This is a genomic window from Bacillus sp. MZGC1 (assembly GCF_002998605.1).
Taxonomy (GTDB): domain Bacteria; phylum Bacillota; class Bacilli; order Bacillales; family Bacillaceae; genus Bacillus.
The window spans coordinates 169,140-225,486 of record NZ_PVRE01000002.1 but is presented as its reverse complement, the minus strand read 5'-3'; the positions used below and the strand labels follow the sequence as shown (position 1 = coordinate 225,486).

The 56,347-nt window shown below is 41.2% G+C and carries 63 protein-coding genes and 2 pseudogenes (2 of these 65 only partly in view); 15 read left to right on the top strand and 50 right to left on the bottom strand.

Annotated features, from left to right (window positions below; all coding sequences use genetic code 11):
- Window positions 1–745 carry the 3' portion of an MATE family efflux transporter gene (locus C6Y06_RS06300; protein ID WP_060595966.1) on the top strand. Its footprint begins 632 nt before the window's first position, so 745 of the gene's 1,377 nt are visible here — the last part of the coding sequence; its start codon lies beyond the left edge, outside the window; its stop codon occupies window positions 743–745.
- 25 nt (window positions 746–770) lie between these two features.
- Here the strand turns inward: C6Y06_RS06300 and C6Y06_RS06295 are convergent, their stop codons facing one another.
- The 4 genes from C6Y06_RS06295 to asnB all read right to left on the bottom strand — a co-directional run bounded on the left by C6Y06_RS06295 (window position 771) and on the right by asnB (window position 6,581).
- A complete protein-coding gene (locus C6Y06_RS06295) occupies window positions 771–1,610 on the bottom strand; it encodes a phytoene/squalene synthase family protein (RefSeq protein WP_060595965.1) in 840 nt (279 codons plus the stop codon).
- Complete coding sequence (locus tag C6Y06_RS06290; protein ID WP_106036682.1) at window positions 1,603–3,078, bottom strand: phytoene desaturase family protein; 1,476 nt, start codon at window positions 3,076–3,078, stop codon at window positions 1,603–1,605. Before C6Y06_RS06290 ends, C6Y06_RS06295 begins: the two co-directional genes overlap by 8 nt.
- Window positions 3,075–4,592, bottom strand: a complete 1,518-nt coding sequence (locus C6Y06_RS06285; RefSeq protein ID WP_066031060.1) for a phytoene desaturase family protein — start codon at window positions 4,590–4,592, stop codon at window positions 3,075–3,077. Before C6Y06_RS06285 ends, C6Y06_RS06290 begins: the two co-directional genes overlap by 4 nt.
- A 147-nt stretch (window positions 4,593–4,739) precedes the next feature.
- Window positions 4,740–6,581: an asparagine synthase (glutamine-hydrolyzing) gene (gene asnB / locus C6Y06_RS06280; RefSeq protein ID WP_034663432.1), complete on the bottom strand. Its 1,842-nt coding sequence runs from the start codon at window positions 6,579–6,581 to the stop codon at window positions 4,740–4,742.
- Between the two features lie 156 nt (window positions 6,582–6,737).
- Between asnB and C6Y06_RS06275 the strand changes: the two genes are divergently transcribed.
- A complete protein-coding gene (locus C6Y06_RS06275; RefSeq protein ID WP_095284998.1) occupies window positions 6,738–7,265 on the top strand; it encodes a DUF2777 family protein in 528 nt (175 codons plus the stop codon).
- Between the two features lie 38 nt (window positions 7,266–7,303).
- Here the strand turns inward: C6Y06_RS06275 and C6Y06_RS06270 are convergent, their stop codons facing one another.
- From C6Y06_RS06270 to C6Y06_RS20680, 4 genes are all read right to left on the bottom strand, one after another.
- On the bottom strand, window positions 7,304–7,672 hold the full coding sequence (locus C6Y06_RS06270) for a YisL family protein (RefSeq protein ID WP_034663442.1): 369 nt from the start codon (window positions 7,670–7,672) through the stop codon (window positions 7,304–7,306).
- Between the two features lie 92 nt (window positions 7,673–7,764).
- A complete protein-coding gene (locus C6Y06_RS06265; protein WP_095284997.1) occupies window positions 7,765–8,670 on the bottom strand; it encodes a fumarylacetoacetate hydrolase family protein in 906 nt (301 codons plus the stop codon).
- A 41-nt stretch (window positions 8,671–8,711) separates the two neighbouring features.
- Window positions 8,712–9,050 (bottom strand): hypothetical protein, encoded by a 339-nt coding sequence (locus tag C6Y06_RS20685; protein WP_187704439.1) that lies wholly within the window; start codon window positions 9,048–9,050, stop codon window positions 8,712–8,714.
- 66 nt (window positions 9,051–9,116) lie between these two features.
- Window positions 9,117–9,278: a hypothetical protein gene (locus C6Y06_RS20680; protein WP_189288324.1), complete on the bottom strand. Its 162-nt coding sequence runs from the start codon at window positions 9,276–9,278 to the stop codon at window positions 9,117–9,119.
- A 283-nt stretch (window positions 9,279–9,561) separates the two neighbouring features.
- Here C6Y06_RS20680 and C6Y06_RS06255 point away from each other — a divergent pair, with 283 nt between their 5' ends.
- The 8 genes from C6Y06_RS06255 to C6Y06_RS06220 all read left to right on the top strand — a co-directional run bounded on the left by C6Y06_RS06255 (window position 9,562) and on the right by C6Y06_RS06220 (window position 13,028).
- The gene (locus tag C6Y06_RS06255; RefSeq protein WP_106036681.1) at window positions 9,562–10,656 is read left to right on the top strand and encodes a CotH kinase family protein; all 1,095 of its coding nucleotides are present in this window, start codon (window positions 9,562–9,564) and stop codon (window positions 10,654–10,656) included.
- A gap of 122 nt (window positions 10,657–10,778) precedes the next feature.
- The gene (locus tag C6Y06_RS06250; protein WP_012009503.1) at window positions 10,779–10,940 is read left to right on the top strand and encodes an aspartyl-phosphate phosphatase Spo0E family protein; all 162 of its coding nucleotides are present in this window, start codon (window positions 10,779–10,781) and stop codon (window positions 10,938–10,940) included.
- Window positions 10,941–11,067: 127 nt separating this feature from the next.
- Entirely contained in the window at window positions 11,068–11,289 is a 222-nt protein-coding gene (locus tag C6Y06_RS06245) for a spore germination protein (RefSeq protein ID WP_003211745.1), read from the top strand.
- 14 nt (window positions 11,290–11,303) lie between these two features.
- Complete coding sequence (locus C6Y06_RS06240) at window positions 11,304–11,537, top strand: spore germination protein GerPB (protein ID WP_060595958.1); 234 nt, start codon at window positions 11,304–11,306, stop codon at window positions 11,535–11,537.
- Between the two features lie 31 nt (window positions 11,538–11,568).
- Window positions 11,569–12,183: a spore germination protein GerPC gene (locus tag C6Y06_RS06235; RefSeq protein WP_066031066.1), complete on the top strand. Its 615-nt coding sequence runs from the start codon at window positions 11,569–11,571 to the stop codon at window positions 12,181–12,183.
- Window positions 12,180–12,356 (top strand): hypothetical protein, encoded by a 177-nt coding sequence (locus C6Y06_RS06230; protein WP_060595956.1) that lies wholly within the window; start codon window positions 12,180–12,182, stop codon window positions 12,354–12,356. The genes C6Y06_RS06235 and C6Y06_RS06230 overlap by 4 nt, the downstream gene beginning before the upstream one ends.
- Window positions 12,356–12,787 (top strand): spore germination protein GerPE, encoded by a 432-nt coding sequence (locus C6Y06_RS06225; protein WP_060595955.1) that lies wholly within the window; start codon window positions 12,356–12,358, stop codon window positions 12,785–12,787. The genes C6Y06_RS06230 and C6Y06_RS06225 overlap by 1 nt, the downstream gene beginning before the upstream one ends.
- Before the next feature lie 22 nt (window positions 12,788–12,809).
- Entirely contained in the window at window positions 12,810–13,028 is a 219-nt protein-coding gene (locus C6Y06_RS06220; RefSeq protein WP_003211468.1) for a spore germination protein, read from the top strand.
- 46 nt (window positions 13,029–13,074) lie between these two features.
- On the opposite strand, the gene C6Y06_RS06215 is transcribed toward C6Y06_RS06220, so the two are convergent.
- The 5 genes from C6Y06_RS06215 to addB are packed head-to-tail and all read right to left on the bottom strand — an operon-like array spanning window position 13,075 to window position 25,179.
- Entirely contained in the window at window positions 13,075–13,374 is a 300-nt protein-coding gene (locus tag C6Y06_RS06215) for a hypothetical protein (protein ID WP_060595954.1), read from the bottom strand.
- Between the two features lie 19 nt (window positions 13,375–13,393).
- Entirely contained in the window at window positions 13,394–16,789 is a 3,396-nt protein-coding gene (sbcC, locus tag C6Y06_RS06210) for an exonuclease subunit SbcC (RefSeq protein ID WP_106036680.1), read from the bottom strand.
- Window positions 16,786–17,961, bottom strand: a complete 1,176-nt coding sequence (gene sbcD / locus C6Y06_RS06205) for an exonuclease subunit SbcD (protein WP_060595952.1) — start codon at window positions 17,959–17,961, stop codon at window positions 16,786–16,788. The genes sbcC and sbcD overlap by 4 nt, the downstream gene beginning before the upstream one ends.
- A gap of 26 nt (window positions 17,962–17,987) precedes the next feature.
- The gene (gene addA, locus C6Y06_RS06200; protein ID WP_106036679.1) at window positions 17,988–21,692 is read right to left on the bottom strand and encodes a helicase-exonuclease AddAB subunit AddA; all 3,705 of its coding nucleotides are present in this window, start codon (window positions 21,690–21,692) and stop codon (window positions 17,988–17,990) included.
- Entirely contained in the window at window positions 21,670–25,179 is a 3,510-nt protein-coding gene (gene addB / locus C6Y06_RS06195; protein WP_106036678.1) for a helicase-exonuclease AddAB subunit AddB, read from the bottom strand. Before addB ends, addA begins: the two co-directional genes overlap by 23 nt.
- A gap of 167 nt (window positions 25,180–25,346) precedes the next feature.
- Here addB and C6Y06_RS06190 point away from each other — a divergent pair, with 167 nt between their 5' ends.
- Window positions 25,347–25,793, top strand: coding sequence for a ferritin-like domain-containing protein (locus C6Y06_RS06190; protein WP_034663474.1), 447 nt, complete (start codon window positions 25,347–25,349; stop codon window positions 25,791–25,793).
- A 196-nt stretch (window positions 25,794–25,989) separates the two neighbouring features.
- Here C6Y06_RS06190 and C6Y06_RS06185 read toward each other — a convergent pair whose 3' ends face one another.
- From C6Y06_RS06185 to C6Y06_RS06175, 3 genes are read right to left on the bottom strand one after another with little or no spacing between them, the layout of a single operon-like run.
- A complete protein-coding gene (locus tag C6Y06_RS06185; protein ID WP_106036677.1) occupies window positions 25,990–26,400 on the bottom strand; it encodes a DoxX family protein in 411 nt (136 codons plus the stop codon).
- Window positions 26,401–26,457: 57 nt separating this feature from the next.
- Window positions 26,458–27,297, bottom strand: coding sequence for a M56 family metallopeptidase (locus C6Y06_RS06180; RefSeq protein ID WP_060595949.1), 840 nt, complete (start codon window positions 27,295–27,297; stop codon window positions 26,458–26,460).
- Window positions 27,290–27,712 carry a BlaI/MecI/CopY family transcriptional regulator gene (locus C6Y06_RS06175; protein ID WP_024425495.1) on the bottom strand — a complete coding sequence of 141 codons (423 nt, stop codon included), beginning with the start codon at window positions 27,710–27,712 and terminating at the stop codon, window positions 27,290–27,292. Before C6Y06_RS06175 ends, C6Y06_RS06180 begins: the two co-directional genes overlap by 8 nt.
- Before the next feature lie 266 nt (window positions 27,713–27,978).
- On the opposite strand from C6Y06_RS06175, the gene C6Y06_RS06170 reads away from it, so the two are divergent.
- Window positions 27,979–29,124, top strand: a complete 1,146-nt coding sequence (locus C6Y06_RS06170) for an AbrB family transcriptional regulator (RefSeq protein ID WP_060595948.1) — start codon at window positions 27,979–27,981, stop codon at window positions 29,122–29,124.
- Window positions 29,125–29,158: 34 nt separating this feature from the next.
- On the opposite strand, the gene lepB is transcribed toward C6Y06_RS06170, so the two are convergent.
- Both lepB and C6Y06_RS06160 read right to left on the bottom strand, forming a co-directional pair.
- A complete protein-coding gene (gene lepB / locus C6Y06_RS06165) occupies window positions 29,159–29,671 on the bottom strand; it encodes a signal peptidase I (protein ID WP_034663490.1) in 513 nt (170 codons plus the stop codon).
- Complete coding sequence (locus C6Y06_RS06160) at window positions 29,671–30,288, bottom strand: TVP38/TMEM64 family protein (protein WP_034663493.1); 618 nt, start codon at window positions 30,286–30,288, stop codon at window positions 29,671–29,673. Before C6Y06_RS06160 ends, lepB begins: the two co-directional genes overlap by 1 nt.
- Before the next feature lie 156 nt (window positions 30,289–30,444).
- On the opposite strand from C6Y06_RS06160, the gene C6Y06_RS06155 reads away from it, so the two are divergent.
- Window positions 30,445–30,807 carry a YhjD family protein gene (locus C6Y06_RS06155; RefSeq protein ID WP_060595947.1) on the top strand — a complete coding sequence of 121 codons (363 nt, stop codon included), beginning with the start codon at window positions 30,445–30,447 and terminating at the stop codon, window positions 30,805–30,807.
- Between the two features lie 68 nt (window positions 30,808–30,875).
- On the opposite strand, the gene C6Y06_RS06150 is transcribed toward C6Y06_RS06155, so the two are convergent.
- The 7 genes from C6Y06_RS06150 to C6Y06_RS06120 all read right to left on the bottom strand — a co-directional run bounded on the left by C6Y06_RS06150 (window position 30,876) and on the right by C6Y06_RS06120 (window position 37,254).
- Entirely contained in the window at window positions 30,876–31,832 is a 957-nt protein-coding gene (locus C6Y06_RS06150; RefSeq protein ID WP_106036676.1) for an LCP family protein, read from the bottom strand.
- A gap of 137 nt (window positions 31,833–31,969) precedes the next feature.
- The gene (locus C6Y06_RS06145; protein ID WP_095284990.1) at window positions 31,970–32,914 is read right to left on the bottom strand and encodes a siderophore ABC transporter substrate-binding protein; all 945 of its coding nucleotides are present in this window, start codon (window positions 32,912–32,914) and stop codon (window positions 31,970–31,972) included.
- Window positions 32,915–32,936: 22 nt separating this feature from the next.
- Window positions 32,937–33,695, bottom strand: coding sequence for an iron ABC transporter ATP-binding protein (locus tag C6Y06_RS06140; protein ID WP_060595945.1), 759 nt, complete (start codon window positions 33,693–33,695; stop codon window positions 32,937–32,939).
- Entirely contained in the window at window positions 33,686–34,636 is a 951-nt protein-coding gene (locus tag C6Y06_RS06135) for an iron chelate uptake ABC transporter family permease subunit (RefSeq protein ID WP_044140714.1), read from the bottom strand. The genes C6Y06_RS06140 and C6Y06_RS06135 overlap by 10 nt, the downstream gene beginning before the upstream one ends.
- The gene (locus tag C6Y06_RS06130; RefSeq protein ID WP_066031073.1) at window positions 34,629–35,579 is read right to left on the bottom strand and encodes an ABC transporter permease; all 951 of its coding nucleotides are present in this window, start codon (window positions 35,577–35,579) and stop codon (window positions 34,629–34,631) included. The genes C6Y06_RS06135 and C6Y06_RS06130 overlap by 8 nt, the downstream gene beginning before the upstream one ends.
- Before the next feature lie 165 nt (window positions 35,580–35,744).
- Window positions 35,745–36,020, bottom strand: a complete 276-nt coding sequence (locus tag C6Y06_RS06125) for a barstar family protein (protein WP_060595943.1) — start codon at window positions 36,018–36,020, stop codon at window positions 35,745–35,747.
- Window positions 36,021–36,084: 64 nt separating this feature from the next.
- Window positions 36,085–37,254 carry an MFS transporter gene (locus C6Y06_RS06120; RefSeq protein ID WP_106036675.1) on the bottom strand — a complete coding sequence of 390 codons (1,170 nt, stop codon included), beginning with the start codon at window positions 37,252–37,254 and terminating at the stop codon, window positions 36,085–36,087.
- A gap of 145 nt (window positions 37,255–37,399) precedes the next feature.
- Between C6Y06_RS06120 and pdxR the strand changes: the two genes are divergently transcribed.
- Window positions 37,400–38,839, top strand: coding sequence for a MocR-like pyridoxine biosynthesis transcription factor PdxR (gene pdxR, locus C6Y06_RS06115; protein WP_106036674.1), 1,440 nt, complete (start codon window positions 37,400–37,402; stop codon window positions 38,837–38,839).
- Window positions 38,840–38,871: 32 nt separating this feature from the next.
- Here pdxR and C6Y06_RS06110 read toward each other — a convergent pair whose 3' ends face one another.
- From C6Y06_RS06110 to C6Y06_RS06100, 3 genes and pseudogenes are all read right to left on the bottom strand, one after another.
- Window positions 38,872–39,354 carry a hypothetical protein gene (locus C6Y06_RS06110; protein ID WP_066031075.1) on the bottom strand — a complete coding sequence of 161 codons (483 nt, stop codon included), beginning with the start codon at window positions 39,352–39,354 and terminating at the stop codon, window positions 38,872–38,874.
- Window positions 39,355–39,708: 354 nt separating this feature from the next.
- Window positions 39,709–40,815 carry a D-TA family PLP-dependent enzyme gene (locus C6Y06_RS06105; RefSeq protein ID WP_106036673.1) on the bottom strand — a complete coding sequence of 369 codons (1,107 nt, stop codon included), beginning with the start codon at window positions 40,813–40,815 and terminating at the stop codon, window positions 39,709–39,711.
- Window positions 40,816–40,983: 168 nt separating this feature from the next.
- Window positions 40,984–41,340 (bottom strand): annotated as a pseudogene (locus tag C6Y06_RS06100) (competence protein ComK); the annotation flags it as partial.
- 305 nt (window positions 41,341–41,645) lie between these two features.
- Here C6Y06_RS06100 and C6Y06_RS06095 point away from each other — a divergent pair.
- Window positions 41,646–41,837, top strand: coding sequence for a hypothetical protein (locus tag C6Y06_RS06095; RefSeq protein WP_106036672.1), 192 nt, complete (start codon window positions 41,646–41,648; stop codon window positions 41,835–41,837).
- 36 nt (window positions 41,838–41,873) lie between these two features.
- On the opposite strand, the gene C6Y06_RS06090 is transcribed toward C6Y06_RS06095, so the two are convergent.
- The 22 genes and pseudogenes from C6Y06_RS06090 to C6Y06_RS05990 all read right to left on the bottom strand — a co-directional run.
- Entirely contained in the window at window positions 41,874–42,488 is a 615-nt protein-coding gene (locus tag C6Y06_RS06090; protein ID WP_106036671.1) for a DUF5320 domain-containing protein, read from the bottom strand.
- The gene (locus C6Y06_RS06085; RefSeq protein WP_221885087.1) at window positions 42,472–42,990 is read right to left on the bottom strand and encodes a Panacea domain-containing protein; all 519 of its coding nucleotides are present in this window, start codon (window positions 42,988–42,990) and stop codon (window positions 42,472–42,474) included. The genes C6Y06_RS06090 and C6Y06_RS06085 overlap by 17 nt, the downstream gene beginning before the upstream one ends.
- Before the next feature lie 367 nt (window positions 42,991–43,357).
- Entirely contained in the window at window positions 43,358–43,603 is a 246-nt protein-coding gene (locus C6Y06_RS06080; RefSeq protein ID WP_106036670.1) for a helix-turn-helix domain-containing protein, read from the bottom strand.
- A 425-nt stretch (window positions 43,604–44,028) separates the two neighbouring features.
- Window positions 44,029–44,439: a peptidoglycan-binding domain-containing protein gene (locus C6Y06_RS20605; protein ID WP_411265984.1), complete on the bottom strand. Its 411-nt coding sequence runs from the start codon at window positions 44,437–44,439 to the stop codon at window positions 44,029–44,031.
- Window positions 44,437–44,733, bottom strand: a pseudogene (locus C6Y06_RS20600) (M15 family metallopeptidase); the annotation flags it as partial. The pseudogene C6Y06_RS20600 and the gene C6Y06_RS20605, both read right to left, overlap by 3 nt.
- Window positions 44,734–44,905: 172 nt before the next feature.
- Complete coding sequence (locus C6Y06_RS06065; protein WP_106036667.1) at window positions 44,906–45,169, bottom strand: phage holin; 264 nt, start codon at window positions 45,167–45,169, stop codon at window positions 44,906–44,908.
- 19 nt (window positions 45,170–45,188) lie between these two features.
- Complete coding sequence (locus tag C6Y06_RS06060) at window positions 45,189–45,401, bottom strand: BhlA/UviB family holin-like peptide (protein WP_034620157.1); 213 nt, start codon at window positions 45,399–45,401, stop codon at window positions 45,189–45,191.
- Window positions 45,402–45,462: 61 nt separating this feature from the next.
- Window positions 45,463–45,606 carry an XkdX family protein gene (locus tag C6Y06_RS06055; RefSeq protein ID WP_008361281.1) on the bottom strand — a complete coding sequence of 48 codons (144 nt, stop codon included), beginning with the start codon at window positions 45,604–45,606 and terminating at the stop codon, window positions 45,463–45,465.
- Window positions 45,603–45,977 (bottom strand): hypothetical protein, encoded by a 375-nt coding sequence (locus tag C6Y06_RS06050; protein WP_106036666.1) that lies wholly within the window; start codon window positions 45,975–45,977, stop codon window positions 45,603–45,605. Before C6Y06_RS06050 ends, C6Y06_RS06055 begins: the two co-directional genes overlap by 4 nt.
- Before the next feature lie 5 nt (window positions 45,978–45,982).
- Complete coding sequence (locus C6Y06_RS20305; RefSeq protein WP_223251438.1) at window positions 45,983–47,005, bottom strand: hypothetical protein; 1,023 nt, start codon at window positions 47,003–47,005, stop codon at window positions 45,983–45,985.
- A 14-nt stretch (window positions 47,006–47,019) separates the two neighbouring features.
- Window positions 47,020–47,649: a DUF2612 domain-containing protein gene (locus tag C6Y06_RS06040; protein ID WP_106036665.1), complete on the bottom strand. Its 630-nt coding sequence runs from the start codon at window positions 47,647–47,649 to the stop codon at window positions 47,020–47,022.
- On the bottom strand, window positions 47,646–48,830 hold the full coding sequence (locus C6Y06_RS06035) for a baseplate J/gp47 family protein (RefSeq protein WP_223251437.1): 1,185 nt from the start codon (window positions 48,828–48,830) through the stop codon (window positions 47,646–47,648). The genes C6Y06_RS06040 and C6Y06_RS06035 overlap by 4 nt, the downstream gene beginning before the upstream one ends.
- Window positions 48,811–49,173, bottom strand: a complete 363-nt coding sequence (locus C6Y06_RS06030; protein WP_106036663.1) for a DUF2634 domain-containing protein — start codon at window positions 49,171–49,173, stop codon at window positions 48,811–48,813. Before C6Y06_RS06030 ends, C6Y06_RS06035 begins: the two co-directional genes overlap by 20 nt.
- Window positions 49,170–49,514 (bottom strand): Gp138 family membrane-puncturing spike protein, encoded by a 345-nt coding sequence (locus C6Y06_RS06025; protein WP_106036662.1) that lies wholly within the window; start codon window positions 49,512–49,514, stop codon window positions 49,170–49,172. The genes C6Y06_RS06030 and C6Y06_RS06025 overlap by 4 nt, the downstream gene beginning before the upstream one ends.
- Window positions 49,514–50,509 (bottom strand): phage protein, encoded by a 996-nt coding sequence (locus C6Y06_RS06020; RefSeq protein ID WP_106036661.1) that lies wholly within the window; start codon window positions 50,507–50,509, stop codon window positions 49,514–49,516. The genes C6Y06_RS06025 and C6Y06_RS06020 overlap by 1 nt, the downstream gene beginning before the upstream one ends.
- A complete protein-coding gene (locus C6Y06_RS06015; RefSeq protein WP_076839218.1) occupies window positions 50,496–50,846 on the bottom strand; it encodes a phage baseplate plug family protein in 351 nt (116 codons plus the stop codon). The genes C6Y06_RS06020 and C6Y06_RS06015 overlap by 14 nt, the downstream gene beginning before the upstream one ends.
- A gap of 10 nt (window positions 50,847–50,856) precedes the next feature.
- Entirely contained in the window at window positions 50,857–51,402 is a 546-nt protein-coding gene (locus tag C6Y06_RS06010) for a LysM peptidoglycan-binding domain-containing protein (protein WP_106036660.1), read from the bottom strand.
- Complete coding sequence (locus C6Y06_RS06005; protein WP_106036659.1) at window positions 51,402–55,049, bottom strand: tape measure protein; 3,648 nt, start codon at window positions 55,047–55,049, stop codon at window positions 51,402–51,404. Before C6Y06_RS06005 ends, C6Y06_RS06010 begins: the two co-directional genes overlap by 1 nt.
- The gene (locus C6Y06_RS20430) at window positions 55,050–55,175 is read right to left on the bottom strand and encodes a hypothetical protein (protein WP_260856995.1); all 126 of its coding nucleotides are present in this window, start codon (window positions 55,173–55,175) and stop codon (window positions 55,050–55,052) included.
- A 22-nt stretch (window positions 55,176–55,197) separates the two neighbouring features.
- Complete coding sequence (locus C6Y06_RS06000; RefSeq protein ID WP_126741376.1) at window positions 55,198–55,500, bottom strand: hypothetical protein; 303 nt, start codon at window positions 55,498–55,500, stop codon at window positions 55,198–55,200.
- A gap of 89 nt (window positions 55,501–55,589) precedes the next feature.
- Entirely contained in the window at window positions 55,590–55,985 is a 396-nt protein-coding gene (locus C6Y06_RS05995; protein ID WP_106036657.1) for a phage structural protein, read from the bottom strand.
- A gap of 14 nt (window positions 55,986–55,999) precedes the next feature.
- Window positions 56,000–56,347, bottom strand: the end of a protein-coding gene (locus C6Y06_RS05990; RefSeq protein ID WP_106036656.1) for a DUF3383 family protein. Its footprint extends 687 nt past the window's final position; 348 of the gene's 1,035 nt are visible here — the last part of the coding sequence; its start codon lies beyond the right edge, outside the window; the stop codon is at window positions 56,000–56,002.

The window sequence follows — 56,347 nt, the reverse complement described above, 5'->3', positions numbered from 1 at the left end:
TCGGTTGATCGGATTAATGGCAATGATCCTCATTGTACGCCGCCGAATTGGATTACGCTTTTCACTGAAGAAGATGTTTCACATCCAGCGGACACATTTAAAAAAGCTTCTGAAAATCGGGATTCCTTCTGCTGGAGAGCAGCTTTCTTATAACGGCTCTCAAATGATCATTACACTGTTTATTACGTTTATGGGGACGCAGGCATTAGCAGCAAAGGTCTATACTCAAAATTTAATGATGTTCATTATGCTATTTGGTGCAGCCATTAGCCAAGGGACACAAATTTTAATCGGGCGCCATATTGGGGCGAAGGAATTCGATGCTGCCTATCACAGATGCATGAAAAGCTTATACTGGGCCATTGGCATCTCCCTTCTTTCTTCCACTGCTTTATCTTTATCATCGACGCATTTGCTTGCTTTCTTCACTAGCAACAGCGAGATCATTCAAATCGCCGCCACACTCCTCCTATTAACAATTATTTTGGAGCCGGGCCGTTCTTTTAATATGGTCATTATTAATTCCTTGCGGGCTGCTGGTGACGCGAAGTTTCCAGTGTATATGGCGATGATTTCAATGTGGGGCATTGGGCTTCCGATCGCTTACTTTTTAGGCATTCAGCTTGAGATGGGTCTCATTGGAGTTTGGATTTCTTTTATCGTGGATGAATGGGTAAGAGGCATCTTTATGTATAGGCGGTGGCGTTCAAGGGTATGGACAGAGTATCGCTTTTCTTCCACATAAAAAGGACTGCGGGTGCAGTCCTTTTTTACGTAATATCTTCTAAAATAAGTTCTTTTTCCTGCTTTGAAATAAATGATCGCTGTGTAAACACGCGGTATTCATTTTCTCTTGTTTTATCTAAAATGGCTTTATAAAAATGAGCAGCTGCTTTCACTGATATACGTGAATAAAGCGGGAATTCATGAAGATGGTCAAAAAACTCCTCGTAGTATGCCTCTGCCTCAAAGGCAATGTACTCCCATACGTGCTGAAATGCTTGATTGACAATGCCTTCTTGCAATTCTTGCTCTGTATATCCGAATTGATCCATGACTTGCTTTGGCAAATAAATGCGGTCTCTTTCAGCCTTATCCTCGCCGATGTCACGAAGGATGTTGGTCAGCTGCAAGCCAATCCCTAATGAAATGGCTGCTTCTTTCAGCTGTTCTTTTTTACGCGGTGCAATAATGGGAAGCAGCATAAGCCCAACGGTACTAGCCACATGGTAGGAATAGATGAGCAGTTCATCTAACGTTTCATACCGATGCTGCTCTAAATCCATCTCTTGACCTTGGAGCAAGTCACGGAACGGGGCTTCATCCATACGAAACTCTTGAAATGTATGTTCTAGCGCCACCCACATCGGATCATTCCGATCTACCTCACCATGTAAAAATCGATCAAACGTCTCTCGAAAGGATGCAAGCTCCTCTTTTGGCGAGGGGGACTCATCTACAATATCATCTGCTCTCCGGCAAAAGGAATACACAGCCCAGACGGCCTGTCTTTTCTTTTTAGGCAGCATGGAAAAGGCACGGTAAAACGTTTTAGAATGGGTTTGAATCGTCTCCTCACATAATTTCAATGCTGTTTGTACATCAACCACTTAGCTTCACTTCCTTTCTGTCATTCAAATCTTTTAACAGCACAGAAGCCATCAGCTTCGCACTTTGCATCACGATCGGCACTCCGCCCCCAGGATGGATGGAAGCACCTACTGCATAAAGATTGCCCGTCTCAGCTACCTTCACTTGCGGGCGGAACACACCTGATTGAAACAAGTTAGGCGCAAGTCCAAAGCTGCCGCCTTCAAACAATCCTTCTCGCAAGGAATCATTTGGTGTTCTGATTTTTTCCCAGACAATCGACTCTCGCAATCTTGGAAAGCCTCTTTTCTCAAGACGATCCACCATTTTCTCTACAAAATCTGTCTCCTCTTCCCAGTTGATATGATCTCCTGAGGGAACGGGAATCAGCATATATAAAACACTACAGCCTGCCGGGGCAAGAGATGGATCAATGATCGATGGATTAAACGTATAAAACGACGGATCTTGAGGGATCGTCTTCGTTTGAAAAACCTCTTTCATATGCTGATCAAAGTGTTCTCCCATAAAAAATTGGTGAACAGGCGCATCATGGTACATCTTGTTTAACCCTAGATACACCATCACACAGCCAGAAGACGGCACGTATTTACGCCGATCTTGTTCGTCTAAACCAAGCTGTTTTAACGCAGCTGGATAATCTCCGTTGATCACAAATGCATCAGCTGCTATACGGTCGTCACTGACTTTTGCTCTAACCACGCGTTTCCCCTCAAACTCTAGCTCCGTGACTTCTTCATTTTTTCTTACATGCACACCCATTTTTATGAGCTGCCTCTCCAGTATATCTACTAAGCTCGCATAGCCGCCTTTTAAATAGTAGATTCCATGTGCGTGCTCACTATATGAAACGAGCGAATAAATAGCAGATGCTTCATACGGGTTCCCTCCGACATAGAGGGTTTGCAGTGCGTATGCATCTCGCAGGCGTTCGTCTGAGAAATACTTTTTCAGAGCACTTTGAACCGTTCGATACGCCTTTAATTTCATTAAAATCTTCATGTTTGCTTTTGTAAAAAATGTACGTTTTTCATGAAATGATTTCTCTAGAAAGGCTTGCTGCCCTTCTTGAAAACGGTCTGTCATTTCTTCCATAAACCTTAGAAATCCTTGATCTTCCTTTGGAAATACACGTCTGATTTCCTCTAGCTGACGAAATGCATCAGAGTACTTCGTGTAGGAGGTTCCATCTTGATATTGAATCGTATACAGCGGATCAAGCTGCAAAAGATCAAGAGATGCTTCGTCCATTCCAACCTCATGTAAAATACCTTTTAACATATCAGGAAGTAGGACAATGGTCGGACCTTCATCTACTTTATATCCTTTCTCACGTACAAAAGCAAGTCTTCCGCCAAGTCGCTCATTTTTTTCGACAAGCGTGACATCATGTCCAGCTTTTTTTAAATAAAGTGCTGAGATCATCCCGCCAATCCCGCCACCTGCAATCAATATATGTTTTTTCATGAGGCACTCCCCTTTTCTTGGTGCGGCAATGTTTTGTGCGTATGTTTCTCTTTTGAAAGAATCGCATTTGTCGTGATACGTGCTGATTCTAAAATGGTCGGCAGCCCGCTTCCTGGGTGCGTCCCTCCTCCTACGAGCCAGCAATGGTCCAATTCATCAAATTCATTGTGCGGCCTTAGGACCATCATCTGCGTCAGCTGGTGGCCAAGGTTAAATGTAGCTCCTTCGTATACGTAAAGGTCTTCCTCCCATTGCTTCGGTGTGATCATCCGTTCGACTTCTATATGCTGTCTCACATTCTTAAAACCGGTTTTTCGCTCAAGTGTGTCCAGCACAAGTTCTCTAAATTCATCTTGATGCGCTTCCCAGTCAATACCGCTTTGATTGTTGGCAACAGGTGCCAGCACATAAAGAGCTGACTTTCCTTTTGGCGCAAGCGAGTCATCTGTGACACTTGCATTTTGAATATAAATAGAAGGATCATCTGGCAGCTCATACGTTTTCGTTATGCCTTTGACAAATTGAGCATAATCATCGGAAAATACGATGGTATGATGCGGCTCCTCATACATGGTATCTAATCCTAAATAAAGCATAAAGGTGGAGCATGAGAATTTTTTCTTTTTTAATTTTTTCTCGCTATATTTCTTTAAAAGTCCTGGCTCTACAAGCTTTGTCATCACATGTGCAAAGTCTCCATTTACGACAACCTCATCTGCCTGTATTTCTTCCCCAGATTCTAAGCGAATGCCTTTTACTTTCCTGCCTTCCGTCAGCAATTTTTCGACGCCAGCTGACAGATGAATCGTCGCTCCAGCTTCAACCGCTGCTTTTGCCATCGCTTCTGACAGCTGATTGACCCCGCCCTTCGGATGGAAAACACCTGTGTCATGTTCCATAAACGATAGAATGGAGAAAGCACCAGGGCACTCCCACGGTGACATGCCTAAATACTTTGATTGAAATGTAAACGCATATTTCACTGATTCATTTGAGAAATAATCTGACAGCACATCATATAAACTCTTATTCAATGAAAGCTGCGGAAGTGCTTTGAGCACCTTTGGACGCAAATAGTGATGAAAACGATCCATTTTACTTTGTAAAATAGGTGTAAGCTGATCCATTTTGCGCTTTGTATCGTTCATAAATCGTAAATACCCTTCGCCCTCACCAGGTGCAAAGGCTTCTAACCGTCTATACATTTCATCACGATCTCGAATCATATCTAGCTGATCGTCTTGAAAAATCAATCTATACATTTCTTTTAATTCGATCACATCAATATAGTCATAAAGATTTTTACCAGCAAAGGTGAACAACTCCTCTGCAATATGAATCATGCTGAGAAAGGTAGGACCCGTATCAAACGTGAAATCACCGAGTTGAAACTTAGAGTTACGTCCGCCAACAAAGGGCTGTTTTTCGTATACCTGAACATCATGTCCTTTGCTTTGAAGCATCATAGCTGCCGCAAGTCCCCCTGGTCCTGCTCCGATCACAATGATTTTCATTATCCTTTTTCCTCCAAATTAATTCACTTTAAGTTAATTATACAAATTAGAAAGATTAGATCAACTTTTGATGTGCTCTATTCGTCTCATGCTATGTATTAAAAAAGCCGGCTTCCCTTCAACAAATGTAAGAAAGCCGACCCTTTATTACGCTTCTATATCAATTCGATACGTTTCAAACCAATGATGAATCTGCGCCAGATGAGCGATTAACTGCGGGCCCTTCATGAGCTGGCCATACCAAGGCACTTGAAAGGAGGCTCCTTCCGTTTCAATCAGCTGGTTTAATTGATGTGCATCTAGAAATTCGTGAAGGACAGAATCTTTTTGCGCAAGGCAATCTGTTAACATCTCTTTCACAGCCTGGGTATAGGCTGGATGATGTGTTTTCGGATAAGGACTCTTCTTGCGATAAAGCACTTCATTCGGTAAAATTCCCTCTAATGCTTTTCGTAAAACCCCTTTTTCACGATTTCCATGCATTTTCATTTCCCAAGGAATATTCCACACATATTCGACAAGGCGATGGTCTGCAAATGGCACTCGTACCTCAAGACTCGCCCCCATACTCATTCGGTCTTTTCGATCTAGCAGCGTTGTCATAAACCAGACCATATTTAAGTAAAAAAGTTCTCTTCGGGCTTTATCCACTCCAGTTTCTCCATCTAAAAGAGGCGTTTCAGCCACGGTTTCTTCATATTTGCTTTGTGCATATTCTCTTAGTGACAGCTTCTTTTGCCACGAATCTTGTAAGAGCTGCGTTCTGGCTTCCGTCGATCTCATCCAAGGAAAACCATTCGTTTCATTTGCCGCATGGAACCAAGGATAACCTCCAAAAATTTCATCCGCACATTCACCTGACAAACCGACAACAAAGTCCTTTTTAATTTCTCGGCAGAACCAAAGCAAAGAAGAATCAATATCTGCCATACCCGGTAAGTCTCGGACCTCAACCGCTTCCTTCAAATAAGCAGCCAGCTCCTTTTGTCCAATGACGCAGCTGTGATGATTCGTTTGAAACGCCTTGGTCATGCGGTCAATCCATGGACCGTCAGCATTCGGCTGGAATTGACTTGCTTCAAAGAATTGATCATTTCCTTCGTAGTCAACCGAATACGTATGAAGCGGTGCTTTCCCTATTTTCTCAAAGTGCTTAGCGGCAATGGCGGTAATGGCACTCGAATCGACGCCACCCGATAAAAATGTACAAACAGGCACATCAGAAACGAGCTGTCTTGTGACGGCATCTGTAAAGAGATGCTTGACGTGCTGGGCGGTGTCATCAAGTGAGTCCGTATGCGCCTTGCTTTTGACATTCCAGTATCTCCACACACGCAGTCCGTCTTTTGAAAAAGTCAAAGCATGAGCAGGTCTCAGCTCTTTTACCCCTTTAAACACTCCTTGCCCTGGTGTTCTAGACGGTCCTAAACCAAAGATCTCCGATAATCCTTCATGATCGACTTTTGCTTTCATATCAGGGTGAGCAAGTAGCGCTTTGATTTCCGAACCAAATAAAAAGGAATGATGACGTTCTGTATAGAAAAATGGCTTGACGCCGAGCCGGTCTCTCCCTGCAAATAATAATTCACGCTCACTATCCCAGATCACAAATGCAAAAATACCATTAAAATGGGTCACACACTCTTCCTTCCATTCTGTGTAGGCGTGAAGAAGAACCTCTGTATCAGAATGTCCAAGAAAGCGATGGCCCCTTTTTAACAATTCTTTTCTTATATCTTCTGTGTTATAGAGCTCTCCATTGTATACAACGGTATAAGCATGGTTTTGATGTGTATATGTCATCGGCTGTTTTCCGCCTTCTACATCTACAACCGCTAACCTTTTATGCCCAAATAGAACGTGCTCACTTTTCCACGTATTTGTATCGTCTGGCCCTCTTTTAGATAATGTATCTGTCATTTGATTGATTACATGATCCTGTTGGATGAGCTGCTTTTTAAAGTCTGCCCAGCCTGTTATTCCACACATCATCATCAGCTCCCATCCGTTTTTCCTCAAGTGTTCTCATTCAGCCTTTCTTAGTTTATGCATCGTCTCCTTGATAGTTGATTTGTCCTTTTTTTCTCGGGCGTATAGGACAAGCATGATTTGGTAAGAAAAGAAAGAGGAAAGGAGCTTTTGCAAATGGAAAAACGAATGAAGCAGCTTGAACGCTGCAGTCGAAGATGGTGCAGCGGGTATTTACTGATTGAAAACGGGTATTGTCTGATTGAAGATGAAGAAGGAGACATCATGCTGCCAGAAAGTCTTCAAAGCACGATGATCTGTTTGAAGGAAAATGGCAGGTGGACCAAAGGGGAACTGCTCGGGTCCATGATACTTCATGAAAGTGGGCAGCTAGTAGAAGTACAAGGCGGTGAAGTGATTCAATATACGGCATCACTTGCGAAAGGATGGCTTGACCTACTGATGTTCGTTCCTGAAAACGTTTTTTATGAAATCATTGCACAGGTAGAGCAGCTTGGTTTTTCCGTCTACGATTGTGTTTTCTCCTCCTTTCATTCTTTTCAACGAGTTTCTTTCTTTCAGTTTTCGACAGATTCACAATCACTTGCCCTTCAATGTCACCATGACTCCGTCGCAGGTCAAATTCGTTTTGAATGGACCACTTCTGACGGTTACCGGTCGGTTTCGCAATTTGATGGCATATAAAAAGGACACTGCTTCGTATAAGCAATGCCCTTTTTATGTTAAAAGATATGGAAACCGATCGGCAGACGTAAACCGAGAAGAATGGTCACAATCGCGAACACGATAAAACCAATCAATACACCAGTCACCGATTTTCCTTTTTTCTTGCGTACAAGAACCATTTCCATGAAGCCGATCACAAGGATACCGAGAATCATTTTACCGATATACTCGCCACCGAAACCTGGAATTTTCATTCCTGTGCGAACATACAGCTCTACGCCTGTTGCGATAATGATCAAGTACAATAGTCTGACAATCATGTGCACAATTTTAGCACCTTTGTCGTTTTTACCTGCTAGAGCAAAGGCAACGAAGAATAAAATAATCCCTAGCACCCATGCTGTAATATGTAAATGCGTTCCCATCTGTTATTTCCCCCTTTATCAGAACAATTACCTTCTCATCGTACCACGAAATAAGTCGAACACAAAGCGACAATCCTGTGTCATCGCACTCTTTATTTGACGCGATTCGATAGCGTTCCAATCGGCTCAATCGTGATGTCAATTCGATCCCCTGAAGCTAAGAACTTAGGCGGTTCAAAGCCTTTGCCAACCCCAGAAGGTGTTCCCGTTGCAATGATGTCACCAGCTTCTAGTGTCATCCCTTTTGAAAGAGTAGAAACAATATTCTCGATGGAGAAAATCATTAATTCTGTACTGGCAGACTGGCGAACCTCTCCGTTTACCTTTGTTTCCACATGGAGCGCACCATGATCCTCGACCACTGACTTATGCACAATATAAGGTCCTATCGGGCAGGTTGTATCTAAGCTTTTACCTATGAAAAATTGTTTGTGTTTTTTCTGCAAATCTCTTGCCGTTACGTCATTTAAAATGGTGTAACCGAATAGATAATCGCGGACCTCTTCAGGTGCAATATTCTTCCCTGATTTGCCCATCACGATCGCAAGCTCCCCTTCATAGTCCAGCTCACTGGTCACATCTTCATGAAGGAGAATATCCGCTTCATGTCCAACGACTGAAGTAGGTGCCTTTGTAAAGATCATCACATCTTTAGGAAGATCCGCTGCACTTCCCATCTCCATGACATGATCTTGATAATTCTTTCCAACACACATGATGTTTTTAGCTGGCTTTGGAATCGGCGCATGGAGTTTCACTTCCGAAAGCGGATATACATAAGAACCGCGGTCTTCTTCTTTTTTCTCAGCCCAGTCAAGGAGCTGTTTGACATGCTCAACAAACTTGTCCCCCATATGAATACATTCAGCTAAAGAGTTTGGCAGTGTCTCAAGCTCAAATAATTTGGCTTCTGCCTTTTTGACGTCCATGACCCATTCATCATCAATGACTACCCCAATAAACATTCTGCTATGTATCTCACCTGTAAAAAACTTCATGTCTTCCCCTCACAATCTTCATTTCGCTAAGTGATGATGTCTCATTTTATTTCTCTATGAAATAAAAAAAACCCTTTTTTATCATACTCTCTTTTAAAAAGGGTTTCAAAAAAGATGATCTGATGTTTAGCGGTAGCGGCGATACTCCCACATGTTCCCTTGGTCCCATTTGCGATCAACATTTCCTCTGCTGTGGGAATGATGCTTTTTCTTTCCACATCTTTTGCAAGAGCGGCTGCGTCTATGGTGATGAGAACGTTTAGATCGATGGCAGCTTCTGTGGTGATGAGATCTTTTAGAACGATGGCTGCGATGTGACTTACGGCAGCTTTTCTTATGATGGGATCTGTGTTTGCTGCGGCATGATTTTTTCGGCTCACTCTTTTTGCTTCTGCAAGATTTCTTGCTTTTGCACGACTTTTTACTTTTGCATGGTTTCTCACTTTTCACGCTTTTCTTTGAACAGCGACTTTTTTTCGAACGATAGCTCTTACAGCTTTTTTTACTGCGATGTGATTTACGGCATCCGCCTCCACCAAAGAACCAATGACGGCGATTTGAATGGCGAGAACGAGCTGACTTGTGCGAGCGTCTCGATTCTGGTTCACGGTCTAAGTGATGATCACGTCCTTCACTTCGAAGTGAATCCACTGCATGTTCAATATGTGAATGATCAAATGTGCTCACGAACGATTCCCCTCCCAGTCTATACTTTGACAAAACAAACAGATCAAACTGTTTATCTTCTCTGCTTTATGTTACGAGACTTGGTAGACAAGTGTTCTTGGCGGATGCCCCTTTCTTTTAAAACTCCATGAATACCTAAAAGCGGGTACAGGACATTCCTCCATTTTCATATCGTAAAGAAGAGCATAGGAGGCTGATGAACGCATGACCACAGAACCTTTAAAGCAAATAGATATTTGGATTCATCCAAAGGACTTGATTGAATTAAGAAAAGACATATGGAACGATGAACCTGTTGAGGCCATTTTGAAAACCGGCCAGACCAAATCACACATTTATGCTTCATACCGCGGGTCTCACATTAGAAAGCTGAAAAAAAAGTCCTATCAAATTGAATATCGAAAGCCAAAGCAAAGACAAGGCGAATCTATCTTTCATTTAAATGCAGAATACAATGACCCCTCGTTTATCCGAAACAGACTGTCCTTTTATTTCTTCGAGCAGATAGGGGTGCTAAGCCCGGCTGCGTCTCATGTGTTTCTCACTATAAACGGAAGAAAAGAAGGCATTTATTTAAAAATAGAATCTGTTGATGAGCACTTTTTTCAGAAAAGGCAGCTTTCAGGAGGCGGCATTTATTATGCAGTCGATGACGATGCCAACTTCTCCCTTTTGAGTTCGTTTGATAAAAAGCCAAAAAAACACCTCCTCCTCGGGTACGAGAAAAAAACGGGGACTTCTCAACACGATCAGCAGCTGAGTGAATTTATTTACTTTCTCAACACAGCGAAAGATGACATATTTGCAGAAAAAATTGAGCAATACCTAGATGTAACACAGTATTTCCGCTGGCTCATTGGTGTCGTGTGCACACAAAACTTTGACGGCTTTGTCCATAACTACGCTCTTTATGTGAATGAACAAGGAAAATTTCAAGTACTTCCTTGGGATTATGATGCGACATGGGGCCGTGACATTCATGGAGAAGAAATGGCATTTGATTATATTCCAGTAAACGGCTTTAATACTTTAACTGCTAGGTTACTAGATATCCCTTCTTTTAAGAGATCCTATTACACGCTTTTTCAGCATGTACTCGATACACATTTTTTAGAAGACCGGCTTTGTCCAATCATCGAGAAATGGCATGCCTCTATCGAGAACCGAATTGGAGATGATCCTTATACGAGAGATCGAAAAGACATCCTACAATCAGAACGAGAGGTCATCCGGCAGTATATCAACAAAAGACGACGTTATTTACAGGCTGAAATAAGAAAAGAGATAGATGGCAAGTAAGGACGCTTTCGAATTTTGTCACTTTATTACTCATATTGACGAAACAGCTTTTTTTATAGAAAAATAGGGTATACTAACCATATCCTTCTATTATATAAAAAATGTGAGAGTTGGCGTCCGTTATGATCAATTATGAAATTGAACAAAAAAGATTACATTTAATTGAGACAGCAAAAAAATTCGGGATGAATGCCGAAGAAACCATCAGGTGCAGTCAAGAGCTTGATACACTCTTAAATAAAGGCATCAAATACACCTCGAATGAATGCTCTAAAAAAGGGTAAACCATACACCTAATTCCTCTCATCAAAAGCTTTCAAAAAGACAATCACACATTAAAAGACCCATCATAAGCTATGGTGAAACGCCCAAAAACAAAGTGCCTTATTTTTATAAAGGATGTGCACCGCTATGCCGGCTATTGTTGGAGCCTTTAAAGTAAATGCCGTCGGAACGAGCGGAGTCGTTCATGTTGGAGACTGCATCACCATTTCTCCAAATAGTCAGGTTAAAACGTTTGCTGGCGCAGGCAGTTTTAACACTGGTGATCAATTGCGCATTAGCAACTATAAAAGTGTGACAAATACGTACGACAGTGATGTCATTGATCAACCGCTTGTTGGTAACTTGTAAGGAGTGAGAATCCGTTGAACTTCTATATTAATCAAGCGATACAAATTAATTATTTGCGTGTAGAGTCTGTCAGTAACTCCTCTGTGCTGCAAATTGGGAGCGCTGGTTCAATTAAAGCTCTTTCTAATCTGTATAACACGGGCAGCTACGTAGAAGCAGCACCTGCCGCAGCAGGCACACAAGGAATTGAAGAATCCCAAGGCGCAATCACAACACCTTTTGTACCGCTTCAGTCACCAACAACTTAAGTTCATCTGCTATCCCCGGAGGTGTATGTCAATGTATGATTATCAAAGCAACGCTTCACAGGTGCATGGCATCATTCAAAAGCAAACACAACAAATTATGATGCTTGAAAAAAGGCTTAACGAGCTTCAGCAGGAAATGCAAATGATCAAAGATAAACCGACAACGACGATTGAACGGATTGATTATCAATTTGATCAACTGAAAATCGAGCGGCTTGAAGGTACACTGAATATCGGCCTCAATCCATCTGATCCAAACAGTGTTCAAAACTTTGAAGTGGGCCAAACAACAACCCCGGGTATTGGAATGATGCAGCAAGAAATGGCTGATCAATTTTTCAATCAAACACGCCAGCTTGTCGACGCATTCTTAAATGAAGAAGCGCCAGAACTTCTTGAAGAGCTAGAGCAGCGATATGAAGGGTCTCTTGATGAGAGCAACAAACACCACATCATTGAGGACATTCGCAAGCAAATTGACAGCAGAATCAAATACTATGCAGGACAGCTCCCGCACCGGGAAGATATGACCCCGCTGCAGCGTTCAGAGCAAATTGCTGAATATGTGAAGCATGATGTCAAACGAGCGATTGAGCATTTCTTAGCCCATATTCCAAATGAAACGAAAGGAGAGGAAAACGGATGAATTTCACAGTCGTCAACCGCAACATCGAGACCGGATGCATTAAAGTAGTTGGGGTTTCGTCCTCTTCCCTATTTATCATCGGGGACACAGATCATGTACAATTATCCTCCATTTTTGATACACCGCCAGAATCTCTTATCATTGGCCCGTTTGTTCCTCTGGCACCTCGATAATGATAAAGCGCACATCTCAAGTGAGTTTCACGAAGGTGAATTCTGTGGGGATTTCAAGTGTTGTTCAAATCGGTGATACGCAGGAGCTATGCCCGAAGGTTAAGGTGTTAGCTGTTCAACGAACCATTAGTTTGTTTTATGGCAATGAAGCAGAAAACTTAAATGCGAAAGAATTTGAAGTGTATTATGAGCCTATTCCATTGATGCTGCCGGAACGATCCGTCAGAACAGCATTTTACCATGAAAAGCCTGTGATTAAAGTGTCTTCAATACATGTAGAAGGGGTGTCTTCCTCCTCTGTGTTTCAAATTGGCTCTACGTGTGGAGTGAATGGCGTTGCAAGAGTGAAGCATATTCGAGAGTTATTTAGCAACGACGAAAGTCCGCCAAACTCACAAATGGACCTACCTACGCATATGATGGTGATATGACTTCGAATAAAGGATGTCGATTATGCCAGCAATTGTCGGACCCATTTACATTAACTCTATTTCTGGAGGCGTCGTAAACGTCGGTGACTCATTCTACCTGTCGCCTAAAAGTTCGTCAAAATCTGCTTTAGGCTCTGGAGCGGGAAATACCGGAGATTTCTTGATATTAAATAATGGCATTAGCGCCACCAACTATGTGGATCCTGACTTAAATGATCAGAATATGGTAGGCAATGCATAAAGCAGCTCCTCTACAGTCATTTCATTTAGAGGAGCGCTTTTTATGCTTATTTTTTTCTGCGTTGTCTCGATTTTTTTGTTTTAACCAGCTTGCTTGCCGGCTGTTTTCGAATCCATTTGATGTACGAAGCAAGCTTTTCATCCTGCCTTAGTGCATCAAGTGTGTTCAAGCGTGCGGCAAGCTCCTGGTTTGTAAAGAGTGCATGCACTTGTTTATGGCAGGGGATACACAGGAAGGCAGTCGCTAAAAAAGCCCCACCTTCTTCTCTTGGTGTTAAGTGGTGTTCTGTGAGCAGGACATTTTGTCTTCCGCACAGCTCACATAATCCAATGGTTTGCTTTGCCACCCTGTCATCACCTCAACAATTACATTAATTCCATTGAGACCGTTGTCCCTTTCCCGCTTGGATCTGCTGGATGGACAATCAGTTTCTTCGGCAGTCTCATTTTCAATTCTTCCACGTGGCTAATCACACCAACTGCTAAATTGTGAGACTGCAGTTTCTCTAATGCGGTAATGACCGTATCAAGCAAGTCTTGATCGAGCGTACCGAATCCTTCATCAAGGAAAAAGAATTGCAGCGGGAATTCACCTCTCAGCTGAATTTGTGCAGAAAGAGCAAGGGCAAGCGCCAGCGATGTCAGGAAGGTTTCCCCGCCGGACAAGCTGGACACAGGACGCCTGACACCACCATTTGCATCATCACGCATAACAAAGCCGCCTTCTGAGTCGACCTCAATCGCATATCTTTGTCTCGTCAACATACCCAAGCGGGCGGATGCATCACGACTGACACTTTCCAGCTGTTCTTCTGCTAAAAATTCAACAAACGTATTCCCTTTAAAAACGGTTTGCAGTTTATCGAGGCGATCAATTTCTTGCTGCAGTGCTTCCAAGCGTTCGTGAATACTTGCAAAGCGCTGATGATTTTCTTCAATCACACGCAGGTGTTCATGTGCGGACCCACTCATTGCTGTCGCTTCTTCCAATGCTTTTTCAGCTGCATCTTTTCTGTGCTGAATGTCAGTCCACTGCTTTTCATCCAGTGACTCTTCTTTCAGTAATTCAGAAATTCGCTTTAAGTTTGCGGCACATTCCTTTCTTTTATCCTCAAATTCCTCCATTTCCTGTTTGACCGATTGACGTACTGCCTGTTCCATTGAAGCAGACTCAATTTCCTGCGGCATATGAAAAGGAGAGGATTCTGTTTCTTTTTCCCATGCTGCTTCTGCTTCTTGTTTTCGCCGGTTCGCCTCTTGAAGCTGACGCTCACTGCTTGAAAAATGGCTTTGCGCCTCACTAAACAACTGCTGCGCGTGCTGCAATTGCTTGTACGATTGCTGTTCTTTTTCATTAAGAAGAGCAAGAGTATGTTCAACCTCAATAAGTTCATCAGAAATAGAGGCAGCTTTTAATGGATATCGGCCTAAATCTGTTTCATATTGATGGATAAGCTGATGCTGACTTTCTAGCTGATGCGCTAGTTTATCAAGTTCTTTCTCGACATTGTATATCGCTGTCTGCAGCTGCTCTTTTGCTAGCTGTTTTTCTTCCAAAAACGAAATGCTTTTCTCAATACGTTCTTTATAGCCTTCCGCTTGTTGGTCCTTTTCATCGATTTGCTTTTGCAGCTCTTGTACTTGATTCAATGTAAAATGAGGGAAGGCCTGTTCAAATTGAGTCGTTTGCTCTGAAAGCTCAGATTGAAGCTCTTTGATCAGCACCTCTAATTCTTCGATGCGCTGCTGTTCAAAAGTCATTTGCTCTTTCATCTTGCTCATCTCTGCTGCTTGATTATGCGTTTCATCCATTAAACGAGCTCGTTTACGTTCAACTTCTTGAATATCCTGCTTTATGCCTCTCCATTCTTGCATCAGATCCTGCAAAGACTGCGGATTTTGTACGGTTTCTACTGCTGCAGCTACTTCTGCTCCCGGGGCTTTCTGAGATAAGAAAGCGAATTGTTTCACTAATTGATTGGCATTCGTTTCGAGGAGCTGCTTTGCGGCATACATGTCTCTCGCATACTCCTCTGCCTGCTTGAGCTCTTTGTCCATCCGTTGAATGACTTCATCGACTTGTGCCACGGTTTCTTCATGGTCATTGGATTCCAAAGCCTTTGGATCATGATGAATTGATCCACAAACCGGACATGGCTCACCATCTACTAGCTCTGCCGCTAATTCTTTTCTTAATTCAGCCGCCCTTACAACATCACGCTGTTTTAATTTTTCGAGCTTCTGATGTTGTTCTTTTTTACTCCATTCTGTTAGAGCTCGTTCGAATTCACATACATAAAAATAGAGGTGTTCAATTGCTTGAAACGATTGGTCTATTTTTTCATGATGGTCGTTTTGCTGTTTTTGAAGCTTTTCATATGCTTCTGAAGTCTGTGAGGCTCGCTTTTTGAGCTCCTCCAGCTTTTGCTTTTCTTTTTGAATGCTGCGGTTTATTCTTTCAACATTTTCACTTAAACGTAAAGCATCCTGTACACTTTTCCGTTCTTTTACTGAGACTTGTAACTGCTCCAGCTCATGCTTCAGCTGTGTTTGTTTCGTCAGTGCACGCTCTAATAGAGATTGAAGATTGTCCGCTTCTTTTTTCTTTTGTATGAATTGCTGCGTTTTTTCATTTTTTTGCTGTTCTATTCCTGTCTTTTCCTGAAAAGCTGTCTCTTTTTTTCGTTCAATTTCCTTTAGATGAATCAGCTGCTCTTTCTTTTGGAGAAGTTCTGGCTCAGTCTCTATTTTCTTTTGCCGGGCTTGCTCATACTCATGCGTCATTTGATCATAGATCGTTCGTTGATGCAGCAGCTGCTTTTCTGCTTCCTGCTTCTCCTTTGATGCTTGAGAAAGCTGTTTTTCAGCCTTTGTTAATGCATCCGCATAGGGCTTTAGCGCCTCTGCCTGCTCTGCGATATTGAGCTTGGCCTTTTTCTCTTCCATTGATGGTGCCAGTAGATTCAGTTTGTTTTGTTCAGTCTCATAAGCTTCTTGTTCCTTTTGATACTGCCAGATCGCTTGCGCCTTTGTAAAAGCAGTGAACGCTTCGTCCCGCGCTTGTTTTTTCTCATGAAAAATGGCTTTTGCCTGCTCTGCTGCTTCCTTTGCTTTTGCCAGCGCCTCTGGGCCAGCTTCCCCTAAACCATTCAGTTCAGCCAGCAGTTCATTTTTTTGCCCATATTGATTCTGAGCTTTTGCACGCAAACGCTTGACGAGCTGATCCCCATACTTTTCCAAGTTAAACAACCGCTGAAGCATTTGACGTCTGTCTGCCCCTTTTAGGGAGAGAAATTCTGCAAATTTCCCTTGAGGTAAGACAACCGCTCGCGTAAAATCATCAATGGTTAATCCGAGTAATTCTTCTACTTTACGATTGACCTCACTCGCTTTATCTGCGAGAACGGTCTGCGTATCACCGATTTCAATCAGGCGGCATAATGTCGTTCTGACTTTCATTTCATCCGCTCGTTTGAAAGCACGTTCAACTTTATAAGAAATATGGTGTTCCTTTTGCAAAGCAAATGTAAAGGAAACCGACAGCTTTTCTTCCGCTTGGTTCAAAATACCATGTGTATTATTTAACGCACGTTCCACTTTGCCATAGAGTGCCAGGGTCATGGCGTCTAATATGGACGACTTTCCACTTCCTGTCGGTCCAAATATGCCAAACACACCTGCACCACATAATGAGCTAAAGTCAATTGTTTGTTCTTCTCTGAAGCTATGAAGTCCTTTAATGGTCAGCGTAATCGGCTTCAAGTCGCTTCCTCCTCTTGCATTTCATTGGCTAGCTCTAAAAACAGTTTGACTGTTTTTTCATCGGGTAGACCGCCACCTGTCTGGCGCTCATAAAATTTCACGAACCGCTCTTCGATTGAGAGCTTTTCCACTTGCTTTTGCTCTTCTATTTGCTGTAGTTCTTTGAACTTTGGTCGAATGTGAACAAACCCACTATGCTGCTTACGGAGCTGATGAATCTCTTCAATAGAGAGCTGGTCTGTTAAATGAATCTCTAAATCAATCCACGCCTGAAGATCACGTTTTTCATCCAGCCACTCGTGCACTTGACTCAGTCCCTCAGTCGCCTTCCATTTCACAAGTGGTTTTCCGCTTGATAAAAACACTTCTTTCCAGCTTGCCTTTTCATTAGGTTTTGCCTCTACAATTGTGACTGATTTGGCATAGCCTGATTCAGAAAAGCTATAAGCAAGAGGTGATCCAGAATACCGGGCAATCGTTTTGGCACGTTTGATCGTTTGCGGGCGGTGCAAATGACCAAGTGCAACATAGCAAGCTGCTTCTGGCAGGCTTTCAGCCGCAACGGTATATGCGCCGCCTACTTCAATCGGTCTTTCTGAATCTGTTTGACTTCCTCCTGCCACATAAATGTGGCTTGTTGCAATATTAACTGTATCCGGCTGGAATTGAGTACTTAAATGTTGAAACGCTTGTTGAATTTTTAAATTGTAATGATCACGAAGCACTTTCTCTTCAAATGTTTCAGCCAGCACCTCATTTAGTCTAGCCTCAGACGGATAAGCGAGTGCTGCAATGGATAAACGTTCACTCGAAGAAGGAACATCGACACGGATGATGTCATTTGTCGGATATCCAATTAAATGAATACCCTGATCATTTGTTAAAGGAGATGCGGCTGATAAGCGATCCGGATTATCGTGATTGCCTGAGATGACCACTACCTGCCGTTTTCCTTTATCAGATAAGGCAGATAGACTTTCATAAAAAAGCTGCTCTGCTCTAGCAGGCGGATTCACTGTATCAAAGGCATCACCGGCCATCACAATGACATCAATGTGTTCGTCTTTCACGATTTGATACAGTTCATCTAAAAACTGTGCTTGCTCATCAAGCCGGCTTCGACCTTCAAGGGTTTTCCCTAAATGCCAATCCGCTGTATGCAGAATCCTCATGTGATTCACCTCTCATTCCGATACATTTATAAAGAGATTTCTAAATTCCCATCGAAGAAATAGAGAATTTTCTCCTCTAATGTTCTGTTTGTCAAACGCTCTACTGCTTTTGCATATAACGCTATTTGGGTTTCATAGCGCTTTTTCAAGATAGGTTCAGCAGCGTCAAGTCCACCTGTATATCTGCCTTGCACTCTATCCGTTTTATAATCTAGTAAAAATAGCTTTCCATCTGTTTCAAATAAACAGTCAATCATTCCTTGAATCAGAACAGGCTCTCCCTCAGTATCAATATGACTGTATACCTCTTTAACAGGTAACACCATACTAAATGATACCTCTCGTTTTACCCAGTCCGCTTTCAGCAGTTTTTGACCAATTGAAGTAGAGAAGAAAGCAGCAATTCCTTCTTGATCAATTGACTGGACTTGCTCATCTGTTAGCAAGTCTCGCTGCTGTAAGGATTTGAGCAGGTGCCTTATACGTGATTCATCATAGGGCTCCTCAGAAGGAAGCGTGATATGCTGCATGACTGTATGCATTGCGGTGCCTTGTTCTGCGGCAGTGAGTGTTTTTTTCTTCATGAAAGCCGGCCGGTCATACAATGTTGCACGAGCTTTTCGAATAGAAGAAGGAACACTGTACTCATCCTGTATTTCTTTCATCCTTTTTATCTCGGAAACAGACTGCTTTGTGCCGACTTGCGAGGCCGCTAGATATGGATATTTCCATGAAAGTCTCTCTGCCACCTTCTCATCAGCATCACCATATCCTTCAACAGGCAGACCATCCATCAATGCTTGTACTACCTCGTCTTGCTGCTTCTTTTCAAGTGACATATCTTCCTTTAGAAGATCAGAAGCTTGCGTAAACGAGATAGTGAATGTAGACGGATGCGAAAGAACAACATCGCCTGTTTCTTCTAAAACAGATGACATCGCTTGATGACGGATAAGGGCAGGGCCAATAAAATCTAAGTATGTTTTCGATTGATAACGTTCAAAATCAGGGAGCAGCCACTCTTCTCCAGTCGCGGCATTTTGCCATTTGCTTAATGCTTTCACCTGATTTTTGACAGAGCCGACCAGAAATAATTTTTCCTTAGCCCTTGTGAGCGCCACATATAAGACCCTCAGCTCTTCAGATAATAACTCTTTTCTCATCTTTTTTTTCATCGCCACAAGCGGTAATGTCGCATAACTAATTCTCAGCTCTGGATGGATATACTTGCTTCCAAAGCCTAGCTCTTTATCAAGTAAGTAGGACTGGTTTAAGTCCATCATATTAAAGTTCCTGCCGAGTCCTGCAGTAAAGACGACTGGAAATTCTAATCCTTTACTGCTGTGGATCGTCATCATGCGCACAACGTCCTCTGTTTCACTGAACGTTTTTGCCGCACCAAGATCATCTCCACGCTCCTGCATTCTTTCAATAAAACGAAGGAATCGAAATAGCCCTCTAAAGGCAGCTTTTTCATATTGCTTGGCTCGATCATAAAGGGCACGAAGATTCGCCTGCCGCTGCTTACCTCCAGGCATCCCGCCAACATAATCAAGATACTGCGTATCTCGGTATACTTCCCAAATTAATTCTGCCACCGAATGATTGATGGAGAAATCACGCCACTTACGCAGCAATTGGAAAAATCGCTCTAATTTTTTGCATGTAGGGTGATCAGAATGCGTCACACTCATGAATGCCTTTACAGCATCATAATAAGTGCCTTTTTTATCACTCGTTCGAATAAGTGCCATTTCATTTTCATCTAAATGAACAATAGGTGATCTTAAAACAGCTGCAAGCGGAATATCCTGATATGGATTATCAATGACTTTTAACAAAGAAAGAATGACAGACACCTCTGTTGCTTCAAAATAACCAGAGGAAAGATTCGCATATACTGGGATTCCCTGCTTCTTTAATTCTTCCATCATTTGCGGGGCCCACGGCATAGACCGAAGCAAAATGACAATGTCACGATACTGCAAGTTACGGGTCATTTGCTGTTTTGCATCGTACACTTGAAATGGCTGCTCCACCAATTCTCTTATTTTTTTAGCAATGATTCTCGCTTCAAATTGGACGGTCTCAAGTTCTTCTCGCTCTTCGCCGGTTTCTGCTTCCTGCTGATCTAAGTGGACAAGGAGCATTTCTGTCGTTGTATCTTTGCTTTCTGGATAACTCGCTCCAAGCTTTAATTCAGCTTGTTCATCATATTCAATTTCTCCAACTGTTTCCCCCATCAGCTGCTTGAACAAAAAGTTCGTACTATCTAAAACATCTGAACGGCTTCGGAAGTTTTTATTTAAATCAATTCTCTTCCCTGTTTCTTTGCCGTCTGGTTGAAAGTGTTTATATTTGTTTAAAAAGAGCATGGGCTCAGCCAGTCTAAAACGATAAATGGACTGCTTTACATCACCAACCATAAACAGATTGCCCTCTGCAGAATGTTCCCCTTTAGACACAAGCTTTAAAATCGTTTCTTGTACGAGGTTTGTATCCTGGTATTCATCAACGAGCACTTCTTCAAACTGCTGTTGATAGTACTTGGCAGCTTCTGTTTCGATCAAATGTCCTTCTGCATCCTGCTCCGCTAAAATGCGTAAGCAATAGTGCTCTAAATCCGAAAAGTCGACAATTGACTTTTCCTGCTTCGCTCTCTCGAAACGCACACCAAATTGGATCACAAGCTCTACAAGCGTCTCCACAACTGGCTTCATTTCAGCTAAGCTTTTTAAATGCTGGGCAGGACTGCGCATAAAGTATTCATCTTTTAGCTTTTCTAGTTGTTTTTTTGCTTGATTACGTGCATCTGTGGCCTTTTCTAACAAAACAGGGTCATATTCATCCCCTTTGCACGTTTTGAGCCTTTTAAAATTGACGTTCGGCAAAAGCTCGTAAAGCTCCTCAAAATCATCTTGATGACAGATTAATTCATTGACTTGCTCTAAATCATCTATAAAATTCGCTGCTCTCGGTGCTGGGCCGCCCGGCTCTTTTGATAGCGAAAGAGCTCGTTCAAGCAGCTCCTGGCAGCTCCGGAGAACGAGAGAAAGATCTTCTTTGATATATGGATAAAACGGTAATTCTTCTACTTTTGTTTGTGCATCTACATCATAAAGTGAAAGGAATGCCCTCATCCATTGCTCAGGTAAAGGATGAGACCTAGAAAACTCATAAATTCTCTTCACAAGCCATTGCAAATCTAAGTCATGGCGGTCAGAAGTGTAACGATCAACCAGTTCAAAGAATGATGGCTTTCCAGCCTTATATTCATCCTCGAACAGTTCATCTAACACTTCATCTCCTAATAATTCTCCTTCTGTTTGATCTGCCAAACGAAAGCCTGGGTCAAGATCAATTTCATAGTAAAAGGTGCGCAAAACCTGCAAGCAAAAGGAGTGCAAGGTAGAAATATTGGCACGATTCATGAGGGACAGCTGCCTTCTCATATGAAGGGACCCAGGGTTTTTGGCTAATTCTTTTTCAAGTGCTTCTGTAATCCGATGCTTCATCTCTGCCGCAGATGCATTTGTGAAAGTCACAACGAGCAGACGGTCCACATCAACTGGATGTTCAGGCCGGGTCATTTTTCGAATCAGCCGTTCAACCAAAACAGCTGTTTTTCCTGACCCTGCCGCCGCCGCAACCAAGATATCTTGTCCTTCTGAAACGATGGCTTCCCATTGGTCATCCGTCCACGTACTGTTATTCGGTTTTGGTATTTGCATACTGATCCCCTTCTTTTTTGATCCGGTCTATCACAACATCATCTTTCTCAGAGGTGAGCACCCTAAAATCATTATCCTCTATTGATTCATCGAATTGGCAAATAGACTTGAATGAACAAAAGCGGCAAGGTGTTTGATCCTTCAATTTATATGGATTAATTGCGACCTCTCCATTTGTAATTCTTTCGCCTGCTTCTTCAAATGTGCGCCGAACGTGTTGTGTGAGTATATGGAAATGATCTTCACTTAAAACTGCAGAGTCAGAACGGAAAGACCCATCCTTTTTCAAGCCGGCTTGAATGACTTGTGATCTACCTGAATCAAGCGTTTGATCCATGAGCTTTACTGCTTCTACATCTTCAAGCAATAAACCCTTCATTTTAAATTTCTTGAATATTTCCTGCTCAATGTCATCCTCTGCAAGCGGAATAGGTGCTTGAATAAGCGGATCATGGATATGGAAATATAAAATGCCAGCAGGCGTCGCTTCAACCCCGAGCCACTCTTTCGAATACGTAATGGTCAGGTCTAAGTAAGTGAGCATTTGCAAGGCCAGCCCATAGTATACTTCTGCTAAGTCAAGACCTTTCTCACTGGATTTGTAGTCGACTATTCTCAAGAGCAGCCCTTTTGAACCTTCTGCTTTATCTACCCGGTCAATTCTTCCGACAAGCTCCATCGTGCAGCCATTCTTTAATTGAAAAGTAAACGGCGGCAATGGCCCTTGCCCCCCAAAACCTAACTCTAACCCTACTGGAGAAAATCCACTCACTTTGGCATGTTCACTTAATATAGAAGAGACTCGAATCAAGATTTTCTGGAGCTTTTCTTTAATATAAGCATGCCGATTAGAGCTTAATAGAATTTCCTTTTGAAGACGCGGAGCAAGCTGTTCAATCGCATGTTTTGAATAAGTGACACAATCTTCCTTCGTTAGGTTTTTCCAATCCTTTTTTTGTTCAACAAGCGTATCTGAAATATGTTTTAAAGCCGAGTGGAACAACTGGCCGATATCAGGTGCTTCCAATTTGTAAAATTGTCGATCCTTTAGTTTTAACCCATGGGAAGCAAAGTGAGAAAATGCACACGCATTGAATTTCTCCATTCTTGAAACACTGCCCTGAATATGATCACCATAAAGCTCTTTTGTGACATTAGGCTTTAATGGCTTCGCTCGATTTGTAAAAAACAAACTTGACATGATGTTTTTTGATACATCCCGATGAGGAGATGTCATTAAGTAGTTATAGACACTCCACCATACACCACTAATGGGATATTGATTGAGCCATTGCTGCAACTGTGAAACGGTATACGATAACGAAACATGCTCATTCGCTACAAATTTTAATTGCTCCTCGTCATCCAGTTGTTCTGGATCTAACACATAAAGAGCCTGCTGGTGATTTGGCATAAGCTCTTGGCAATACTTGATAAGTGTCGAAGGCAAAAGAGAACGTCCTTCTGCATCAGCAGCCGAATAGGATAGATACAAATGACGTGATGGACTCGATAACGCTTGGTAAATTAAAAATTGCTCATCTAGCAGCCGTTCCTTTCCTGTCTCTGCCAGCTCTGCTCCTGCTCGTTTTAACCATTCACGGTCATCCTCAGACAATACACTCTCATCAGAGGGGCGTGCGGGAATAACGCCATCATTTACACCAACGATAAACGTACACTTCACTTGATACATTCTCGATAAATCCATACTTCCAATAAATACTTGGTCGAGTGAAGGCGGAATCAAAGCGAATTTTAGAGAAGCTAATCCTGTATCCATCATTTGTTGGAATAAAGGAAATGAGAGCTCTTCTTCACCTAGCATTTCAACAAATTCATCCATTAATTGAATAACCGCATCCCATACTTGTCCGTGCTGCATTGCTTCAGCTAATCTACCTGCTTCTTCAGCGTCAAGCCTCGCTTTTTCAAGCTTATCTGGTACTTGTATCTCTTCTAAAAAGACATAGACAGCCTCTACCATGTCTTTTACCTTTTGCGCTTTTTTGAGCCTTTTCTGCAACTGGTAAAGCGGGGGCACGATCCATTCTTTGACGTCATTTAGCATTTGTTCCATTTCAATTTCTTGATCTGTTTGTCCAAAATCCTCATCTAATGATTGGAAGCGCCTGTAATGAAACCGGGAACCGTTTGTCCAGCGTTCTCCTTTTACACCATAAGCAATACAATAGTTTTCGAGCTGATCTGCCTGCTCTCTCGCTTTGTTCTTAGCGAGTTCAAGCGGAAATAAGAACTCTGTTTTCACGCAGCGAAATACCGCTTCATACCGCCAGTTTCCCTTTATGACATCCAAGCTCGAACGAATCAATTCAATGAGCGGATGATACTGCATCGATTCATTTCCATCAATAAAAAAAGGAATATCGTAATCTCGAAAAACCTCTTTTAATGTGTCTTTATAGTCGTCTACATGTCGTGCAACAATCGAGATATCTCTCAATCTAAGTCCTTTTTCTCTCACTAAATCAAGTATATCTCTCGCTACACCCTCAATTTCAGCTCGTTTATTTGCACTTTTAGACACTGTGAGATGAGGGGTGTTTTCCTGATATGGCTGCACTGGTCTCTGCTCATATTGGTGTTCTAAATAAGCAAGATCTGGTGTATAAATGTGTCGTTTATTTCTTTCCAAAACGTTTTCAGAAATGTCAGCTCCGCACTCTCTAGCAAGCTGATAGAGCTGGAAATACGTTTTCCCTGTCATACGAAATAAATCAAGTTCATTTGGCTGCCTATCATGATAGGAGCGATCCACTGTGAAAGCAGCAGTTATTTTTGCTGCATGCAGCAGGAGCTGTTCAATGACAAGAAGCTGCTGCGGTGTAAATTGATAAAAACCATCTATATAAATGTGTGCTCCTTTTATTTCTTCAGATGAAGGAATTTGCTGCGTGAGAAGTGTCAAATAGTCTTCTGAGTGCACATATTCATCTTGTAAATGCTGCTCCATCTGCTGATAAAGAACATGCAGATCATGCAATTTTTCGGCTGCCCGTCTTTCTTCTGTATACTCTGAATACATGCTCGACATTGAAATTTTTTCAATATCCTCCGGCAACATACAATACCTTTTGAATTCAGCCATCGTCTTTTCAATTTGCTCCACAAATCCCGGCTTATCACTCGCTTTTTTGAACACTTTAAACTTTTCTTTCTGCTCTTCAATCACTTTTCTTAAAAGCATTTGAATTCCTGTGCTTGTCACAAATTGCCGGTTCGCTCCGCCAGTCTGCTGTAAAATAGACCAAGCAAGACGTGTGAAACTAAATACTTTGGCCCTGATCATTCCGCCAGCTTCAGACGTTTTTGCAAGCTCATATTCCATTAAAAATGTCATTTGATCCGGGACTAAAAAAATGATTGGCGGACCCAACGGATCAAGCCGAAGCTGTTCTTTGATTTCCTCTAAGATTGCAGTCGTTTTTCCACTCCCCGATCTGCCTGCTAAAAACTGAATCTCCACGTTCCACAACACCTTTCTTATGTACTCATATTCTAGCGAAAATAAAGGGAAATAGCTATTTTCCTATCACGTTCCCGTTCTCCTATCTGATTGAAATAACATAGGCACCTTTCCTCACTCTTTTCATATCATAAACCATCATGAACAAAAAGGAGGCTGGCAATATCATGTATTACGATTACTATGACTACTCGCCATATGACATGCGCCAAAACACAAGGATCATTTCAGACCTTGAGAAGGCGATCAATGGTGAATATTCTGCGATCCAATGCTACGAAAAACTTGCCCAAAAAGCAAAAAACCCTGAGGCGAAAAAGGTCATTCAAGAAATACGTCAGGATGAAGTCAGACACTATCAACTATTTTCAAAGCTATATTATTCTTTAACAGGTAGAAACCACAAACCAAGCGTAACAGAACCTTGTCCAGAACAATTCAGAGAAGGACTTATGTTTGCCTTTAAAGATGAACAAAAAACGGTCGATTTTTACTTAAGCGTATCAGACTATGTCCGTGACCAAGGAACAAAAGAGCTAATGAAACGTATCGCTCAAGATGAACAGCAGCATGCTGTATGGTTTTTATACCTTTTAACGCACCATGTGTCTTAGATAGTCCTATTTTAATAGGAGATCGTATGTTCCGTCAAAAAATGAAATCGATTTTTCGTTCCTTCAATATGTCAAAGTTAGCGCTAAATGCAGCAAAGTCTCACATCCCTTCCTCATTTTCAAACGAGAAAATGAGAATTTGACCATTAAAAAAACTCCTCTGCCACAAATGCAGAAGGAGTTTTTTCACGATCTTTTAATGAAATTTTGCTTCATTGCTTTGCTGCTGATGCTTGAGAACCCCATCAATTGACAACAGCTTACTGCCGCTAAGTGTTAAATAAAGCGCCATGACGAGCAGCGAAAGTTCAAATTCATAACCGCCAACAAATCCTTTAGAAAAACCAACAGTAATAATCGCTACAGCCATAATTGGTAAAAATAATGCTGCGAAAATACGTGTTCCTAGACCTAAAATCAAAGCGATACCCCCGACTAGCTCAATTGTCTTGACAATATAGGCCATAAATTCGGGTAAACCGATTTGCCCAAAGAATGCTGCTGTTCCTCCCAGTCCTCCTTGATATGCCTGAAGTCCATGTAAAAAGAAAATAATACCTAAAATAACGCGTACAAAAAGTGTTCCTATTTCTTGATTCGTTTTCATATAGTGAATTCCTCCTGTTTTTACACTACATAATGTAATGTTAATAAGTAAAAAAAATTAGTAATTTAAGTTGAGCATAATCATTAAGACCACCATCAGAATGGCTGATGTGACAATTGGAATAATTGGTACATTAAAAGGAATATTGTAAGTTGGATTTAAGATTTTTTGTATTCTTAAATTCAATGCCCGATCTCCAAAGGACACCGCAAACTTTGTTTGTTTTTGAAACTGGGTTTTCTTTTTAATCAGTTTCAAAAGGGCCTGCCCTACTCCAAGCTCAGTACCTGTCTGCTGAATGGCATAGTCATCTGCAATCACTTCGCGAAAAACAGAGTAGCTTTGTCTCATATGCTTTAACACTGGAATGTACCAAATGACTTTTGTGAGCATTGAGAACATGAAAGCTTTTAAGGGATCATAGCTGTATTTGTGATGCAATTCATGATGAACAACAGCGTCAATTTCCTCTTTATCCAGCATGTCCATGAGGGCTGTTGATAAATAAACCTTTGGGTGAAGCATCCCCATTGCAAAGGCAAGCGGTTCTTGACAGTGAAACACAATGATATCGTTTTGATATTTCTCTGACAGAGATTCGGTTGACTGTTGTTCGACTGCCAACATCATATGTCGTTTGAATTGAATGTACTTGCTGATTTGCTTTGCCATATAGAAAATTGCAAATCCCAATGTGTAGAGGACTAAGGCATCTAGAAAATACTTTAAAGGAGTGAATCCATAAAATTCGAGCACGGACTGGCATACATGGATCAGGTTATATGCTTGGTTCCAGCCAAAAAAGCTTGAAAGCACGTAATACCCCATCTGATAAAAAATGGCTAAACCAATCAATATACCGCCTAAAAACAGCAGACTCGACTTCATTTTATTCATTTTGCTGCTCCTCTTTTTTAGATGCTAGCCTTGCTTCTAGAACTTTGAGTAATTCAGGATCAGCACTTTCAATCGCATCCACCATATGATTCACTGCCAATGGACCGAAATCGTCCATCAATCCTTGCGTAATCCATTTTGTTTGCTCATTTAGAAATTCTTCTTTTGTTAAAATGGGATTATAAATAGATGAGCGCCCTTTTGTTTTTTTCTCCACAATTCCTTTTTCGGTTAAGCGGTTCAGCACAGTCATCACCGTGTTGAAATTAATCGGCTTTTCATCTGACAGCTTCTGCTGCACCTCTTTAATCGGCATATCCTCACCTTGATAAAGGATCTCCATAATTCTTCCCTCTAAAGGACCAAAAAAACGATTCAATCCCTTTTCATTATATTTAAAAGAAGGAATTTTCATGTTATCACCCCACACTAAGCATTGTAGTGTAATTGAAAATGATAGTCAACTGATAAGATAAATAGGGGAAAATCGTTGTATATTGACTTTGCTTTTGGTAAAAATTATTTCTTTCTTTATAAGAATTTGCTAACCATTTATTGATAAGATAATCTTATGAAAATGGTAAAAAAAATCGTATTTTATTTATAGAGACTTTTGTATTATAGTGAAGATAACAACATTTCACTTACTGAACAAACATATAGGAAGAAGGTTTACATGTGATGAAACAAGGAAACAGCCTTCGAACCGATCTCATTCTGATTGCGATAAGCGGTTTAGGTGGATTTCTTTTGTCTTTAACAGGAATGTCTATTGGCTGGATGGTTGGTACATTAATCACAGCAGCTTTTATTGCCATGCGCCGCCCCACCCTGTTTCAGCGTAAAGGAACCAGCACCTTACGTATTCACAGCAGATGGCTGCTCCTTGGTCAATTCATTCTCGGAATCGAACTCGGACAGAAAATGAATATGAAGGTCCTTCACATTTTCGCTGAAAATTGGCTCCCTGTGAGTTTCATGCTCGTCTTTTCTATTCTACTGGCGATGCTCTCAGGCTTTGTCTTATGGAAGCTGAGCAAAACAGATATGCTGACAAGCTTTGTCGGAACTGCCCCCGGCGGTTTATCCGCTATGCCGGGGATTGCCCAAGAGGTGGGAGCAAATACAGCTGTTGTGAGTCTCGTGCAAACGATACGTGTATTAATGGTTGTACTCACTATCCCTTTTACAGTGTTTTATTTAAATACAAAAAACGAAGCGGATGCGGTTGTAGCTACGCAAGGAAGTGCCTTCTCTTCGGGCGTTTTCACCCTGTCAAACATCTCTTGGACCGCTGCACTTATTTTAGGTGCCTGGCTCATGTCACGCCTGGCAGTTCGTCTTCATTTCCCTGCCCCTTGGCTGATCGGCAGCATGCTAGGCGTCGCAGCTCTTCAAGTTGGTGCGGGCGCACTCATAGGTTATGATTTGATTCCTTATTGGCCGGCACAAGCGAACATTGCGTCTCAAGTATTTCTAGGTGCAACCATCGGATCAAAAATGAATAAACAGATGTTTGTTGGACTAAAAAACACTCTCATTGTGGCTGTCGTCAGCTCAGCCGGGCTAATTGCTGCGACTGTCCTCAGCTCTATTGCCATTGCTGAGATTACAGGCATTTCTGTCATTACAGCCATTCTTGCCTTTTCGCCTGGCGGTATTGCAGAGATGGCAACAACAGCGGTCACACTTCACGAGGATTCTACCTTTGTTGTGGCTGTACAAGTCGTCAGAATTATTCTCGTCATTGCAATGCTGCCACCGTTTTTCCGGTTCTTACATCATGTCTGGGCAAAAAGGCAGCCTGATTATAAAGCCGCAAAATAAAAAAGAGACGCTTTGCATATGCAGAGCGCCTTTTTTATTCGCTGGTATTCCTTTTGACACCGACGACTTGATCCTTTGAAATGGTGCCAAAATGCCGGCTGTCAAAGCTATGTATTCGGTTATCTCCAACCACAAAGTAATGATTGTTTTTGATTTTATCGTCTCCTGTGATGGCTTTCAGCTGAAAATCTCCTGTCAGGACGTTCCCCATTTTATGTTTTTTCTGCTCTTTTAAATAAGGTTCCTTCTTTTTTTCACCATCGACAAATAACTGATCATCTTCATACTTGATCGTTTCTCCTGGGAGTCCAATGACCCGTTTGATCAAGATTTGATTTTTAGGTCCGTGAAATAACACATAATCAAACCGGCTAATTTTCGTGAGTTTTGGCGAGAACTTATTGATTAATAATTCTGTTCCATCTGTAAAAGTTGGGTCCATACTAACCCCTTCTACTTTGTACGTGACAAACATGAAATTCTTTACTTGGAACAATAAGACGATGCCTGTAATAATCATCAACCATAGCAATGGCTTCTTTTTCATTAAGAGCCTCCTTTGTCCTCACGCTTGCTCATTCGAATGTTCAACCTATTTTCTACTCTCTTTCCAACATACCATAATAACGCGATAACTAGAACCGCAAAAACACTTCTTAACGGATTCTTAACTAAAGCAGAAAGATCATAGCCAATAAAACTAATGATAAAAAGCATGACACACTTGCCAGATAAAGCAGCTAATGAGAATTGCCAAAAGCTAATTCTTGATAAACCCGCTACAACATTGACAGCAGCAGAGGGCGTGAAAGGAAAGCAAAGTAAAATAAATAACGGACCAAACCCTCGCTTCTCCACCCAAAGCATCAATTTTTTAATGGAAGGATGCCTACTGATAAAGTTGAGCATTCTCATCTGTCCAAATTTTCTGATCAGCAAAAAGACAAGAATAGACCCTGCACTTGCGCCAATCCAGGTCAATAAAAAGCCTTCCCAAAGGCCAAATGCATTTGCATTCGCTACAGCAAACGCAACGAGTGGTAAAAACGGAAGAAATGCTTCTATTAAGGGTAGCAATATGGCCACAATCGGTCCAAAGGCCTTGTAGCTTTCAAAAAATGATGTGATATTTTCATGAGTAAATAGGGAAAGAAATGATGTCAACTTCTTTGACTCCTTCAAGGTTTGTCTACTTTTCATTTTACATGGAAAACATAAAAATATACAAATGAATCCCCCCTGCCCCCTTGAGATTGGTTGACTCATCCGATATAATAAATAAGAACAGGTGTTCCATAAATAAAGAAAGCAGGCTTGGACATGACGAGACTATCAAGAATACAGCTTCAGATGATGGAACAGGCCATCTTTCTTCCAATGGTCATCTCCATCCTCAATCGTGATTTGACTCACTTAAAACAACATCAAACATTTAAACTAAATGAACCATACATTCAGCTTGTGACCTCTGCCTTAAAGGAAGCACAGAAAGCACTTTATGAACTGAAGCAGCATTTACGTAAAGAAAAAATGAAGGTACAGCAAATTGAACACGATGAAGGATTTACAACTTATCTATTTATCATAGATGGCTATGAAGAAAAGCATAAATACTTTAATCCACGTATACGCCACCGGGTAGAGGAACTGCTGACTCAGTATTTTCTTCATCAAGCGAACTGAATTTGCTTCATTGTCGCGCTTACCCATTCAAAGCAAAAAGCCTGCCACAGCGGCAGGCTCCTACTTATTTATGATAATTCAAGCTGTTCTCTCAGCTCTGTTCTCACTTCGTCTAATCCAGCGCCATCTAACTCAAAGTAATACACATTCCCAGGCTGATAATCATGGCCCTTCAGCTGAATGGTATCCACTGATTTCAATGAGCTCAATAACGGGAAAAGACCGATAAACTGCTTCATGGACAGATTGGTTGAAACATTATCACCAAGTGTATCAATGATGTTGTCATATGACGGGATCGAAGAAATGGATTTAGATTTTTCAAAGATGGCTTGAAGTGCTTCCATTTGGCGCTTTCCGCGCATGAGGTCACTGTCTGCCTTTCTCGTTCTCACAAAGGCTAATGCTTCTTCACCATTTAATGTATGGGCGCCTGTCTGCACATGAACTTTTCCCTTTGAATCCTTTTCCATTTGTTTTGCGATACCTTCATCTTCAATCGTGACGTCAATTCCATTTAACTCATCCACAATGTCTTGAAACGCCTTAAAGTTCCCTGAAATCACATAATCTACAGGAATGTTCAGCAAGTTTTCGACCGTTTTGACTGACAAATCTGCACTCCCAAACGCATGGGCGTGGGCGATTTTATCATATCCTCTTCCCGGTATATCAACATAAGAATCACGAGGAATACTGAGGAGCTTGATGGTTTTCTCTGTTCGGTTCACCGCCGCCAGTAAGACCGCATCACTTCTTGCTTCGTCTACCGTTTCACCTGGACGGCTGTCAATTCCAAGCAAGAGCACCGAGAAGCTGTCTTTTCCTGGATCAAAAGCTTTCACACGCTTTTGCGAGGTGTCTCCTCTTTCTAATGACACTTGCGCCTTATCCGACGCTTTTGAAATTTTATAGTAAGCATATCCTGTCACGGACACTGCCATCACCATGACAAAAGCCATGATAAACAGCACGGCTTTCACCCAAGGTCTCAGCCTTCTTTTTGATCTTGTTTTTTCCTTCATCCTTTCCGAACCCTCACTCTATCTTAGTCTATCAATGTAGGTTCCACTATAACATATTTTGATGAAAGTTTCCTGCACGCAACATATTTTTATGAATACAATAAAAAAGCCACTCAGTATGAGCAGCTTTTCTTCCATTATTTTTGGTCAATTCCTTGTTTTACTTCATCAATCATGGCAGTCAATGATTCAAGGCCGCCGCCAGATAAATACCACATGTCAGAGTTCAAATACACCACATGGTTGTTTTTGACCGCTTTGACTGATTTCACATAATCATTTTCAACAAGCTGTTTCGCAGAAGTTTCTTCTCCGATCGCTGCGCCTCGATCAATGACAAATAAGTAATCCGGATTCGTTTTGACCATGTACTCATATGAAATGCTTTGTCCGTGTTTGTCAGATGGCTCAAGCTTTTGATCTGCCGGCGTGATACCAAACACATCATGGATGAGTCCGTATCTTGACTTAGCACCAAAGGCTGTCATTTTACTGTCGTTGGCCATGATCATTAAACCATTCTGTTTCAACTCTTTTGCCTGTTTCTTTAATGCATCTACTTTTTGATCAATGGCTGCTAGTTCTTTTTTGACTTCGTCTTCCTTATCAAAAATTTCCCCTAACGTCGTGGCATTCTTTTTAAATGATTCCATATAGTTGGCAGTGTCTACATCCATCAAAATCGTAGGAGCAATTTTAGAAAATTCATCGAATGCATCTGATTGACGGTTCTGGATAATGATCAAATCAGGATCTAACTCTGCAATTTTTTCGAAGTTCGGCTCTTTTAAACCGCCGACATTCTCATATTTGTCACCTTCATATTTGGATAAATATTTAGGCACGACTTGTTTTGGTAAAGCTGTCACATCCACACCTAGTTTGTCCAGCGTATCAAGACTTCCCATATCAAACACGACGACTTTTTTCGGGTTTTTCTTGATCTTCACGCCGTCTTTATTGAGCATGTCTTTTACCGTGACGGTTTCCTCTTTTGTTCCTTCTGTTTTTCCTTGGTTCCCGCAGGCAGCGAGTACAACAATCGCTGTTAATACAGTCATCATCCAAATCCATTTTTTCATACTTGATCACCTCTTCATTTTTTCAAGAAAAATATAAGCAAATACGCTCACCGTGAATGACTTCAATCGGTATGCGCATGTCATAAATTTGTTCAAGTGCATCTGTTTGAATCACTTCTTCTACTCCGCCTTCTTTGATCACCTGTCCATCTTTTAAAGCGACGATATGATCGGAATACACAGATGCAAAGTTAATATCATGGAGAACCACAACAATTGTTTTCCCAAGATCTTTGACGAGCTGCTTAAATAGCTTCATCATCTCAACAGAATGATTCATATCCAAGTTGTTTAAAGGCTCATCTAAGAAAATATAATCCGTATCCTGAGCCAGCACCATCGCAATAAAGGCTCTTTGCCTTTGTCCGCCGCTCAGTTCATCTACATATTGATGCTGGATATCGGCAAGCCTCATGTATTGAAGAGACACATCGATCATCTTCTCATCTTCTTTTGTCAGCTGGCCCTGTGAGTAAGGAAAACGGCCAAAGCTGACAAGCTCCCGTACGGTCAGGCGCACACTCATGTGATTGGCCTGCTTTAAAATGCTCATCTTTTTCGCTAGCTCCTGCGGAGGATACGCGCTATATGGTTTGTCCTGTAAATAAGCTGCACCTGTGTCTGGCTGAATCAAGCGGCTCATGATGGACAAAAGCGTGCTCTTACCCGCACCATTTGGACCAATGAGAGAGGTCAGCTGTCCTTTTTTCACACTGACAGTTGTTTTGTGAAGCACTGTTTTTCCGTTATATGTCTTACTGACTCCCTTCATTACGACCATGAACGACTCTCCTTTAAAAGTAAGTAAATAAAATACAATCCGCCTACTAAATCAATCAGGACACTCAGCGGCGTTTGAAAAGTAAATACCTTTTCTACAAGAAACTCCCCGCCTACAAGGGCAATCACACTGATGAAAAAAGAGCCTAGCAGCAAGTATGTATGCCGGTACGTCCGAAAGAGCTCTCGTGCGACGTTCACGACGAGTAAGCCAAGGAACGTAATCGGTCCGACAAGTGCTGTTGCGATGGACACAAGAACGGCTATCACGATCAGCATCTTTTTTGTGATGCTGTCATAGTCAATTCCCAGATTCACCGCATGCTCCTTCCCAAGTGACATGACATCTAATTTGGAGCGGAATGTCCAAATGTAAAGGCACAGCGCCGCAAATAAAACAGAAGCAATGAGTAAGATATCTGTGTTCATGTGATTAAAGCTTGCAAAGGATTTATCTTGTACGACCTGGTATTCATTTGGATCAATCAGCATTTCCATAAAAGAAGAAAGGCTTTTGAACAATGTCCCAAAGACAATACCAACAAGCAGAAGCAAGAAAATGTGTTTATTTTTGCGTTTGAACATCACCGTATATAACAGCACAGAAAATAGAATCATCAGCCCAACGCAAAGGAAAAAATTCAGGTTTTTATTGACGATCATAAAATTGGTCGAGCCAAACAGATAAATAATCGCTGTTTGCAAAAACAAGTACAGTGCGTCTAAACCTAGTATGCTCGGCGTTAAGATTCGATTGTTGGTCAAGGTTTGGAAGACAACAGATGAAAAGGCAATCGCGCCTCCCGTCAATGTCATCGCCAGCACTTTCTTTAAACGACTTGGCACTGTGTACGGCCAGTACCCCATTTGAAAGGTAATGAAAATCACGATCAGCACGGCTGCAATGGCTGCAATCAGGCATAATGTACGTTTCTTATGCATAGCGTTTCCTCCTTAATAACATGTACAGGAAGATCGCACTTCCGACGATGCCTACCATGAGCCCAACTGAAATTTCATATGGATAAATGATCACCCTTCCGAGCACATCACAAATCAGAACAAAAATGGCTCCTAGTAAGGCTGTATGCGGAAGGCTCTTTTTCAAGTGATCGCCGCGGTAGATCGATACAATATTCGGAATGATTAAGCCTAGGAATGGCAACATTCCGACAGTTAATATGGTGACAGATGTAATCATCGAAACGATCACCAAACCAACCGCCATCACACGTTTATACGTTAAACCTAAGTTGATGGCAAAGCTCTCACCCATACCCGCCACTGTAAAGCGGTCAGCATATAAATACGCGATGATCAATAGTGGAACACTCACATAGAGCAGTTCATAACGCCCCTGAACAATAAGAGAAAAATCCCCTTGAAGCCATGCAGATACGTTTTGGATCAGATCATATTTATAGGCTATAAACGTAGATATTGAACTGACAATCCCGCCAAACATTAAGCCGACTAACGGTACATAGATCGTATCGTTCACCTTAATATGCCGCAGGATTTTTAAGAAAAGAAGATTCCCAGCTAAAGTAAATAGAAACGCGATTCCCATTTTCATGAGCGGGCTCGCATGTGTAAAAACAAGCATTGCTGCTAAAATACCAAGCTTCGCCCAATCCATCGTTCCTGCAGTGGTTGGTGAAACAAATTTATTCCTCGTCATGCTTTGCATAATAAAGCCGCATAAACTAAGGCTCATGCCAGCAAGCACAATACTCATGAGACGCGGGATGCGACTTGAAACTAACGTATGTAATTGTTCATCTGTTAAATGAAACATCTGTAAAATGGACAGATCCTGTACACCGACAAACAGTGATACACATGCCAAACATACAAATAATAAACTTAATTGATACAACTTCATACTGGTTTCTCTCTTTCTATCAAGCTCTTTCCGCTAAAAATGATTATCATTATCAATTAAGCGACAGTTCATATATTATCATATCTAGTAAAATATTCAATAGCAGATTGAGAAAGACGGAAACTCATGAAAAAACAGCCTGCGGCAGCGGCTGCTTTTTCACCATTATTGAATGCTCACTTGAAATTGTCCTTTCAATTCCTCTTCTGCTTCTTGAAATAACTGCCTTACGCTTTCTGCATACTCGCCAAGAGCGTCTTTGCTCGTTTCAAAATTTACCCATGTCAGCTCTATTGGAAGATTTACTTCTCCTGTCAAACAGTCCCATAGGGCATCAAGATTTTTCCCGTAATAGTCAGGAAGGTGTAAAACTGTTTTTAGTTGGTCATGAAGCTCTTCTTGCGACCTGCACGATGCGCCGTCCAGCTGCACTTTTTTCATGTCATCTTCCCCTCTCATGCCTTTATTTTAAACGAACAGAAGGAAAAAGAGAAAGCGGGACTCCTCACTTTTGTTTCTGTCTGACACTTGAGATCAAAAGGATGAGACAAGCAGCCAAAACGACCAAGAAAAAGACGGTTAACACCATCTGGGTCCCGTACAGATCAGCAAAAAGACCGATAAAAACACTCGGAATACCCAGGCCTAAATAGGCAAACAAGTAAAACCCTGCAACGGCTCTAGCTGCCTCCTTTTTCCCCCGTTCGACAATAAGCTGAAGACCACCTAAATAAGTAAATCCATAGCAGGCAGTACCCGCAAGCATCGTTCCGGCAAGCACAAGAAAGATGGACCCGCTATTTGCTCCAAATAGCAAAAGGCCGTATCCGCATGGAAGACAGATAAACCCGGCAAAGAGCGCTACTGTGCTATTCATCTTGCGAACAAAAGGCTGCATCAGGACACCTGCCATATTAATCAAAAAGAGTGCCGGCCCTACCCATAATTCATATCCATTCAATTTAAGCTGTGCTGGCAAAACCGAAATGACGAGGCCGCACACCGACCACGCGATGGCAATCGCTGCATTCGCCGGCATTGTTCCTTTTGGAAATGTTGGCATGTTCATCATCGGTTTACCTGAATCTCCTTGTACAGGCGGAACGAAAAAGAAGACACCCACGATGGTTAGGATTAAAAGGCCCAGCACAATCCAATAGCTAAGAGGCGCAAGCGACATACGCTGAAAAGAAAGCAGTGCCGTAAAAAGAGCACCGCCCCCAAAGCCAACCGAACTGCATAACGCAATAAAAGTTGGAATCCAGCTTGATTTTTCTGGATATAAAGCAATCAAATAAGCGGTGCATGTGCCAACACTCAGACCAAGCCCCACCCCTTGCAGCAGCCGGGCTGCAAAGAGCATTTGTATGGTAGGGTGCACGATCATCAATAGGGTAGCACATAACGAAAAGCTTAGCGCGACCAATAAAACCGGTTTGCGTCCAGCCCGATCAGATATGCCACCAAGAAAAAGCAAGACTGGAATCAGTCCGAAGACATATGCAGCAAATACAAGTGCTGTATCCGCCTTTCCGTACCCTGCTTGTTCCGCATACAACGTATAAAGGGGCACTTGCAGATTCACTGCGGTCGTAATCATAAAAAGACCAAATAAAACGAATATAAATGGAATGATGGATAGGTGTGCTGTTTCTTCTTTAGATGCAGGGATCATTTGACTCTCTCCTCTATGTCATAAGCATATGAGAACAGTGTACACACCTTTTGGCTTACTTCCTATATCCAAAAATGATGCTATTGACCACTCCATAATTCCGTGTCATCATCAAGTTATATGTGACAATGAGAGAAGGTGTCCGATGTATATTTATTTAGACCGCTCAAGTACAACCCCGCTCTGGCAGCAAATCGTGACTGGGATCATTCAACAAATTCATTCACAAAAACTGAATCCTGACGATCAGTTAACACCAACACGGGTATTAGCACAGGAGCTCAATGTATCAAGATCAACTATACAGCTTGCCTATGATGAACTGCTGGCAAGAGGATATGTCAGCACATCTAGAAGAGGCGGTACAAAGGTCATTTCGAGTGACCACTATGCAGCCTCCACTCCCCATCAAAGTGAGCCGCCTTTCCCTCTTCCGGTAAGACCACACTTTCAAGAGGCGGAGAAACAAATGGACCACTGGCTGTCGGCCAATCAATTTCATGAGAAACTCGATATTGATTTTCGACATCAGGAGCCAGCCATCGATGAACATTTTCAAAATATATGGAAACGGTCGCTCACGAAAGCATTACAGCGATTAGATATGAAAGATTGGGGCTATTCCTCCCCGCACGGATTATGGGAAGTACGTGCAGAAATACGCCAATACTTATCTGTAGAACGCGGAATCGATGTAGAAGAAGATCAAATGGTGTTAACAGGTGGCACGCAGCAAGCCATTGATTTGATTTCACAGGTATTGCTTAAAAAAGGAGATACAGTAGCTGTTGAAGATCCAGGCTTTCCTGGGGCAAGGCTTTCATTTATGCATCGTGAAATGAACATTTATCCCGCACCCGTCGATGAAGAAGGAATCATGGTGAATACATTGCCACGGCAAACAAAGCTGATTGCGGTGACGCCCTCCCATCAGCGTCCAACCGGTGTATGTATGAGTGTCAACAGAAGGCAGCAGCTGCTGAAATTTGCTGTCAGCCATCAGTCTTATATACTAGAGGATGATTTTGATGGAGATTATCGTTATCATGGCGGACCGCTTCCTTCATTATTTTCAGAAGCACCCGACCATGTGATTTACATCTTAAGCTTCTCCAAGGTGCTGACACCCGGCATCCGCCTTGCTGCCATTATCGGCTCCAAAGCGGTCATAAAAGAAATCGCTTCCCTGCAATCACTCATTCAAAGACAGCTGCCCATTATGGAACAGATCACACTCGCTTCTTTTTTCAGAGAAGGAGAATTCACGCGATATGTCAGGCGAATGAGACAGCTGTATAAAAAAAGACAGGCTGCTATGATGGATGCCCTTTTGACACAACACTTTGACAAGCACTTTCATATCTATGGAACCGATACGGGTCTTCATGTCTTTTTAGAAGGAGCGCCAGACTTTGACGAAAAAGGCAGTATTGAAGCAGCCAAAGCAGCGGGCGTTGGCATTTATCCATTAAGTCCTTATTGTTTTGAGAGCAATCGAAAGGGATTACTGCTAGGCTTCGCCTGTACGGACGAAAACATGATTCAAGAGGGTGTCCGCCGCTTAAAGCAAATACTTTATATGTAAAAAAAGCCTGGAAGTCCGCCTTCCAAGCTTTTTTACGTTGATTGCTGAATGCGGCCTACTTCTTCAATAAATGCAGCTGTCTGCTGCAATCCATCTTGCAGATGATGGGTAGCGGAAATAAACAGCTTTTCTTGACCTGGGTGCTTTAATAGCTGCTCCACCTGACCGATTCCTTTTTCAAATGAATGAAGACCTGTCTTTAATTGTTGATCCGCCTTTTGATAAGCGGCTGGAACTTCTTGATGAGCAAGCCCCTTTTGAATCACACGATCAAAGGCTTTCGTCGCTTTTTTCAATTTTTTATTTACTTGGATCTTTCCATGTCCATCTGAAATAAATTGGTCGGTCATGTTTTCATAAGCTTCATTTAACTCATCCATATAACGCTGAACCCATTGTTCATACGCAGCTTCTTTTGTGTCTTGTTTTGAAGGCGATTGACCTGCTTGCTGACAGGCTGCTAGTAATATCACTGTCAAGGTGAATAGCAGCATCAAATGCGATTGTTTTTTCATACAGAGCCTCCATTTCTTATTCCCATTCGTTCATATCGGTCAAAATAGGAGTATCCTTTACCACATACGAACACTTTGCAAGAAATGATTTCTTTTATTGTAACAGACGGCTCGTGTCACTTCTGCGATTTATGAGTAAATGGATGAAAATACGTCTAAGGATCCACATTTTCCTGTCATTTGGTTGACAGTCTACCGATACACTTAATAGACGACTGGATATATGGATTTGGTTTCAATAAGTTCATGGTGGATGTTTTCTAATGAAAAGAAATACTTCGTTCGTGTCATCATGATGATGCCAAACGAAGTCGCCTTGTATTTTCCAAGTCTTAAATTATACATCCTGTTGATTTATTGAAGTTTACCTTTACAAGCAATCTCAAGCTCTTCGACTACTTCACCATCTTGAATGAGATATGCTTTTTCATGGAGATTGACAGCGGGACAAATATGATTTGGAATGATTTGCACCTTCTCACCGATCTGGACAGTCTGACGGAAGCCTTCGTGATAGATGATGGCATGCTCATCAAATACACTTGAAACAAATACATCATCATAGTCTTTTACTTTGCCTAGTCCTTTTGTTTTCGTCAGCCCTTTTGTACGGGTTTGAGCCGTGAGCCCTTTGGCTCCAACATCTGTAATGACACGGGCCTTTGTTGGCTTACTGATCACCGTCGTCAGCACAGCTGCCGCACAATGTGAAAAAGTGCCGATCACATTGGATTGAGAGGCATCCATGAAGATGTAAGTGCCTGGTCTGATTTCGGTGACTCCCTTTGGAATATCAAATTGAAATAAGAACGGCGGTGTTGATCCTATGCTCACTACCTCTAGCAGCATGCCTGTTTCTTTCGCAATCTGTGCAAACTGAAGCGTGCGATTCACAGCGTCTTCGTATAATGTGTGACAATGCGCTTTACTTTCCGCCTTATATGTATGTCCATCATGAGAAAAAATCCCCTTTAAATGAACGAAGTCACATGTTTGAATCGCCTGCAAGATTTGACGGAAATCACTCTCTTCAATGACACCAGATCTTTCTTCTCCAACTTCTATCTCAATTAGAACCTCCGCTTTTTTCTCTGCTCCACGAAAGACATGTTCAATTTGATGCACATGCACTACACAATCTATTCCAAATGAAATTTGTATCGACTCTGCCAGCTTTCGAATTCGCTTGAGCTTTGTCTCGCCTACAATTTGATTGGCGATAAAGATATCTGTCAGCCCATGCGCCGCCATTACTTCCGCTTCTCCTACTTTCGCTACAGTTAAGCCAGATGCGCCCATCTCCTCCTGCACCTTCGCAAGACTAGGTGTTTTATGTGTTTTCGTATGAGGACGCAGTTTGACTTGCTGACGGTCCGCATACTGCTGCATAGCAGCTAGATTCTCCATCATTACCCGTTTATCAATTAATAGCGCCGGTGTATCTAGTTCATCATAAGTCATTATCATATCCCCTTTCACTGCTGCTCGTTATATAAATTTTTATACGTTATAGTTTAATTATATAATTTTTTATATAATTATCAATGTTTTTTTCTTCGAGAAAGAAAGACGATATGCTAAACCCTCGCTTCATAAGGAGTCCAGCGGCTGTCCTGCCGCTGGTTTTAGTTAATATCTGTTCCGAAGCTCCCTTAATATAAAATCGTATACAAGGTTGAGCTGTTGTTCCTTTGGATACAGCATAAATTCTTGTTTTTTAGGAAGACCTCCATCAAGGCGATCTTGAAATTTCGTTCGGAGATACGCTGTTCTGTGCACCTGACTCTCAAATGATTTATATGAGACATCGAGTTCGACGGTTTGCTCATTTGTAAAGATGACCACCGTGTCTCCGAGGGATGATTCCTGGAAGGTATGAATGTATTTGTGGGAGATCCAGCCGCACTGAGGACGGTTGGATGAATAGGTTGGGAAGAAATACAAATGATTGGATGAGTCAATCACAATTGGAGGCTTGTGAGATATACCATTGGGATGTTTTTAGGTGATTTTGATCATTTTTCTCCTTTCATCAAATACCCTATCAACACTCAAAAACGATCATATGTTCTTGTTAGTTTTTGAGTGTTTTTTGGTTTAGGCATCAAAATGGCATCAAAAAAGCCATCCATGAGGACAGCCAAGTGTGAGTAATATAAGTAGAAGTTAATCATTGAAATATACTAATTTTTATTATACCTGTTTCCGCAGGTTAAACCGTATATTCTATATTATACATAACCTTTAGACACCGAACAAACATTCTTATAAAATAATTTCGAGGTGATTTAATGACTGATCTCGAAAGGAAAATTTATCGAATCATTTATAATATGAATCGTTTACGCAATAACCCCACAATGGATGACCTTAAAAGAAAAACAGGTAAAGATGAGGCGGCGATCCGCAAGGCAGTTAGGAACCTTATGTCTCGTAATGAATTGACGTGGGATAAAGAGAAAAAGGAATGGCGGTTTAAATAAAAAAGCCATCCTGGTATAGGACAACTTTTAACAAAATCATTGTGCAGCTTCCTCTAATAAAGAGTTAGCTGTTTCAAGTTCTTGCTCTAAAAATTCAATTCTATCTCGAAGAATGTCGTTCTCGTTTTTAGGAAAATCGAATGTTTTGACGCCACCATGATCTTTCATTAGTTCTAATTGATGATGAGGGTCCAACCAAACTATGAAGAATATATTATCAATCAGAAAACCATGAAATCTTCCTTTTGCAGTGGATAAACTTAATTGATAACAATTATCTCTAATTTGTTCAAAAAATTCCTCGTTGAAATTAAATTTTTCCTCTTGAACTTTCCCCCACCGAATTTGATGAAATCTCAATCCACCACGCTGACCCTCAACTGCTCTTAAATCTTTAAGTTCAAGCGAAGAAATATTTTTAAAGGTTTCTACCAAACTCATAATCCAAGGCATTTCAATGCCTCCACAATTATATACTTTGTGATCTTTATCAAAGTATTTCCAAGAAAAAACAACATGTCTTTTTAGTCCGTCTTGTATTTTCTTTTTTTCTTCTTCTGAAATAATAGGTGTACTATTTTTCTTCCCTTTCGGCTTTTGCTGAAAAGGGATTCCTCTTTTTAAAGGGTTCGGATTAGTCATTTTGTCCATTCTCAAAAACTTCTGTATAGTAGTTGATTATTGTAGTATCGTCCAATTCGTTTTGAGAAATAGAGTCTGGTTCTAAACCTTTTCTGGCTTCTAACCAAGGACTTTCAGTATGTGTCAAATATTCGAGTTCGTCACCATCCAAGTGTCCATAAGAATTAAACACCATTGTTACTATTTCGTTAGGACTTCCATGAAGAGTATCACTTTTGACATCTTCCAATTTCGGAATGTCTTTCCAACCATATTCTCTGTATTGTCTATACAGTGTTGGAGCAACTGGCCCATGTATCCATGCTTGGAATTTTTCTTCAAATAAAGGTTGTTTATAAAGAGTCAAATGCCAAGCATATGCGTAATAACATAATTTTTGTAATTTTTTATGTGTCATAGAATCAAAAGATAAAAATGCTTTAGCGACATTATCAATTGTGGATACTGAAGATTTAGCCTCAACAGTTAGCATATTTTTCCCTCTTTTCTGGAAAGAATAAATCTTAGCCATAACGCACACCACCTTTAGAATTCAGTTTCCCTCTTTTTGAGTATCTTATTCATAAAGGTGTTAATTAGACTAAGCAAATTGTTCTTATATCAGTGCTTATATTCTAATAATAGAACAATTGTTATATTTTTTCAACGTTTTCACTTGATATTTGAGAACAAATGTTTTAAACTACAATATTAAACAAAAATCTATATATTGATTTTAAATCTAAAAATAATCTATATATTGATTTATAGACTTGAAAAATCATCACAAATCAATATATGCTAATGAAATACAAATAAATATTTTTACGTCTATATATAGTGTTGGTAATTGATTTTATGCTCTCTTACCAACTAGTGATTTTGTAAGACGATCCTGTTCAACTTTCATAAGGGCGGTATTTCTTCCGCCCTTCTTCTAAATCTTTCTTCAACTGCTCAATATCTGATTTTAAGAATAAAACAGTTTTACCCACTTTTTTTATCGGGCTTACTCGACCATCTGTATGCAATTTACTCATGCGCTGCTTGTTAACATTTAAAATCTCCTGTGCTTCAGATGAGGTGAGGACCTCTTTTTGAATGAAGTCCTCAACCTGCTGCCGGTTTTTCAAATGATATTCCATGTTATCTTCTCCTTACTGCATCTTTGATGATTACAAAAAGCGTTGCAAGTATTAAAGCGGCCATGATTACCGTTGTGAAAGTATTTGTCCATATTGAACGTGTTACAATTGAAGCTGCGCTCAAGAGGATCATAAAGAAGATCAATTGTTTTTGGTTCATATTATATGCTAGACTGGTTATAATTATATTGAGAAGCGAGCGATTAACTCGCTTCCCCACTGTTAGTCCTTCTTATTATCTTTGTTTGCGTCGTGTGATTGTTGGGCAATCCACGCTATAGATGCAACGTAAAAGATGATTTGAAGGACTTTTATCATGTTGTCTAGCATTTCCTCACCTCCTATATTTATTATACTATAACTATAGACTAATGTCTATAGTTTAGATAAAAAAAGACCTCCCTTTTAGAGAGGTTTTTTCGCTTTTATTTCAATGCTTTTTCAATTGCTTTCTTTGTTTTCGGTCCATAAATGCCGTCAGCAACAAGCCCATGCATAAGCTGGAACCGTTTCACTGCATCCGCTGTTTTCGATCCGTAATAGCCATCAACGCCGTTGTTTTTTGCTCCCTTTTCAGGATAGAAGAAAAGAGCGGCTAACGCTTCCTGTACGGCTTTTACTCCTGTTCCCTTTGTAAGAGGCTTTGTAACTTTTAAAATGCCAGCAGGCAGGTTGTATGTCTTTTTAGAAGGTGTTTTCGGCTTAGTTGTGCTTTTTGATGGCGATGATTTAACTGGCGTTGTCTTGATTGGTTTTGCAGAAACTTTATTTGATAAAAATGACACCAAGACAGGACGCTTACCCGCTTGAAGCTGTGATAAAGTCAAACCGCCCATCATTTCAAGGTGTGGGTAATCTTTAAAGCTCTTCCAGTCTCCCCCCCATGAAAACCCTAGTGATTTACCGATTTGCGCTACTCGGCGCCATTTCTCGTTTACTGTCCAAAGCGCTTTTTTTCCATCCGCACTTAATAGAACGTAATCAATCGCTAAACCATAGTTGTGATTTGATTGACCACCTTTAGCGTTGGTGACAATCTTCCCAGGAGCGGTACGACCTTTAGCGTAAAGCTTATTTTGTTCTGCAAACGAACGGTAGCCAGAAGTAATCTGTACATAGATACCTTCTTTATAAGCTTGCTTGATCATTTCAATTGCGCTTTCTTTTACAACACTGTTGATGCCAGCACCCATATTTCTAATGGAACGATCTATAAGAGTTTGCAATCCAATTTTTTCAGCCATGTTCATTCTCCTCTGTATTCTTTTTTTAAAAACAAAAAAGCCGCCTAATGGCAGCCGTTTATTTTGAGAGTCCTTTTTGTTTCAGAATTTCTTTTTGTTTTTTTCCTTTTTCGGTAACATAGTTATTTTTAAACCATGCGACAATTGTTGTTATAAGCAAAAATGCCGTTGATCCAGCCAAATATAATGAATCAGCGAGGGTTGTTACCTGATCATCTGTAATTGGTAATACCGGCTTTCCAAACATCACAAGCGTTTGATTAATAAAAGCAATTAAAAGAAGCACTGTACGGATCACAGTGCCTTTGTCGAAGTTTTTCATATTAAATTCCTCATTTCTTTTATTTTAAATTTCTTTCGATTTTATCGAGCTTATCAATGACAACGTCGTACTTCTCACTAAACTTTGCTAACACATCATTTTGCGCTTCGATTTGTTCATTGAGCTTGTTTTCTCGTTCCTTTGTTGTGTTTAATACGTAAAACAGCACCCAACAAAAAAGAACCGCAAAGGGTCCTTGCGTCATCAAGTATTGCGCCAAATCCATTTCCATTTCACTCACCTACTCCCTCACTAGATCACCCCCCTTAAAGAAGGCAAAATAAAAAGCCCCTTTAGGCTTCGTACTGTTCTCCCGTTATTTCTTGATAGTCTTCTTTGTTAATCCAACCGATTTCTACATAAAAGGCAATATCCTCTGGGCCATAACACTTCCAGTCCCAGAACTGCTTTATATCCGCAACTGTTGGATATATCATGATTTTTCACCACCCTTTAATTGCTGAATCTCTGTCATGAGTTGAGCCAATTGTTTCGCCATTTGTGCTTCACGCAGTTTGGCTGCAGCTGCTTCCTTTGAAAGCTGGCTCAATTGTTTTGTTAAAACCGCATTTTGCTGTTTTAGTAAATCAATATCATACGGCGGTTGCTCTGTTTGTAAGCTATCAATGTATTCCTGGTTTGCCGACTCGCTCCATGTCTTGCTTGTGGGATTGTATTTCGCGATGTACAACCCTTCTTGCGGTTGAACGTCTGTAAACCCCTCTGGAATCTCAGCGCCATCGGGTATTTCTTTATCCCCACCAGGTACATACTTGTTGTTTTTATCAAATGCATATATAGGTTTCATACGGTTCACTCCTTTGCTTTAAACAGACAATTCACCACGATGAAGTCTTTATTACTCGTGGTATCTTGTATACAAAATCGGCCATCTGTTGCGATATACTGACGACTAAACTGCGGCCCCTTAAAACCACCGGTACTAGAAGCGATACCAACATTATAAAGAGGGAAAGGTGGCTCACATCCCTCCGGTAATGTAAACGCAGGGACTTCTCCCAATGTGCCACCTGCAATGGCCCCTGTAACATGAACTATGCCCAAAGCATCTTTCGCAACTCTTACCCGATAATCATTATTGACCTCAGATTTATAAGTTTTCCACCCGTTCCTGATCGTCGGAAACTTCCAGTCGAGTTTTGCATCTCCGCTGGTTATAATCCTCTCCCACCCTTTAAAACCTTGAGCATGGAACGTACCGATCCAAGTGATGTTATCAAATGACCTAGTTGCTACGATACGTTTATAAACTACTTCATTTTGTTCATAGGCTGTTTCAAAAACATCAACGTAATAAAAGCTTGTATCATTTTCTACTGGAGCATTAAGGAGTTGAGCTCCCATGTATGGACCTGTCGGTAATTTGAATATATCGGTACCATTTGGAACCCTTGCAACTCTACCATCGTTTGGAGTAAGCCTATATAACTGACCATTATTCCATTTGTTTTTTTCAACTTCAGAAGTGTGTAATTTTTTATCGCCAACATGATTATCAAAATCAATTTTTGAAGCCTGCTTAATATTTTCGACATTATCTAACCCGACTTGTGATTTCGTGACAGCATGGGGATTATTTTTGGCGTTAGAATGTGCAGCTATATCATTCGATAAAACCTTTAAACCTGCTGTAACTTCAGTTGTTGTTGCTGCTTCACTTTGCAACTCATTTAAAGCCTCATAGGTGCCATTCATGTACCAGTTGAACCAATCGGCAGGCGGATGGTCCATTGGTTTAAATCCCTCACTAATTTTACTTTGTGGAGGCTTTTGACCTGCGTTGTCCCATTGTGGTATTTCTTTTGTAAAAGCCATGCTTTCCCTCCTTATTAGATTGGTAGTGGATAATCATCCTCTGGTTCAAAGATGCCACCTAATGTGCCACCGTCTGTTCCATCAGATGAAAACCCGAATTGGCTTGTCTCGATTTCATCAGGAATAGATGAAAAACTAAACGTCCCATTAAGATTGATATAGGCCACCCGCACACCAGCTGCTACAGTTTTTTGCACAATAGATGAAAATTGCGTGGCTGACATACCAACTTTATTAAGTGCTTCAAGCGGTGCCTTTTTCACAATGATTGCAGCTGGTTCATCTTCATTATCTTCTTTCACAGTGTAGATATTTATCTCTTCATAAGCACAATTCAAAGTTTTCGCAAGAGCTTCTATAATGCGGTTTGTTGTTCCATCTGAAATATTCCGTGCTACTTTACCACGAATCAGAACCCGATATATTTCGTCTGTGGCTCTACCTCTATTTTGAGCAACGTTATCACCTATTAAATCAAGGCCGCGCCCTTTTGCGTTATCTATATCACGCCATTTTTCAGCAGTGGTTAGTGTCTTCCTTGCTGCGGTCAGTTGTTCATCTACAATTAAAAAAAGCTTTCCGATGTTGCTTTTCTCATCTTTCTGAAAAGCATCGGTCAGCTTACTGATTAAGTCCTTAATCATAAATGTACCACCTCAATTTCCGAGAAGAGAACTTGCGCCACTTGTTTAGGCTCAATCTCTATGTTCGATTGTCCGAGTGTATCACGAGTTTTCCCAATCTTGATCACAACATCATCAACACCAGCCACTTGATACACAGCATTATATAGTTGAGATAAAATAACATCGTCACCCATTTGAGATCCGGTGAATGAAGACCCTGATTTGTCCACGCCACCAATTTTATATACAACATTATTCTTGATCAGATCATCCCCATCAATGGGGAATGATGCATTTGTCTTTAATTCAAGGTGGACATAGATTTTCACCTCTTGAGCGAAATCAAAATTGACTGTATGATCAATGCCGCTTAGATCAGTAATGACAACAGATTGATTGCCTACTGTTTCTATGCCTGCCGCTACACTATTAAAAAGCGAATCAGCTACATCTTCTTTTATACCTCCAAGCACATAAGCATGAATACTTTTAGGTGGGTTCCCGTCAGCATCTACTTCCATTGTGTTATTCATAACAACGTTCGCTGACCTTACTCCAGTTGTTTTTATAAGTGCCGCAATGATCCCACTGTGTGTAGATGCTGAACTACCTTCTACTGATCTTTTAATTCGTGCACGATACTCCGAATCTATTTCAATATCGGAACCGCCAGCAGCGGCTGCTGGATTGGTCACAGACGTGATATTTTCCGTTGGTTCAGCTTGCACGGTAATTGTATCAGCTGCCACATTGTTCATTGCGCCCTTATCGACTGATATGACATCCACTAAAGCTTTTCCATTGGTATCAATTGTTGCTTCTTCAAGTACCTCAAAGTAAATATCTGATTCTGTTGCAAACTGGGTTTCTTCTTCAATAATGTGACCAGGTTCACCAGTGATTTCGAGAGTGGCGTATGATTCGCTTGCCGGCTCTCTTGTGATCCCGTTGTTATTGCCTAATCTATCAAGCTGCACTCCCTCAGACTTACTAACAAAGCCGCTGTTGTATACTCTTTCAGCAATGTCCCAAACACCTGCAATAAACCATGCAATGATCCTAAAAATGATTCCAAGAGGTGTCCGACTTGATGTATTTACATCCTCCCCGAACTGTTCCTTTGCCTTATCTTCCATTTCGTCTACAATGTCTGAATATGTTTTTCGCTGGAAGCCGTTTTCATTCAACAACGTCAACACCTCCTAACACCAATTCTTGGCCGTCTTCTTCTTTTATTAATTTCAGTTTGATACGACTGGAGCGTGCTTTTCGATCAAACTGAAATTCTATGTCTTCTACTGTGGCAATGCGTTCTTCTTGTGAAATAGCTTCGATAATGTCATATTGTGCTTCTTCCTCATCAAGATTTTTACCGAGAAGATTTTCACGTTCGACTCCTAAAAACTCATCTAGTTCAAACTCTCCTAAACTTGTTTTCAAGACCATTTCAACAGCTTGAGCAAGCTCTTCATCGCCTTCGATCATTTCTAGTTCCCCATCTTTGAAATTAAGATCACCATTAACCAGTTTTAAAGTCTTCATAACTCATACACTCCAATCACTACAGCATCGGTTATATCGTGTGTACGGGTACTATCAGGGTCAAAAGGTTTGTTTGTTAAATTATCAAGCGCCCTATCTGCAAATGATAGAAACACCATCGCTCCAACCTTCATATCTGCTTCGACATGCTTGAGAACAAGAACATCTTGTATCAATGGTTGCTCGTATAATGTATCATCGTCAGCTGTCATAAAGAGCGGTTTTATATCTGCCGTATGACTGGCAGCATCGTAAGAAACGACCTTACCCGGAGCGCAAACATGAATAGAGTGCTTGATACCTTTTACAAGATTATCGAAAAAATTCGTATCTGCTGCCATTAGATCACATCCGCTTCTGTGTAAAAATCATTTCCGTCAAAAACATGCTTACCTTTTTTAACACGGTACTTTCCATTGGCTGTTTTGCTCTTTATGATAATAATTGAAGCGGTAGTTATGCGATGTTGCAATAAGCATTTAACAGAATACCCTTTAAGCTTTTCATCCTCAAACGCTTCAGGAGAATCAAGCAAACCTGTTGATTCTTTTAACTCAAACCGCTCATCATCCCCTTCTGTAATGGATCTGATAACAAGACGGCCTCGCCTGTAATACAAAGAAGCACCACAATCATGCACAACTTCTTCTAGCTTTTTTTCTATTGACCCAGTTACGGTGTAGCCTTTTTTGTATACCTTGTTTCTAGGCAAAGACAGCTTCGCAAGTTTTATATCAAGAATGCGGATTAAACGCTTTATAATCGTGCGGGCTGTTGTTCCTTTTTTGAATGTGATTTTCATGGATTGTTTTCTGTATTTCGCCTCACGAACTGTTTTGTATTTAATCGTTCGTGTGCTTTTGCGGACAGATGTCTTACCCGATTTCAATTTGACCACTTTTTTTGTTTCAACCTTCAATGGTTTCTTCAGCTTGTACCGCTTGTTGGCATAATATTTCACAGGAGCATCAGCGGTATTTTGATCAACTTTAATATGAGAGTAATCGTCGCCTTCTTTCATATAAACCGAAGTGATTTTATCGACCCCTGTACGCTTCGTCAGTACCTTCGTAACCTTTCCGATGGCTAATACCCCAAAGTCGCTTTTATACCCCGCCTGAACGGTCATAGTAGCGCCTTTTTTGATCTTGTTGATTGTGCTGCTACTTAGGTTAAAAATTTCGACCTTTGTTTCATTTGGCTTGGCGTCATCATCGAACGGAACTTCAAACCTCACTTCTAAATCTTTATAATCGAAGGTTCCTTTATAAGACCCGCTATCAATCGTCACCTTAACAATACGACCGAATAACAATTTGTTATTATTCGTCGCCATCTTCTTCACCCTCTTCCGCTACATCGTCAATATACAGAAACGTGGTTTTCATAAAGTTTACCGATGAAATACGCGTTTCTGTATTTGATTCATCCATCGGGATAATTGAAGGAGCTGGCAAGCGATCATCTATAATGTCATCCCATAACGGCACATTTAATATCATTTTCTCTCCTAAGACAATTGGATCCATGTCCATGTCATACAGGTCGATAGAATAGCTGTCATCCGTTTCGTTATAGTTGATTTGAAAAACAAATGTGCTGTCAGCTAGATCAATTTCAAACTGCTGCGGAATGTCTTCTATATCAATCGGAATATAGTCTCTCGTTGCCATTTTGCTCCTCCTACTTCACCCGTAATTTGACCCCTATAGGAATGCGGCGGTCAGGGTACTTATTCCATTTTCTAAGCTGTGATAGGCTCGTACCGTACCACATTCTCATGTGGCTGTATGTTTCGCCTTTCTTCACTTTGTGATAGACGGCGCTTTTCTTCTTTGTATTTGATTTCTTCTTTTTCCCAGATGATTTCACTTTCTTTTTCACAAAAGGACTTTTTGCAATACGGATTTCTTGTAACTCAACTGAGATAGCAAAGCCATTTTTGTACTCACCAATATCTCGAGATAGATTGGTAATGACAACGTTTTTCGCTACCTTTCTACCTGTGTAATTCAATAGTTTGCCCGTATACATCTGCTTTTTTAGATAATCAAAGTCTTTGTTTGGATTTTTGCCAAGCAAAAAACCCGAAATTGAAGTGATTTCGGGTTTTCGTTGCACATGATCAGTTATGGGAATGCCTTTTTCAACAGGGTATGACGTCACTTCTACTTCAGGAGCATCCGACTCCTTTTCGTTAACGATCTTGATTTTCCCTAGCTTCGCCATCAATATTCCCCCTCTGGCGCATACATTGGATTCAGTTTCTCCCACGTTTCTTTAAGTGCTTCTTGAACCGCTAGTTTAATGCTCTCACTGCCTGTTGAAGTACCTCCAGAAACTTGGACATAAACTGTCGGTGAAAAACTATTGCTGTTTGAAGAATTAGAATATGTTGTCGAACTAGATGAAGGTGTGTAAGCTGCGTCACTTAACATGCTGTTTGTTCTACGGTTGTTATAAATTGTTGATCCACCCGACAAATGCATAAGCTCTGGACCCTGCTCTCCAACCATTGCCCATTGATCACCAATGATACGGCCACCTTTTGCATATCCCTTATATGGACCACCGCGCGCCATTGATTTTAAGCCCGGATGGTTATAGATGCCGCCATAACGTCTATTAAGATAGTTAATCGCCGCTATGATTTGATGAACTGGGTTTTTAATATTGCCGTAACCCGGTTCTTTGTGAGCGGCAAATGTTGAGGGGATAAACTGCATAAGCCCTTGTGACGGGTGTCCTGCTTTCCAGTTGCTATCCCACCTGTTGACTACATTGGGATTTCCACCCGACTCTTTCATGGCGATCGTCTGTAAAGCACCAGCGTAACTAGGGCTGATTCCTTTAATTGAAATGGCTTGAGCAACCCATTTTTTAACGGCAGTAGATCCACCGCCTCCAAACATGCCGCCAAAGCTCTCAATCTTTTTCTTTCCCCAGCTCATTGCTCCATCTTTTACTTTAGTGAATAGACCCTTTGCTATATCACCAAAACCTCCTGGCATTGATGGTGTTTTCACCCCAAACATTTCAAAGGCTTTGTTCATAAGCTTAGTAGGATTAGAGATGTAGTCCCACACATCAAAAGCGGCGTTTTTGACTTTACCAACAACGTTTTTTGCTCCCTCAACAATTTTGCCACCAGCACCACTAATATTTTCGATCCAACCAGAGCCCTTTTTATTCCCCTCTGTTCCATCACCATACATCGGGATATTCCCAAGTGTTTCAAGCGTTTGTTTATGTGATAATACCTGAGTTCCTTTTGGCAAGTTCATTAATGTATCAGTACCCGGAGATAGTCCGACATGACCAGATGGAGTTTTATATAATTCAGGCCCTCCGCCGTCACCTAAAATCGCAGGGCCACCCGGATGACCATTTGTACCATTAGCATATTTAGGTGGATTCCACTCAGGAATTTTGGCGCCTTTTATACCAATCTTATCTAAAACCCAATTGATTCCACCGGTAACCCCATTTACTACTGTGGCTAAGGTTCCGGCCAACGCATTTCCTAAACTTTTAACGCCTGAAACTGCAAACTTCTTCATGTTTTTAAAGGCATCGCCAATCTTTTTCGGTAGATCTCTAGCCATTTGAACCATCTGGTCAAAGCGATTTTTAACTGTTGTCCAAATTCCTTTAGCAAAGTTTCCAACAGTTGTCTTAATATAGTTCCAACCCTTGAATATGAATTTCCCCATATTAATAACAGAATTTGATGCGTGTGTTGCACCATTGACGAAAAAGCTTTTAACACTAGTCCACATGCCGGATACGAGCGCTCTTACACCATTAGCCAATCCTAAAACGCCTTTTAACAAGCGACCTATGAAAAGCAGTTGAATGCCATTCCATATAAATTCAATAGCACCGAAAAAGAGTTGCTTAACACCTTCCCACATCTTGCCAAAGTCGCCTGTGAATAAACCTGTAAAAATTTTAACGACGCCCATGATGATATTAAGTGCACCGGTTATAACGCCCTTAATATTTCCCCAAACTGATTTAACGATATAAAGAATCAAAGGCATTAAAAATACAAATACCTTTTGCAACACGCTAAAAACATTTTGTAATGCTTTCACGATCTGTGATCCGTTTTCTTTCCAAAATCCTGCTACCTGTTTACCTATTGAGGACAAGAATTTGAACACACCGCCCAAGGCCTGCCCTATGTAAGGAGCTATAAACTGAACAGCCGACATAATTCCGCTGAAAATTGTATTAAACACAGGCAACATATTTTTCATAGTTGAGATAAAGCTATTTATAAACGACTGCACATATGGTGTTATGGTAGACACAGAAGATTTTACTGTATCAAAAACACCTTTCACTTTATCCGTTACTCCTACAATCATATCAACTGCATCCGGTGGAAAAAATTTCGATAGTACCCCATAACCTTCCAGCCTTTCAGCAGTTCCTTTTCCTTGAAAAACACCGAATATACCGGTAATTGCCTGTTTAGCTATGCCTGCCCCTTTTGTTACTTTGGTGAAAACATTTCCTATAGTGTTAAAAGTAGGTTTCATTACTTTGCCAATGCCGAAAATCACATCAGGCAATTTACTAAACTGATTAGAAAACCACCCCATTGCAGCTTGAATATGAGGCTTTGCAGGCTCCATGATTTTTGCCATTGTTGAACTGATAGATGATTTCATACTATCAACAGATCCAACCCATGTGCTTTTCATTCGTTCCATCAAGCCAGCCATGGCTGCCGTTTCACCTGCTGTACCCTTTGTTCCTTTTTGCATCCCTTTTACTAAAATATCTATTGATTCCTGTGCATCAATAGTTCCCTTAGATATATACTTGGCAAAGACATCAGCGGACACACCTGCTTCATTCGCCAAAATTTTCAATGCAGGGACACCTGCTGATTCTAGGCGACGTACTGGTTCTAAGGACAAGGTACTACTAATTTGCATGTCTCCAAACGCGCTGGAAATTTGCCGTAAACCTTCTGCTCCCTTACCCGTTCCAGCAGCAGCGTCACCAATAGCTTTTAATGTTGGTACTACCTTCTTTGATTCCATTCCGAAAGCAATAAGATTTCTGGAAGTCTCAGCAAGGTCTGGGAAAGCAAACGGCGTAGTTCTAGCAAATGCTAATACATCTTCTAAGAAGGCACCTGCTTTCTTGGTGCTCCCCATCATAACTTCAAGGGACACATTAGCATTTTCAATAGCAGATAAACGCCCCATACCTGTTGCGGCTAGAGCTCCTCCTGATAACAGCCCTAACGCTCCTGCATAGCCTTGTACTGCTGTTTTAGCTTCTCTGAATGGAGCTGTAATTCCAGTTTTAACACTGTTTGCAATACTTCTAGACATAGAGCTAACTGATGAGGGCATTCTTCCAAAAACTCCGCCTAACCTCGATGCACTTTGTGTCATCTGTTGGAACTGTCCACCCACTTGGCCGCCCATATGGTTCACTTGTTGCGTAAAAGAAGTTGTATTTGTTGTAGCCTCTGCAATTCTATTTCTCATTGCGGACAATTGACTATTTGCCACCCGAATGGTTCTTGCGCTTGTATCAGTCGATCTATTAAAACGCATAATACTTTGGCTTGCTGTGTTGATATTGGTATTTGTTGAGCTGACACTTTGACCCGCTGTTCTCATTCCGCGGGAAAGGTTTACCACTTGTCCATTTGCCAGTCTTAGTTGTCTAGTTGCTCCAGCTGCAATCTGACTAGTATTGTTAAGACCATTACTCATCGCTTGAATTGGTCGATCTGCTCCCTGAATACTACTAAGCATACTATTTACTTGAGTATTCATTTGTTGCAATGGTTTCGAGTTAGCAATGAGTTTCAGTTCAATCGCGGTGGTCCGCAAAGGTTGAGACATCTATTTACCTCCTTTCTGATTTGCTTTGTTCTTCGCATCAATATAAAGATCAAGGGCGGCATTAGCTTCAGCAATCTCGTCAGGTGTCATATATCTAGCAACGTCAAAACTGATCACTCGCTCCATCACTAGCCGCCACATGTCCCACTCATTCTTTGCTTTGTTCTTGTAGTGGTTCTTGTTCTTCGTCTTCCGCTGTAAGAAACGTGTCACATTCGTTCATGACCTCCTGCAAGGCCTTCAATCCTTGCTCATCCCAATGAGACCAATCTACTTTAGGACTGTGAATTACATGTTTCATGTAACCGTCATACAAGGCATCTAAGTTAATAGAGCCATCACCAGCAGCTACAGATGATTGCAATTGAACTACCTTTCTTACTCCTGGGTGAACAAGTGTATACTTTACGCCTTTTACTGTTACTTCTTTTGATTCGCCTAATTTTGCCATCGGTTTTCTCTCCTTTAGTGGTTTGTTCATATGAATAAAAGCAGCCTTTTCAGACTGCTTTCGTGTGTTCGTTTTCTTTTTTCGAGCCATTATTTCACTGTGTAATCAAAGACTTGAATTTCAAACTCTCTATCTCCGATTTCGTCTGAATACTCTGCATCAGCGTTCTTTTTAACAGCAGCTTTGGTCCCGCCGAACGTTTCTTTTACCTCTCCATTATTCTTGATCCAGATAGGAAATTGTTTACCGTTATTTGCGTACTGGTTGAGTAATGCAACGAATGGTGAACCTTGTGACAACGTTAAAGTGATTGTGCCAAGTCGATTGTTGGTAATAGCCATACTTGCTTCGCCTTTAGCACTCATTTTCGTTTGAAAATTATCTTCATCCTTAGATGCAGAAACCATAGTGCCTTCTGAAAATCCTGTTACAATTTTACCGGCCACCGTTATGGTGACGTCCATCGGATTATATGTGTATGCCATTAATTAAGCCCCCTTTAAATAATGATTTCCCCTGTGATTTCTGCTGTGTGAACCGCTCCAGCAAGCTCAAATCTAAACGATAAGCCGTCATACACACGGTTTTTGCGGTTTTCGTCTGTCATCTCGCTTCTTCCTTTAGACTGAACAGAATAGACAGGCTGTCCGTCCTCGTCTGGTGCAATGATGCCGTTTGTAAAAGCTGTTTCCAAAACATTGATAATTTGTGATTCTAGTAAAGCGAACCCTTCATTTGTGTAAGGGATTTTATCAGTAGTGCTTAGAGCGGTTTGAATTGAAGTCTCGATGTTAAGCTTGACCCAATCTTTGCCGTGCAGCACGTCAATAAATTCACCCGAACCTGT

Excerpts from the sequence above, each read along its gene's own strand:
- C6Y06_RS06065 (WP_106036667.1), bottom strand. The coding sequence starts at position 45,169 with ATGAAAAACTTCGACAAAGGCACTGTGATCCGTACAGTGCTTCTTTTA.
- C6Y06_RS06020 (WP_106036661.1), bottom strand. The coding sequence starts at position 50,509 with ATGGCGACGAATAATAACAAATTGTTATTCGGTCGTATTGTTAAGGTG.
- C6Y06_RS06040 (WP_106036665.1), bottom strand. The coding sequence starts at position 47,649 with ATGATTAAGGACTTAATCAGTAAGCTGACCGATGCTTTTCAGAAAGAT.
- C6Y06_RS06055 (WP_008361281.1), bottom strand. The coding sequence starts at position 45,606 with ATGATATATCCAACAGTTGCGGATATAAAGCAGTTCTGGGACTGGAAG.
- C6Y06_RS06105 (WP_106036673.1), bottom strand. The coding sequence starts at position 40,815 with ATGACTTATGATGAACTAGATACACCGGCGCTATTAATTGATAAACGG.
- C6Y06_RS20605 (WP_411265984.1), bottom strand. The coding sequence starts at position 44,439 with ATGGGCGGTTTGACTTTATCACAGCTTCAAGCGGGTAAGCGTCCTGTC.
- C6Y06_RS06025 (WP_106036662.1), bottom strand. The coding sequence starts at position 49,514 with ATGGCAGCAGATACGAATTTTTTCGATAATCTTGTAAAAGGTATCAAG.
- C6Y06_RS06095 (WP_106036672.1), top strand. The coding sequence starts at position 41,646 with ATGACTGATCTCGAAAGGAAAATTTATCGAATCATTTATAATATGAAT.
- C6Y06_RS06030 (WP_106036663.1), bottom strand. The coding sequence starts at position 49,173 with ATGAAGACTTTAAAACTGGTTAATGGTGATCTTAATTTCAAAGATGGG.
- C6Y06_RS06230 (WP_060595956.1), top strand. The coding sequence starts at position 12,180 with ATGAATTTCACAGTCGTCAACCGCAACATCGAGACCGGATGCATTAAA.
- C6Y06_RS06155 (WP_060595947.1), top strand. The coding sequence starts at position 30,445 with ATGACGAGACTATCAAGAATACAGCTTCAGATGATGGAACAGGCCATC.
- asnB (WP_034663432.1), bottom strand. The coding sequence starts at position 6,581 with ATGTGTGGAATAACAGGCTGGGCAGACTTTAAAAAGCAGCTCATCCAA.
- C6Y06_RS06125 (WP_060595943.1), bottom strand. The coding sequence starts at position 36,020 with ATGAAAAAAGTGCAGCTGGACGGCGCATCGTGCAGGTCGCAAGAAGAG.
- C6Y06_RS06080 (WP_106036670.1), bottom strand. The coding sequence starts at position 43,603 with ATGGAATATCATTTGAAAAACCGGCAGCAGGTTGAGGACTTCATTCAA.
- C6Y06_RS06005 (WP_106036659.1), bottom strand. The coding sequence starts at position 55,049 with ATGTCTCAACCTTTGCGGACCACCGCGATTGAACTGAAACTCATTGCT.
- C6Y06_RS06010 (WP_106036660.1), bottom strand. The coding sequence starts at position 51,402 with ATGGCGAAGCTAGGGAAAATCAAGATCGTTAACGAAAAGGAGTCGGAT.
- C6Y06_RS06130 (WP_066031073.1), bottom strand. The coding sequence starts at position 35,579 with ATGAAGTTGTATCAATTAAGTTTATTATTTGTATGTTTGGCATGTGTA.
- sbcD (WP_060595952.1), bottom strand. The coding sequence starts at position 17,961 with ATGAGGATTCTGCATACAGCGGATTGGCATTTAGGGAAAACCCTTGAA.
- C6Y06_RS06225 (WP_060595955.1), top strand. The coding sequence starts at position 12,356 with ATGATAAAGCGCACATCTCAAGTGAGTTTCACGAAGGTGAATTCTGTG.
- C6Y06_RS20305 (WP_223251438.1), bottom strand. The coding sequence starts at position 47,005 with ATGGCTTTTACAAAAGAAATACCACAATGGGACAACGCAGGTCAAAAG.
- addA (WP_106036679.1), bottom strand. The coding sequence starts at position 21,692 with ATGCAAATACCAAAACCGAATAACAGTACGTGGACGGATGACCAATGG.
- C6Y06_RS06135 (WP_044140714.1), bottom strand. The coding sequence starts at position 34,636 with ATGCATAAGAAACGTACATTATGCCTGATTGCAGCCATTGCAGCCGTG.
- C6Y06_RS06000 (WP_126741376.1), bottom strand. The coding sequence starts at position 55,500 with ATGGCAAAATTAGGCGAATCAAAAGAAGTAACAGTAAAAGGCGTAAAG.
- C6Y06_RS06275 (WP_095284998.1), top strand. The coding sequence starts at position 6,738 with ATGGAAAAACGAATGAAGCAGCTTGAACGCTGCAGTCGAAGATGGTGC.
- C6Y06_RS06285 (WP_066031060.1), bottom strand. The coding sequence starts at position 4,592 with ATGAAAATCATTGTGATCGGAGCAGGACCAGGGGGACTTGCGGCAGCT.
- C6Y06_RS06015 (WP_076839218.1), bottom strand. The coding sequence starts at position 50,846 with ATGGCAACGAGAGACTATATTCCGATTGATATAGAAGACATTCCGCAG.
- C6Y06_RS06270 (WP_034663442.1), bottom strand. The coding sequence starts at position 7,672 with ATGGGAACGCATTTACATATTACAGCATGGGTGCTAGGGATTATTTTA.
- C6Y06_RS06255 (WP_106036681.1), top strand. The coding sequence starts at position 9,562 with ATGACCACAGAACCTTTAAAGCAAATAGATATTTGGATTCATCCAAAG.
- C6Y06_RS06150 (WP_106036676.1), bottom strand. The coding sequence starts at position 31,832 with ATGAAGGAAAAAACAAGATCAAAAAGAAGGCTGAGACCTTGGGTGAAA.
- C6Y06_RS06170 (WP_060595948.1), top strand. The coding sequence starts at position 27,979 with ATGAAACAAGGAAACAGCCTTCGAACCGATCTCATTCTGATTGCGATA.
- C6Y06_RS06110 (WP_066031075.1), bottom strand. The coding sequence starts at position 39,354 with ATGAAAAAACAATCGCATTTGATGCTGCTATTCACCTTGACAGTGATA.
- C6Y06_RS06245 (WP_003211745.1), top strand. The coding sequence starts at position 11,068 with ATGCCGGCTATTGTTGGAGCCTTTAAAGTAAATGCCGTCGGAACGAGC.
- C6Y06_RS06185 (WP_106036677.1), bottom strand. The coding sequence starts at position 26,400 with ATGAAAACGAATCAAGAAATAGGAACACTTTTTGTACGCGTTATTTTA.
- C6Y06_RS20430 (WP_260856995.1), bottom strand. The coding sequence starts at position 55,175 with ATGGAGCGAGTGATCAGTTTTGACGTTGCTAGATATATGACACCTGAC.
- C6Y06_RS06220 (WP_003211468.1), top strand. The coding sequence starts at position 12,810 with ATGCCAGCAATTGTCGGACCCATTTACATTAACTCTATTTCTGGAGGC.
- lepB (WP_034663490.1), bottom strand. The coding sequence starts at position 29,671 with ATGAAAAAGAAGCCATTGCTATGGTTGATGATTATTACAGGCATCGTC.
- C6Y06_RS05995 (WP_106036657.1), bottom strand. The coding sequence starts at position 55,985 with ATGGCATACACATATAATCCGATGGACGTCACCATAACGGTGGCCGGT.
- C6Y06_RS06050 (WP_106036666.1), bottom strand. The coding sequence starts at position 45,977 with ATGAAACCTATATATGCATTTGATAAAAACAACAAGTATGTACCTGGT.
- C6Y06_RS06180 (WP_060595949.1), bottom strand. The coding sequence starts at position 27,297 with ATGAATAAAATGAAGTCGAGTCTGCTGTTTTTAGGCGGTATATTGATT.
- C6Y06_RS06085 (WP_221885087.1), bottom strand. The coding sequence starts at position 42,990 with ATGGCTAAGATTTATTCTTTCCAGAAAAGAGGGAAAAATATGCTAACT.
- C6Y06_RS06250 (WP_012009503.1), top strand. The coding sequence starts at position 10,779 with ATGATCAATTATGAAATTGAACAAAAAAGATTACATTTAATTGAGACA.
- C6Y06_RS06175 (WP_024425495.1), bottom strand. The coding sequence starts at position 27,712 with ATGAAAATTCCTTCTTTTAAATATAATGAAAAGGGATTGAATCGTTTT.
- C6Y06_RS06060 (WP_034620157.1), bottom strand. The coding sequence starts at position 45,401 with ATGGAAATGGATTTGGCGCAATACTTGATGACGCAAGGACCCTTTGCG.
- C6Y06_RS06090 (WP_106036671.1), bottom strand. The coding sequence starts at position 42,488 with ATGGACAAAATGACTAATCCGAACCCTTTAAAAAGAGGAATCCCTTTT.
- C6Y06_RS06235 (WP_066031066.1), top strand. The coding sequence starts at position 11,569 with ATGTATGATTATCAAAGCAACGCTTCACAGGTGCATGGCATCATTCAA.
- C6Y06_RS06290 (WP_106036682.1), bottom strand. The coding sequence starts at position 3,078 with ATGAAAAAACATATATTGATTGCAGGTGGCGGGATTGGCGGGATGATC.
- C6Y06_RS06265 (WP_095284997.1), bottom strand. The coding sequence starts at position 8,670 with ATGAAGTTTTTTACAGGTGAGATACATAGCAGAATGTTTATTGGGGTA.
- C6Y06_RS06145 (WP_095284990.1), bottom strand. The coding sequence starts at position 32,914 with ATGAAAAAATGGATTTGGATGATGACTGTATTAACAGCGATTGTTGTA.
- pdxR (WP_106036674.1), top strand. The coding sequence starts at position 37,400 with ATGTATATTTATTTAGACCGCTCAAGTACAACCCCGCTCTGGCAGCAA.
- C6Y06_RS06190 (WP_034663474.1), top strand. The coding sequence starts at position 25,347 with ATGTATTACGATTACTATGACTACTCGCCATATGACATGCGCCAAAAC.
- C6Y06_RS06140 (WP_060595945.1), bottom strand. The coding sequence starts at position 33,695 with ATGGTCGTAATGAAGGGAGTCAGTAAGACATATAACGGAAAAACAGTG.
- C6Y06_RS06120 (WP_106036675.1), bottom strand. The coding sequence starts at position 37,254 with ATGATCCCTGCATCTAAAGAAGAAACAGCACACCTATCCATCATTCCA.